This is a genomic window from Actinomadura macra NBRC 14102 (assembly GCF_001552215.1).
GTDB lineage: Bacteria > Actinomycetota > Actinomycetes > Streptosporangiales > Streptosporangiaceae > Spirillospora > Spirillospora macra.
The window spans coordinates 1-57,671 of sequence record NZ_BCQT01000018.1; the positions used below are offsets into that span (position 1 = coordinate 1).

Annotated in this window: 24 protein-coding genes and 2 pseudogenes (1 of these 26 running past the window's edge); 17 read left to right on the top strand and 9 right to left on the bottom strand. The window is 70.5% G+C overall.

The features are described from left to right. Positions 1-87 precede the first annotated feature (87 nt). The 3 genes and pseudogenes from AMA02S_RS45110 to AMA02S_RS27970 form a co-directional block, all read left to right on the top strand. Positions 88-246, top strand: a pseudogene (locus AMA02S_RS45110) (phosphopantetheine-binding protein); the annotation flags it as partial. Between the two features lie 84 nt (positions 247-330). Beyond that, complete coding sequence (locus tag AMA02S_RS27965; RefSeq protein ID WP_067463616.1) at positions 331-10,308, top strand: non-ribosomal peptide synthetase; 9,978 nt, start codon at positions 331-333, stop codon at positions 10,306-10,308. Beyond that, positions 10,308-33,509, top strand: coding sequence for a non-ribosomal peptide synthetase (locus tag AMA02S_RS27970; protein WP_067463619.1), 23,202 nt, complete (start codon positions 10,308-10,310; stop codon positions 33,507-33,509). The genes AMA02S_RS27965 and AMA02S_RS27970 overlap by 1 nt, the downstream gene beginning before the upstream one ends. A 99-nt stretch (positions 33,510-33,608) precedes the next feature. Here AMA02S_RS27970 and AMA02S_RS27975 read toward each other — a convergent pair whose 3' ends face one another. Continuing rightward, the gene (locus AMA02S_RS27975) at positions 33,609-35,060 is read right to left on the bottom strand and encodes an MFS transporter (protein WP_084265672.1); all 1,452 of its coding nucleotides are present in this window, start codon (positions 35,058-35,060) and stop codon (positions 33,609-33,611) included. 143 nt (positions 35,061-35,203) lie between these two features. Between AMA02S_RS27975 and AMA02S_RS27980 the strand changes: the two genes are divergently transcribed. Next, a complete protein-coding gene (locus AMA02S_RS27980) occupies positions 35,204-35,824 on the top strand; it encodes a TetR/AcrR family transcriptional regulator (RefSeq protein WP_067463622.1) in 621 nt (206 codons plus the stop codon). Positions 35,825-35,860: 36 nt separating this feature from the next. On the opposite strand, the gene AMA02S_RS27985 is transcribed toward AMA02S_RS27980, so the two are convergent. After that, on the bottom strand, positions 35,861-36,280 hold the full coding sequence (locus tag AMA02S_RS27985) for a hypothetical protein (RefSeq protein WP_067463625.1): 420 nt from the start codon (positions 36,278-36,280) through the stop codon (positions 35,861-35,863). A gap of 345 nt (positions 36,281-36,625) precedes the next feature. Between AMA02S_RS27985 and AMA02S_RS27990 the strand changes: the two genes are divergently transcribed. Both AMA02S_RS27990 and AMA02S_RS27995 read left to right on the top strand, forming a co-directional pair. Next, a complete protein-coding gene (locus AMA02S_RS27990; protein ID WP_067463629.1) occupies positions 36,626-36,841 on the top strand; it encodes a hypothetical protein in 216 nt (71 codons plus the stop codon). Between the two features lie 58 nt (positions 36,842-36,899). Next, complete coding sequence (locus AMA02S_RS27995; protein WP_067463632.1) at positions 36,900-37,127, top strand: hypothetical protein; 228 nt, start codon at positions 36,900-36,902, stop codon at positions 37,125-37,127. 767 nt (positions 37,128-37,894) lie between these two features. Here the strand turns inward: AMA02S_RS27995 and AMA02S_RS28000 are convergent. From AMA02S_RS28000 to AMA02S_RS28010, 3 genes are all read right to left on the bottom strand, one after another. Further along, positions 37,895-38,176, bottom strand: a complete 282-nt coding sequence (locus tag AMA02S_RS28000; protein ID WP_067463635.1) for a hypothetical protein — start codon at positions 38,174-38,176, stop codon at positions 37,895-37,897. Between the two features lie 228 nt (positions 38,177-38,404). Next, positions 38,405-39,604, bottom strand: a complete 1,200-nt coding sequence (locus tag AMA02S_RS28005) for a sensor histidine kinase (RefSeq protein WP_245667875.1) — start codon at positions 39,602-39,604, stop codon at positions 38,405-38,407. A 2-nt stretch (positions 39,605-39,606) separates the two neighbouring features. Further along, entirely contained in the window at positions 39,607-40,260 is a 654-nt protein-coding gene (locus AMA02S_RS28010) for a response regulator transcription factor (protein ID WP_067463641.1), read from the bottom strand. Between the two features lie 123 nt (positions 40,261-40,383). On the opposite strand from AMA02S_RS28010, the gene AMA02S_RS28015 reads away from it, so the two are divergent. The 5 genes from AMA02S_RS28015 (at position 40,384) to AMA02S_RS28035 (ending at position 45,575) form a co-directional block, all read left to right on the top strand. Continuing rightward, positions 40,384-41,511 (top strand): peptidoglycan-binding protein, encoded by a 1,128-nt coding sequence (locus AMA02S_RS28015; RefSeq protein WP_067463644.1) that lies wholly within the window; start codon positions 40,384-40,386, stop codon positions 41,509-41,511. After that, positions 41,508-42,212 carry an ABC transporter ATP-binding protein gene (locus AMA02S_RS28020; protein ID WP_067463647.1) on the top strand — a complete coding sequence of 235 codons (705 nt, stop codon included), beginning with the start codon at positions 41,508-41,510 and terminating at the stop codon, positions 42,210-42,212. Before AMA02S_RS28015 ends, AMA02S_RS28020 begins: the two co-directional genes overlap by 4 nt. Further along, positions 42,209-43,402, top strand: coding sequence for an ABC transporter permease (locus tag AMA02S_RS28025; protein ID WP_067463650.1), 1,194 nt, complete (start codon positions 42,209-42,211; stop codon positions 43,400-43,402). The genes AMA02S_RS28020 and AMA02S_RS28025 overlap by 4 nt, the downstream gene beginning before the upstream one ends. 149 nt (positions 43,403-43,551) lie before the next feature. Beyond that, positions 43,552-44,196: an SIMPL domain-containing protein gene (locus AMA02S_RS28030; protein ID WP_067463653.1), complete on the top strand. Its 645-nt coding sequence runs from the start codon at positions 43,552-43,554 to the stop codon at positions 44,194-44,196. A 215-nt stretch (positions 44,197-44,411) separates the two neighbouring features. Continuing rightward, positions 44,412-45,575, top strand: coding sequence for an alkaline phosphatase PhoX (locus AMA02S_RS28035; RefSeq protein ID WP_067463656.1), 1,164 nt, complete (start codon positions 44,412-44,414; stop codon positions 45,573-45,575). 56 nt (positions 45,576-45,631) lie between these two features. On the opposite strand, the gene AMA02S_RS28040 is transcribed toward AMA02S_RS28035, so the two are convergent. Continuing rightward, on the bottom strand, positions 45,632-46,363 hold the full coding sequence (locus AMA02S_RS28040; protein WP_067463659.1) for a hypothetical protein: 732 nt from the start codon (positions 46,361-46,363) through the stop codon (positions 45,632-45,634). 159 nt (positions 46,364-46,522) lie between these two features. Between AMA02S_RS28040 and AMA02S_RS28045 the strand changes: the two genes are divergently transcribed. Further along, on the top strand, positions 46,523-46,720 hold the full coding sequence (locus tag AMA02S_RS28045; protein ID WP_067463662.1) for a hypothetical protein: 198 nt from the start codon (positions 46,523-46,525) through the stop codon (positions 46,718-46,720). Positions 46,721-47,493: 773 nt separating this feature from the next. Next, a complete protein-coding gene (locus AMA02S_RS28050) occupies positions 47,494-48,369 on the top strand; it encodes a hypothetical protein (protein WP_067463665.1) in 876 nt (291 codons plus the stop codon). Positions 48,370-48,405: 36 nt separating this feature from the next. Here AMA02S_RS28050 and AMA02S_RS28055 read toward each other — a convergent pair whose 3' ends face one another. After that, positions 48,406-50,022 carry a PucR family transcriptional regulator gene (locus AMA02S_RS28055; RefSeq protein WP_067463668.1) on the bottom strand — a complete coding sequence of 539 codons (1,617 nt, stop codon included), beginning with the start codon at positions 50,020-50,022 and terminating at the stop codon, positions 48,406-48,408. A 186-nt stretch (positions 50,023-50,208) separates the two neighbouring features. On the opposite strand from AMA02S_RS28055, the gene AMA02S_RS28060 reads away from it, so the two are divergent. From AMA02S_RS28060 to AMA02S_RS40720, 3 genes and pseudogenes are all read left to right on the top strand, one after another. Then, positions 50,209-50,748, top strand: coding sequence for a hypothetical protein (locus AMA02S_RS28060; RefSeq protein ID WP_067463672.1), 540 nt, complete (start codon positions 50,209-50,211; stop codon positions 50,746-50,748). Positions 50,749-50,806: 58 nt separating this feature from the next. Then, positions 50,807-52,456 carry an amidohydrolase gene (locus tag AMA02S_RS28065; protein WP_067463675.1) on the top strand — a complete coding sequence of 550 codons (1,650 nt, stop codon included), beginning with the start codon at positions 50,807-50,809 and terminating at the stop codon, positions 52,454-52,456. A gap of 42 nt (positions 52,457-52,498) precedes the next feature. Next, positions 52,499-52,888, top strand: a pseudogene (locus AMA02S_RS40720) (amidase family protein); the annotation flags it as partial. Positions 52,889-53,002: 114 nt separating this feature from the next. Here AMA02S_RS40720 and AMA02S_RS28070 read toward each other — a convergent pair. Further along, positions 53,003-54,625, bottom strand: a complete 1,623-nt coding sequence (locus AMA02S_RS28070) for a carboxylesterase/lipase family protein (protein ID WP_067464489.1) — start codon at positions 54,623-54,625, stop codon at positions 53,003-53,005. A gap of 511 nt (positions 54,626-55,136) precedes the next feature. Between AMA02S_RS28070 and AMA02S_RS28075 the strand changes: the two genes are divergently transcribed. Continuing rightward, a complete protein-coding gene (locus tag AMA02S_RS28075) occupies positions 55,137-56,315 on the top strand; it encodes a 4-hydroxybenzoate 3-monooxygenase (RefSeq protein WP_067463679.1) in 1,179 nt (392 codons plus the stop codon). Between the two features lie 76 nt (positions 56,316-56,391). Here AMA02S_RS28075 and AMA02S_RS28080 read toward each other — a convergent pair whose 3' ends face one another. After that, a protein-coding gene (locus AMA02S_RS28080) for a substrate-binding domain-containing protein (protein ID WP_067463682.1) crosses the window boundary here: on the bottom strand, positions 56,392-57,671 show its 3' portion. Its footprint extends 574 nt past the window's final position; the window shows 1,280 of its 1,854 coding nt (coding positions 575-1,854); its start codon lies beyond the right edge, outside the window; its stop codon occupies positions 56,392-56,394.

Sequence of the window (57,671 nt, forward strand, 5' to 3'; positions counted from 1 at the left end):
TTGGATCGTCGTGCGTTGCCGGCTCCGGAATTTGGTGCGGGTGGGGGTCGGGGGCCGGTTACGGTTCAGGAGGAGGTTTTGTGTGAGGTGTTTGCTGATGTTTTGGGGTTGGAGTCGGTGGGTGTGGATGATGATTTCTTCCGGTTGGGTGGGCATTCGTTGTTGGCGGTGCGGTTGGTGGAGCGGTTGCGGGTTCGGGGTGTGTCGGTTCCGGTGCGGGTGTTGTTTGGGTCGCCGACGCCGGCGGGGTTGGCGCGGGTGGCGGGTGCGGAGTCGGTGGTGGTGCCGGAGAATCTGATTCCTGCTGGTGCTGGGCGTATCAGTCCGGACATGTTGCCGTTGGTGGATCTGTCGCAGGTCGAGATCGATCGGGTTGTGGCCGGAGTCGATGGCGGTGCGGAGAATGTGGCGGACGTCTATCCGCTCGCGCCGATCCAGGAGGGCATGCTCTTCCACCACCTCATGGCAAGTGGTGGCGAGGACGTCTATGTGACGGCGCGCGTGCTGGAATTCGACTCACGGAACCGGTTGGACGGGTTCGTCCAGGCGTTGCAGCAGGTGGTGGATCGCCATGACATCTACCGGACGGCTGTGGTCTGGGATGGGCTGCGCGAGCCGGTCCAGGTGGTGTGGCGGCGCGCCGTCCTGCCGATGACAGAACACCTCCTGCGGCTCGAACGGCCCGGCGAAGACGCACGCCCGTCGGACGCGATCGACGCGCTGATGGCTGCGGGTGGCGCGGCGATGGACCTGGGGCGGGCCCCGCTCGTCGATCTGCATGTGGCCGAACTGCCCGGGGGACGCTGGCTCGGGCTGGTGCGGATGCATCACATGTTGCAGGACCACCTGGGCATGGACGTCCTCCTTCGGGAAATGCGCGCGGTGCTCGCCGGACGAGTGGAGCACTTGGCGCCTGCACTGCCGTTCCGCAATTTCGTGGCTCAGTCCCGGGATGTGTCCCGATCTGAGCATGAGCGTTTCTTCGCTGATCTGCTGGGTGATGTGACCGAGGCGACCGCGCCGTTCGGGTTGATGGACGTCCGGGGCGACGGCGCCGATGTCGGCTCGGTAGTGGTCCCGGTGGACGACGAGGTCGTTTCCCGGTTGCGTGAGGTGGCGCGGCAGTTGGGCGTGAGTCCGGCGACGGTTCTGCATGTGGCGTGGGCGCGGGTGTTGGCGACGTTGTCGGGCCGTGAGGACGTGGTGTTCGGAACGGTGCTGTTCGGGCGGATGAATGCCGGTGCCGGCGCTGATCGGGTGCTGGGACCTTTCATCAACACCTTGCCGGTGCGGGTCCGGACGGGTGGGACGGGGGTGCGGGCGGCTGTTGAGGAGATGCGCGTCCAGTTGGCGGGGTTGCTGGAGCACGAGCACACACCGTTGGCGGTGGCTCAGCAGGCCAGCGGAATCGTAGGAAACACGCCCCTGTTCACCTCGCTGTTCAACTACGTCCACGCCGACCAGATCCGATCCGATCATTTGTCCGCCGAACAAGTCCCCGCAGATCAAGGTTCCGCAGATCAAGGTTCCGCAGATCAGGTTCCCGCCGACCAGATGCCCGCAGACCAGGCGGTGGACGAAGCCCGGGAGTTACCGATCGAGGGAATCCGGAGCCTCCTCGACCGGGACCGGACGAACTACCCGCTGACCGTGGGTGTCAATGACGACGGCGCCGCCAGGCTCAGCGTGACGGTCCAAGCCGTCGGGTCCATCGACGCGCCCGCGGTCGGCCGCCGGCTGGGCATCGCGATGCAGAACCTTGTCGACGCTCTGGCCGGCACGCTGCGCGGTGCTCCGGACACCCCGCTGCGATCGATCGACGTACTCGGCGAGCGTGAGCGCGACCGGTTGCTGAGCGGTTGGAACGACACCGCCGCAGCCCTCCCGGACTCCTCGGTCACCGAACTGTTCGAGCGGTGGGCGACGGCCACGCCGGACGCGGTGGCGGTGGTGGCGGACGGAACGGAACTGTCGTACGGGGAGCTGAACGGGCGGGCGAACCGGCTGGCCCGGTGGCTGATCGCGCGCGGCGCGGGACCGGAGCGGTTCGTCGCGGTGGGGTTGCCCCGCTCGGCGGACCTGCTGGTGGCGCTGCTGGCGGTGGCCAAGTCGGGAGCCGCGTACCTGCCGGTCGACGTGGACTATCCGGCCGAGCGGCTCGCGCTGATGATCGCCGACGCCGCGCCGATCGCGGCGGTGACGTGCGAGCGGCTGGCGGGGCTGCTGCCGGCCGCCGGGACGACCGTGGTCGTGGACGACCCGGACACCGCCGAGGCGGTCGCGGCATGCTCGGCGGCGGACGTGACCGACGCCGACCGGACCGCGCCGGTCGCGGACGGCCACCCCATGTACGTGATCTTCACGTCCGGGTCCACGGGCCGGCCCAAGGGAGTGGTGATCCCCCGGCTGGCTTTGGTGAACCTGCTGGTCGGGATGCAGGAGCAGGTGAACCTGCAAGCGGGCGAGCGGCTGCTGGCGGTGACCACGGTCGGATTCGACATCGCCGGCCTGGAGCTGTTCCTGCCGCTCGTGCGCGGCGGCACGGTGGTGCTGGCCGGCAAGGACGTCCTGTACGACCCAGAGGCGCTGGGACGGCTGGTCGCCGACACCGGGGTCGGTGTCGTCCAGGCCACGCCGAGCCTGTGGCGGTCGGTGCTGACGGGCGGTGGCGTCGATCTGGCAGGGCTGCGGGTGCTGGTCGGCGGTGAGGCGCTGGCGGCGGATCTGGCGGCCGCGCTGGCGGAGTCCGCCGATGCGGTGCTGAACGTGTACGGGCCGACGGAGACGACCATCTGGTCGACGTCGGCGCCGCTGGCCCGGGGGGTGACCGGGGAGCCGCCGATCGGCCGGCCCATCGCCAACACCCGGGTGTTCGTCCTGGACGCGGCGTTGCGGCCGGTACCGGCGGGTGTGGCGGGGGAGCTGTACATCGGTGGCAGCGGGTTGGCGCGCGGCTACCTGCGCCAGCCGGCACTGACCGGGCAGCGGTTCGTCGCCTGCCCCTTCGGCCCGGCCGGGGCGCGGATGTACCGCACCGGGGACCTGGTGATGTGGGGCGCGGACGGCCGGCTCGCGTTCATCGGCCGGGTGGACGAACAGGTCAAGATCCGCGGGTTCCGGATCGAGCTCGGCGAGATCGAGGCCGTCCTGCTGACGCACCCGGGCGTGTCGCGGGCCGTGGCGATCACCCGGGAGGACACGCCGGGCGACAGGCGCCTCGTCGCCTACGTCGTGCCGGACACCGACGGCGCCACGTCCGCGGATGTGACCGCGAACGGAGTGGCGGACGCTGCCGCGAACGGAGCCGCGGATGTGGCCGCGGACGATGTCGCGGATGGTGACTTGCGGGGGTTCGTCGCGCGGTGGCTGCCGGAGTACATGGTGCCGGCGGCCGTGGTCACGCTGCCGGAGCTGCCGTTGACGGCGAACGGGAAGCTGGATCGGCGGGCGTTGCCGGCACCCGAGTACACCGCGGGCGAGGGCCGTGGCCCGTCGACGGTCCAGGAGGAACTCCTGTGCGGGACGTTCGCGCAGGTGCTCGGCGTGGAGTCGGTGGGGGTGCACGACAGCTTCTTCGACCTCGGCGGGCATTCGCTGCTGGCGGTCCGGTTGGTGTCGCGTATCCGGGCTCTGCTCGGCCTGGAGGTCGAGGTCCGGACGCTGTTCGACGTGCCGACGGTGGCGGGGCTGGCCGCACGGCTGGTCGCGGACGGCGCGGGCCGGGCCCGGACGCCGCTGCGGGCCGGCGCGCGCCCCGAGCGGGTACCGCTGTCGTTCGCGCAGCGCCGGCTGTGGTTCCTGGCCCGGCTGGAGGGCCCGAGCCCCACCTACAACCTTCCGATGATCATCCGTCTGGCGGGTGGGCTGGACATCGCGGCGCTCACGGCGGCCCTGCGGGACGTGATCGGACGCCACGAGTCGCTGCGCACGGTCTTCCCGGTGGCGGACGGCGAGCCGTACCAGCGGATCCTGGACGCGGTGGACCTCGAATGGGCCCCGGAGGTGCGTCGGGTCGACCCCGGCGGGCTGGGCGAGGCGGTGGCGCAGGCGAGGGGGCACGCGTTCGACCTGGCGGTGGAGATGCCGATCCGGGCGTGGCTGTTCGAGACCGGGACGGACGAGCGGGTACTGACGGTGGTGGTGCACCACATCGCCGGTGACGGCTGGTCGATGGGCCCGCTGGCCCGGGACCTGTCGGCGGCGTACGCGGCGCGGCTTCAGGGGCAGGCTCCGGAGTGGGAGCCGCTGCCCGTCCAGTACGCCGACTACGCGTTGTGGCAACGGGAGCTGCTCGGTGAGGAGGATGACCCGGACAGTCTGCTGGCGGCGCAGGTCGGCTACTGGCGGCGGACCCTCTCCGGTGCGCCGGAGGAACTGGTGCTGCCGGTCGACCGGTCCCGTCCGGCGGCGGCGGGTCACCGCGGGCATCAGGTGGCGGCGCTGGTTCCGGAGCCGGTGCACGGACGGCTGGCGGCGCTCGCCCGCGCCGAGGGCGTCACGCTGTTCATGGTGTTGCAGGCCGCGCTGGCGGTGACCCTGTCGCGGCTCGGCGCCGGGACCGACATCCCGGTCGGGACGGCGGTCGCGGGGCGGACCGACGAGGCGCTGGACGACCTGGTCGGCTTCTTCGTCAACACCCTGGTGATCCGCACGGACCTGTCCGGTGACCCGGAGTTCCGGGAGGTCCTCGGCCGGGTGCGCGATGCGAGCCTGGACGCCCTGGCGCACCAGGACGTGCCGTTCGAGCGGCTGGTCGAGGAGCTGGCCCCGTCCCGGTCCTTGGCACGGCATCCGCTGTTCCAGGTGATGCTGACCGTCGAGAACACCGGCCGCGCGGCATTGGAACTGCCGGGGGTGCGGGCAGGCAGCGGGCATTCCGCGGCGGACGGTCCGGCGCTGGTGCCCGCGAGGTTCGACCTTGACGTGATGCTCGGCGAGGTGGTCGACGACGAGGGGCGTCCGGCCGGATTGCGCGGGTCGGTGACCGGGTCGGCGGACCTGTTCGACGCCGGCACGGTCGAGGCCGTCGCCCGGCGCTTCGTGCGGGTGCTGGAGCGGGTGGCCGAGGCTCCGGCCGTGCGGCTGCACGCGGTGGACGTCCTCGACGACGAGGAGCGGGAGCTGCTGCTGACCGGCTGGAACGACACCGCGGCGGCGCGTCCGGACGTGCTCGTGCCGCGGTCGTTCGAGCGGTGGGCGGCTGCCGCACCGGACGCGGTGGCGGTGGTGGCGGACGGCGCCGAGGTGCCGTACGGGGACCTGGACGCGGCGGCGAACCGGATGGCGCACTACCTGCGCGGCAGGGGTGTGGGCGCGGAGTCGGTGGTGGGACTGTGCCTTCCCCGCGACGCACGAATGATCACCGCGATCCTGGGCGTGTGGAAGGCCGGGGCGGCCTATGTTCCGGTCGACACGCGCTATCCGGCCGAGCGCGCCGGGTTCATGCTCGCCGACAGCGGCGCGGAACTGGTGGTGACCACCCGGGACGTGCTGGACGGGCTGCCACCCGGCCGGGCGCGGGCAGTGGCCCTCGACGATCCGGAGACCATGGCGGAGCTCGCCGGGTGCCCCGAGACCACGGTGGAGGACGCCGGCGCCGGGCCCGGCGCGCTCGCCTACGTGATCTACACGTCGGGGTCGACCGGAACGCCGAAGGGCGCGGCGGTCACCCACGGCTCGCTGGCGAACCTGGTGTCGGTGTTCGGCCCGGTGATGGGCGCGGCCCCCGGCGAAGGCGTGCTGCAGTTCGCGTCGTTCAGCTTCGACGCGTCGGTCCTGGACGTGGCGGTGGCGCTGGCGCACGGCGCGACGCTGTGGGTGGCCGGCGAGCGGCAGCGTTCGCAGCCCCGGCTGCTGCGCGAGCTGTCCGGGGTGACGGCGGCGAGCGTGGTGCCGTCGCTGCTGGGCGTGCTCGACCCGCGGGACCTGGCCCATGTCGGAACGGTGCTGGTGGGCGCGGAGGCGATCAGCGAGGCGGCGGCGCGGACGTGGTCCTCGGGGCGGCGCCTGGTGAACACCTACGGGCCGACCGAGGCGACGGTCATGGTGGCGTCGGGGGCGGTGGATCCCGACCGTCCCGGCCCGGTGCCGTTCGGACGTCCGATCGCCGGCGCCCGGCTGTACGTCCTGGACGAGCGGCTCCGGCCGGCCCCAGTCGGGGTGGCCGGCGAGCTGTACATCGCCGGGGTCGGGCTGGCGCGGGGATATGTGCGTCGCCCGGGACTGACCGGCGAACGCTTCGTGGCGTGCCCGTTCGGGGACGCCGGTGAGCGGATGTACCGGACCGGGGACCTGGCCACATGGGCTCCCGACGGCCAGCTGATGTTCGCGGGCCGCGCCGACGACCAGGTGAAGATCCGCGGCTTCCGGATCGAGCCCGGCGAGGTCGAGGCCGTCCTGCACTCGCATCCGGCCATCACCCGGGCGGCCGTGGTCGCCAGGGAGGACTCCCCCGGGGACAGGCGCCTCGTGGCCTACGTGGTGCCCACCGAGGTGCTCGACACCGATGCGCTGGACGCGGAGCTGCGGGAACTCGTGGCGCGGCGGCTGCCGGAGCACATGGTCCCGGCCGCGGTGGTACCCCTGCCCGAGCTCCCGCTGACCCCCAACGGCAAGCTCGACCGCCGGGCGTTGCCGGCCCCGGAGTACGCCGCGGGTGCGGGCCGCGCTCCGGCGACGGTGCGGGAGGAGATCCTGTGCGCGGCGTTCGCCGAGGTCCTGGGGCTGTCGTCGGTGAGCGTGGACGACGACTTCTTCCGCCTGGGCGGGCATTCGCTGCTGGCGGTGACGTTGGTGGAGCTGATGCGGACGCGCGGGGTGCCGGTGTCGGTGCGGGCGCTGTTCGAGTCGCCGACACCGGCGGGCATGGCGCGGGCCGCCGGAGTCGAGGCGGTGGAGGTCCCGGCGAACCTGATCCCCGCGGACGCCGCGCGGATCACGCCGGAGATGCTGCCGCTGGTGGACCTCTCCCAGGACGAGGTGGACCGGATCGTCGCCGGCGTGCCCGGCGGCGCGGCGAACGTGGCGGACGTGTACCCGCTGGCGCCGCTCCAGGAAGGGATGCTGTTCCACCATCTGCTGGCGGGCGGCGGCGCGGACGCCTACGTGACGGTGTGGGGGCTGGAGTTCGACACCCGGGCGCGCCTGGACGGGTTCACGCGGGCGTTGCAGCAGGTGGTCGACCGGCACGACATCTACCGCACGGGCGTGATGTGGGAGGGGCTGCGCGAACCCGTCCAGGTGGTGTGCCGGCAGGTGACGCTGCCGGTGCGGGAACACGTGCTGGACTCCGCTGGACCCGAGCCGGTGGAGGCCCTGTCGGCCCTCGCGGGATGGGGCATGGACCTGGGCCGGGCGCCCCTGCTCGACCTGCACGTCGCCGAGGTGCACGACGGCCGGTGGCTCGGCGTGGTGCGGATGCACCACATGGTGCAGGACCACCAGGGCATGGACGTGCTGATGCAGGAACTGCGGCGCGTGCTCACCGGCAGGACGGAACGGCTGGCGCCCGCGCTGCCGTTCCGCAACTTCGTCGCCCAGACCCGCGAAGGCGTCTCCCGCGCCGACCATGAGCGGTTCTTCGCCGGCCTGCTCGGCGACGTGACCGAGACGACGGCACCGTTCGGCCTGATGGACGTCCACGGAGACGGCAGTGGCCTGGCCACCGAGCTGGTCCGGATTCCCGGTGCGGTCGTCACCGCGCTGCGGGCGACGGCGCGGCGGCTCGGAGTGAGCACGGCGACGGTGCTGCACGTGGCGTGGGCGCGGGTGCTGGCCACGCTCTCGGGACGTGACGATGTGGTGTTCGGCACCGTCCTGTTCGGGCGTATGAACGCCGGAGAGGGCGCCGACCGGGTCCAGGGCCCGTTCTTCAACACGCTGCCGGTGCGGGTCCGGACCGGCCGGATCGGGGTCCGCGCGGCGGTCGAGGAGATGCGGACCCAGCTGGCCGGGTTGCTGGAGCACGAGCACGCGCCGCTGGCGGTGGCGCAGCAGGCCAGCGGGATCGTGGGCAACACGCCGCTGTTCACCTCGCTGTTCAACTACCGGCACGCGGGCCAGGAGGCGGACCGCGCCCAGCAGGAGACCGTCGAGGGGATCCGGCAGGTCTTCACCCGGCTGCAGAACAGCTACCCGCTGACGGTGTCGGTGAACGACTGGGGCCGCGAGGAGCTCAGCTTCAGCGTGCTGGCGGTGGCGTCCATCGACGCGCGCGCGGTCGGCCACCTGATCCGCACTGCCGTGGAGAACATGGTCACCACGCTCAATCGGGCGCTGGACGATGGCCCGGATGCGGCCCTGCGGACCCTCGACGTCCTCGACGACGCGGAACGCCACCGGCTGCTGAGGGAATGGAACGACACGGCGGCGACAGCGACCCCGACCCCCAGCCTCGTGGAGTTGTTCGAACGCACGGCGAGCGCCGACCCGGAGGCCGTGGCGTTGCTCGCCGGCGGCACGGCGGTCTCCTACCGGGACCTGAACGCGCGCGCGGACCGGCTCGCGCACCATCTGCGGAACGCGGGCGTGGGCGCGGAATCGGTCGTGGCGCTGTGCCTGCCGTCCGGGGCGGAGACGATCACGGCGATCCTGGGCGTCTGGAAGGCCGGCGCGGCGTACCTGCCGATCGACGGGCGGCTGCCGGCGGACCGGATCGCGTTCATGCTCGCCGACAGCGGGACGCGGTTGCTGCTGGCGGACCGGACGGAGGCCGCGGCGCTGACCGGCGAGCCCGGGACGGACACGACGGCCCCGCCCGACGGCCAGAACGTCGCCGGTGTCCCCGTCATCTGGCTGGACGATCCGCACGCGCTGGACGCCCCGCGTGCGCTGGACGATCCGCGTGTGCTTGACGGGGGCGCCGCGCGCCCGCCGGCTCCGTCAGGGCCGGTGGCGGCGGACCCGTCCGCCCTCGCCTACGTGATCTACACCTCGGGTTCGACGGGGACACCGAAGGGCGTGGCGGTCACCCAGGGCTCGCTGGCCAACTACGTGACCTCGGTGTCGGCGCGCCTCGGCTGGTCCGGTGCGGGGGCGCGGTACGGGTTGCTGCAACCGCAGGTGACCGACCTGGGCAACACGGTGGTGTTCGTCAGCCTGGTCACGGGCGGGCAGCTGCACGTGCTGGACCAGGCGTCCGTCATGGACGCCGACACGGTGGCCGGATACCTCGCCGAGCACCGCATCGACTTCGTCAAGACGGTGCCCTCGCACATGGCCGCCCTGGCCGCCGCGGCGGGCATGGAGCGGGTCGTCCCGCGCCGGTCGTTGGTGCTCGGTGGGGAGGCGGCCCCCCTCGCCTGGGTGGACGATCTGGTCCGGACGGCCGGAGACCGGCGGGTGTTCAACCACTACGGTCCGACCGAGACCACGATCGGGATCGCTACCGCCGAACTGTCGCCCGCTTCGCTCGCCTCAGGCGTCGTGCCGATCGGCACGCCGATCGCCGGCACCCGCCTGTACGTCCTGGACGACGCGCTGATGCCCGTCCCGGTCGGGGTGGTCGGCGAACTGTACGCCGCCGGTTCGCCCGTCGCCCGCGGGTACGTCGCACGTCCCGGCCTCACCGGGCAACGGTTCGTGGCATGCCCCTTCGGGGCCGGGGAGCGGATGTACCGCACCGGAGACCTCGCCCGGTGGACCCCGGACGGGCAACTCGTGTTCGCCGGCCGGGCGGACGAGCAGGTGAAGATCCGCGGTTTCCGGATCGAACCCGCGGAGATCGAGGCGGCCCTGCGCGCCTACCCCGGCGTCGCGCAGGCGGCCGTGGTCGCCCGCGAGGACACCCCGGCGGGCAGGCGCATCGTCGCCTACATCGTCCACGGCGACGGCGACCGCGACACCGGCCCTGGCGGTGACGGGCTCGCCGACAGCGGCCACGAGGCGTTGCGGGAGCACCTGACCCGTCGGCTGCCCGACTACATGGTCCCCGCCGCCATCGTTCCGCTCCCCGAACTCCCGCTGACCCCCAGCGGAAAACTGGACCGGGGGGCCCTGCCCGCGCCCGGCCGCACGGCGGCCAAGACCACCGCCCGCGAGCCCGCCAACGAGAACGAGGCGATCCTGTGCGAGGTCTTCGCCGAAGTACTCGAACGGGAGTCGGTCCAGGTGGACGACGACTTCTTCGACCTGGGCGGCCATTCCCTGCTCGCGATCCGGCTGCTGTCGCGGATCCGGTCCAGGCTCAGCGTGGAAGTCAAGATCCGGGCCCTGTTCGAGGCGCCGACCCCGGAACGGCTCGCGGCGAAGCTTGGAAGCCCGAAGAAGGCTCGACCGGCATTACGTCCGATGCGTAAGGAGAATCAGTGATGATTCCGTTGTCGTTCGCGCAGCGCCGACTGTGGTTCCTGAGCCAGCTGGAAGGCCCCAGCCCCACCTACAACCTTCCGCTGATGATCTCGCTCACCGGGAACCTCGACCCGGCGGCGCTGGACGCGGCGCTGCGGGACGTGATCGTTCGACATGAGGCGTTGCGCACCACCTTCCAGGTCGCCGACGGCGAGCCGTACCAGCACATCCTGAGCCCGCACGAGCTGGACTGGGAGTTGCAGGTACACCACGTCGCCTCCAACGAACTGCACGCGGCGGCCGAGCGCGCCGCGTGGCACACCTTCGACCTCTCCCAGGAGGTGCCGATCCGGGCGTGGCTCTTCCTCACGGGCGATGGCGAAGGTGAGAGCCTGGTCGTGATCCTGGTGCACCACATCGCCGGTGACGGCTGGTCGATGGGGCCGCTCGCCCGGGACGTGTCGACGGCGTACGCGGCACGGCTGGAGGGCCGGGAACCGGGCTGGGAACCACTGCCGGTGCAGTACGCCGACTATGCGTTATGGCAGCGGGAACTGCTGGGTGAGGAATCCGACCCGGAAAGCCTTGTCGTCGAACAGGTCGAGTACTGGCGGCGGACGCTCGCCGGAGCGCCGGAGGAGCTGACGCTGCCGGCGGACCGTCCGCGTCCGGCGGTCGCGACCCACCGCGGATACAGGGTGCCGTTACAGGCCCCACCCGACGTGCACGAACGGCTGGCGGAGCTGTCGCGCGCCGAGGGCGCCACCACGTTCATGGTGTTGCAGGCGGTGCTGGCCGTCCTGCTGCGCCGGCTCGGCGCCGGCACCGACATCCCGATCGGCGCGGTCGTCGCGGGACGCACCGACGAGGCACTGGACGACCTGGTCGGCTTCTTCGTCAACACCTTGGTGATCCGGGCGGACCTGTCGGGAGACCCGGCCTTCCGTGACGTGCTCGCCCGCGTGCGGGAGGTGAGCCTGGACGCGCTGGAGCACCAGGACGTGCCGTTCGAACGCGTCGTGGAGGAACTCGCCCCGGTGCGGTCGCTGAGCCGGAGCCCGCTGTTCCAGGTGGCGCTGACCGTCCAGAACACCAGGCGCTCGACGCTCCCGCTGCCCGACGTGCGCACCGACGGCGGCGCGGGCTCGGTCACGGACAAGCCCGCCATGGTGCCGGTCAAGTTCGACATCGATGTGGCGGTCTGGGAGGTGTACGACGAGCAGGGCGGTCCGGCGGGACTGCGCGGGTCGATGACGGTGGCGGCCGACCTGTTCGACGTGGAATCGGTCGTGACGTTCGCGCGACGGTGGGAGCGGGTCCTCGACCTCGTGACCGCGGCCCCTGACGTCCCGCTGCGCACGCTCGACATCCTCGACGCCCAGGAACGTAGCCGGATCCTCGACGAATGGAACGACACCGCGGTGGCGGGCCCGGCGTCCACCGTCGTGGAGCGGTTCGAACGGCAGGTCTCCGCCGCCCCGGACGCGGTGGCGGTGCTGGCCGGCGGCGTCGGCCTGTCGTATGCGGAACTGGACGCGTCGGCGAACCGGCTGGCCGGTCACCTGCGCGGCCTGGGGGTGGGCGCGGAGTCGGTCGTGGGCCTGTGCCTGCCACGTGGCGTGGAACTGGTGACGGCGATCGTCGCGGTCCTGAAGACGGGCGCGGCGTACCTGCCGATCGACGTGCGATACCCGGCGGAGCGGATCGGGTTCATGCTGGCCGACAGCCGCACACTGGTCGTGCTGGGCACCGGGGAAGTCCTCGATGAGCTGCCGCTGCGGGGATTCCTGCCGGTCGCGCTGGACGACCCGACCGTGCGGGCACAGCTCGCGGCGAGCCCGGACACGTCGCCGGACGTGACGATCCATCCGTCCGCTGCGGCGTATGTGATCTATACGTCGGGTTCGACGGGGACGCCGAAGGGTGTGGCGGCCACTCATGGTGGTGTGGCGAACCTGGTGGCGGCGCAGGCTAAGTGGTTCGGGGTCGAGCCGGGTTCGCGGGTGTTGCAGTTCGCGTCGGTGGGGTTCGACGCGGCGGTGTCCGAGGTGCTGGTGACGTTGTGCTCGGGAGCGGCACTGGTGATGGCGTCGGGCGAGGAGGAACTCGTCCCGGGTGCGGGGCTGGTGGAGCTGATCGCTGGTCACGGAGTCACGCATGCGACGGTGCCGCCTGCGGTGCTCGGGGCGTTGGACGTGGGTGATCTGTCGGCGGTGGAGACGTTGGTGTCGGCGGGTGAGGCCCTGGACGCGGGATTGGTCGACCAGTGGGCTTCGGGTCGTCGTTTGATCAATGCGTATGGTCCGACGGAGACGACGGTGTGTGCGTCGATGTCGGCGCCGTTGGCTGCGGGGGATGAGCCGACGATCGGCACGCCGATGGCCAACACGCGCGTGTTCGTCCTGGACGACACCCTCAACCTGGTCCCGGCGGGTGCCCTGGGGGAGCTGTATGTGGCGGGCGCCGGGCTGGCGCGGGGCTATGTGGGGCAGCCGACGCTGACGGGGCAGCGGTATGTGGCCTGTCCGTTCGGGCCGTCCGGTGAACGGATGTACCGAACGGGGGACCTGGCGAAGTGGACCTCTGATGGTCGGTTGGTGTTCGCCGGCCGGGCGGACGAGCAGGTGAAGATCCGCGGGTTCCGGATCGAACCCGGCGAGATCGAGGCCGCGCTGGCGGCGCATCCGGACGTGAACCAGGCCGCGGTGATCGCCCGCGAGGACACTCCGGGCGACAAGAGGCTCGTCGCCTACATCGTGGCCGCCGATCTCGACCCCGACTCCGACGTCGCCGCCGGTGATCTGCGGGAGTTCGTGGCGGCACGGCTGCCGGAGTACATGGTCCCGGCCACGGTGGTCACGCTCGCCGAACTACCCCTGACCGCCAACGGCAAGCTGGATCGCAAGGCCCTGCCCTCGCCCGACTACGCCGCCGGTGCCGGGGCGGGCCGGGGCCCGTCGACGGCGCAGGAGGAGATCCTCTGCGGGGCGTTCGCCGACGTCCTGGGCCTGGATTCGGTGGGCGTGGATGACAGCTTCTTCGAGTTGGGCGGGCATTCGCTGCTGGCCGTCCGGTTGGTGTCGCGGATCAGGACCGTCCTCGGCGCGGAGGTCGAGGTCCGGACGTTGTTCGAGGTGCCGACGGTCGCCGGGCTCGCCGCCCGCCTGGCCGGAGACGCCGTGGACCAGGCTCGCCTGCCGTTGCGGGCGGTGGAGCGTCCCGAACGCCCACCGCTGTCGTTCGCGCAACGCCGGCTGTGGTTCCTGGCCCAGTTGGAAGGCCCGAGCCAGACCTACAACGTTCCCACGCCCATCCGCCTGCCGGAGGTCGACGTCCCGGCGCTGCGTGCGGCGCTGCGGGACGTGATCGGACGCCACGAGTCGCTGCGGACGGTCTTCCCGTCCGTGGACGGTGAGCCTTACCAGCACATCCTGGATGTGCGGGATCTGGAGTGGGACCTCCAGGTGGTGCCGGTCGAGGCCGGGAGACTTTCGGAGTCCGTGAGGACCGCGTCGCGTTACGTGTTCGATCTGTCGGTGGAGGTGCCGATCCGGGCGTGGTTGTTCCAGGCCGGTTCGGATGAGCAGGTGTTGATGGTGGTGATGCATCACATTGCCAGTGATGGGTGGTCGCGTGGTCCGTTGGGGCGGGATGTGTCGGTGGCGTATGCGGCGCGGGTTCGGGGTGAGGCTCCGGTGTGGGAGCCGTTGCCGGTGCAGTATGCCGATTATGCGTTGTGGCAGCGTGAGCTGCTGGGTGAGGAGTCCGCCCCGGACAGCTTGTTGTCGGCGCAGGTGGAGTACTGGCGGCGGACTCTGTCGGGTGCGCCCGAGGAGTTGACGCTGCCGGTGGATCGTCCGCGTCCTTCGGTGGCGAGTCATCGTGGGCATGCGGTGCCGTTGCGGGTTCCGGCCGATGTTCATGAGCGGCTGGTGGAGTTGTCGCGTGCCGAGGGCGTGACGACGTTCATGGTCGTGCAGGCGGCTCTGGCGGTGACCCTGTCACGGCTGGGCGCCGGCACCGACATCCCGATCGGATCGGGCATCGCGGGCCGCACCGACGAAGCCCTCGACGATCTCGTCGGGTTCTTCGTCAACACGTTGGTGATCCGGACGGACCTGTCCGGCGATCCTGAGTTCCGGCACGTCCTGGCGCGGGTGCGTGAGGCGAGCCTGAGCGCTTTGGCGCACCAGGACGTCCCGTTCGAGCGGCTGGTCGAAGAGCTGGCACCAACGCGGTCGATGGCGCGGCATCCGTTGTTCCAGGTCGTGCTCACGCTGCAGAACGTCGAACGCGCGGCGCTGGACATCCCCGGCGCACGGGCGGGGGCCGGAGCGGTTCCCGGCCTGGACACCGCCGCGGCAACCGTGGTGAAGACCGACATGGACATCATGGTCGGGGAGGCGTTCGACGAGCACGGCCGCCCGATGGGGCTGCGCGGCTCGGTGACCGTGGCTGCGGACCTGTTCGACGCACCGGCGGCGGGCAGGTTCGCCGACTGGTTCACCCGCGTCCTCGACGTGGTGACCGCGGTCCCCGACGTCGCCTTGCACGCGGTGGACGTGCTCGACCCGCGGGAGCGCGACCAACTGCTCGCGGGCTGGAACGACACCGCGACCGGGACCCCGAGCGGAACGGGGCTCGACTCGTTCGAGCGGCAGACGGCGACAGCCCCGGACGCGGTGGCGCTGATCGGCGAGGGCGCGGAGCTGACCTACGCCGACCTGAACGCGTCGGCCAATCGGCTGGCCGGCTACCTGCGGGGCCTGGGGGTGGGCCCCGAGTCGGTGGTGGGCCTGTGCATGCCGCGCGGCGCGCAGCTCGTGACGGCGATCCTGGGCGTCCTGAAGACGGGAGCCGCGTATCTGCCGATCGATGCGCGGCTGCCCGCCGGCCGTCTGGCGTTCATGCTGGCCGACAGCAGGACGCAACTGGTGCTGGGCACGCAGGACGTGATCGACGATCTTCCTGCCGGACGGGTCCGTCTGATCGCGCTGGACGATCCGGCGATCGCCGTACACCTGGCCGGGTATCCCGACACGTCGCCGGACGTGACGATCCATCCGTCCGCTGCGGCGTATGTGATCTATACGTCGGGTTCGACGGGGACGCCGAAGGGTGTGGCGGCCACTCATGGTGGTGTGGCGAACCTGGTGGCGGCGCAGGCTGAGTGGTTCGGGGTCGAGCCGGGTTCGCGGGTGTTGCAGTTCGCGTCGGTGGGGTTCGACGCGGCGGTGTCCGAGGTGCTGGTGACGTTGTGCTCGGGTGCGGCACTGGTGATGGCGACGGCGGACGAACTGGTGCCGGGTGCGGGGCTGGCGGAGGTGGTGGCCGGTCATGGGGTGACGCACGCGACCGTGCCTCCGGCCGTGCTGGCCGCGCTGGATGCGGACGCTTTGGACTCGGTGGAGACGTTGGTGTCGGCGGGTGAGGCCCTGGACGCGGGTTCGGTGGAGCGGTGGGCTTCGGGTCGTCGTTTGATCAATGCGTATGGTCCGACGGAGACGACGGTGTGTGCGTCGATGTCGGTGCCGTTGGCTGTGGGGGATGAGCCGACGATCGGCGCGCCGATGGCCAACACGCGCGTGTTCGTCCTGGACGACACCTTGAACCCGGCGCCCGTCGGCGCGGTAGGCGAACTGTACGTCGCGGGTGCAGGTGTGGCCCGCGGATACGTGGGACGGCCGACCCTCACCGCCGAGCGGTTCGTCGCCTGCCCGTTCGGGCCGTCCGGTGAGCGCATGTACCGGACCGGGGACCTCGCCAAATGGACCTCCGCCGGGCGGCTGATGTTCGCCGGCCGCGCCGACGACCAGGTGAAGATCCGCGGATTCCGCATCGAGCCCGGCGAGATCGAGTCCGTGCTGCGCACTCACCCGGACATCGTCCAGGCCGCGGTGGTCGCCCGCGCGGACACCCCGGGGGACCGGCGTCTTGTCGCCTACATAGTGCCCGCGGATGCCGATGCCGACGCGGGCACCGGAGCCGCTGCCGACATCGACACCGGCGGGCTGCGGAAGTTCGTGGCGGGACGGCTCCCGGAGTACATGGTCCCGGCCGCCGTGGTCACCCTGGCCGGGCTGCCCCTGACCGTCAGCGGCAAGCTCGACCGCAAGGCACTGCCCGCCCCCGACTACGCCGCCGCGGCCGGAGCGGGCCGAGGCCCGGCGACCGTGCAGGAGGAGATCCTGTGCGGAGCGTTCGCCGAGGTGCTCGGCCTGGGCTCGGTGGGCGTGGAAGACGGCTTCTTCGACCTCGGCGGGCACTCGCTGCTGGCCGTCCGCCTCGTCTCCCGGATCAGGGCCGTGCTCGGAGTGGAGATCGAGGTCCGGACGCTGTTCGAGCTGCCGACCGTGGCCGGGCTGGCCGCCCGCCTGGCCGAGGGCGAGGCGGGCCAGGCCCGTACCCCGTTGCGGGCGGTGGAGCGGCCCGAGCGGATACCGCTGTCGTTCGCGCAGCGCCGGCTGTGGTTCCTGGCCCAGCTCGAAGGCCCGAGCGCGACCTACAACATTCCCGCCGTGCTCCGGTTGGCGGGCGACGTGGACATCGCCGCGTTGGCCGCGGCGCTACGGGACGTCATCGGGCGCCACGAGTCGCTGCGGACGGTGTTCCCGTCCGTGGACGGTGAGCCCTACCAGCACATCCTGGATGTGCGGGATCTCCAATGGGATCTGGCGGTGTCCCGGACAGATGCCGGGGACCTGGCCGAGTCCGTTGCGCAGGCCGGGCAGTACGCGTTCGATCTGTCGGTGGAGGTGCCGATCCGGGCGTGGTTGTTCCAGGCCGGTTCGGATGAGCAGGTGCTGGTGGTGGTGATGCATCACATTGCCAGTGATGGGTGGTCGCGTGGTCCGTTGGGGCGGGATGTGTCGGTGGCGTATGCGGCGCGGGTTCGGGGTGAGGTTCCGGTGTGGGAGCCGTTGCCGGTGCAGTATGCCGATTATGCGTTGTGGCAGCGTGAGTTGCTGGGTGAGGAGTCCGACCCGGACAGCTTGTTGTCGGCGCAGGTGGAGTACTGGCGGCGGACTCTGTCGGGTGCGCCGGAGGAGCTAGTGCTGCCGGTGGACCGTCCGCGTCCTTCGGTGGCCAGTCATCGTGGGCATGCGGTGCCGTTGCGGGTTCCGGCCGATGTTCATGAGCGGCTGGCAGAACTGGCCCGGGCAGAAGGCGCCACGACGTTCATGGTCGTGCAGGCCGCTCTGGCGGTCACCCTGTCACGGCTCGGCGCCGGCACCGACATCCCGATCGGATCGGGCATCGCGGGCCGCACCGACGAAGCCCTCGACGATCTCGTCGGGTTCTTCGTCAACACGTTGGTGATCCGGACGGACCTGTCCGGTGACCCCGAGTTCCGGCACGTCCTGGCGCGGGTGCGCGAGACGAGCCTGAGCGCCTTCGCACATCAGGACGTCCCGTTCGAGCGGCTCGTGGAGGAGTTGGCCCCCGAGCGGGCGATGGCGCGGCACCCGTTGTTCCAGGTGATGCTCACCTTGCAGAACGTCGAACGCGCGGTGCTGGACCTGCCCGGCGCCCGCATGGGAGCCGCCCCGGCGACCGACGCCGCGATGATCGCATCAGTGAAGACCGACCTCGATGTGATGGTCGGCGAGGTGTTCGACGACGAGGGCCGTCCGGCGGGATTGCGCGGGTCGGTGACGGCGGCGGCCGACCTGTTCGACGCGCCCACGGCGGAACGGATCGTGGACTGGTTCGTCCGCGTACTGGACGAGGTGACCGCCGACCCGGAAATCGCCCTGCACGCGGTCGACGTCCTCGACGCCGAGGAGCGCGAGCGGCTCCTCGTCTCGTGGAACGACACCGCGGCCGAAACGGAAACGGCGGGAACGACCGTCCTCGACCTGTTCGCGCGGCAGGTGGCGGCCGCCCCGGACGCGGTGGCGGTGCTCGCCGGCGCGACAGAGACGACCTACGCCGAACTGGACGCGCGGGCGAACCGGCTGGCCGGTCATCTGCGTGATCTGGGTGTGGGCGCGGAGTCGGTGGTCGCGCTGTGCCTGCCGCGTGGCGTGCCGCTGATCGCGACGATCATGGCGGTGTTGAAGGCCGGCGCGGCGTACCTGCCGATCGACGCACGGCTGCCGGCCGAACGTGTCGCGTTCATGCTCGCCGACAGCCGTACGCGGCTCCTGCTGGGCACCCGCGGGGCGCTGGACCACCTGCCGCCCGGGGACGCTCAAGTGATCGCCCTCGACGATCCGTCGACCGCCGCCACCCTCGACCGCCGCTCCGACACGGTCCCGGACGCTCTCGTGGATCCGTCTGGTCTGGCGTATGTGATCTATACGTCGGGTTCGACGGGGACGCCGAAGGGTGTGGGGGTGACGCATGGCGGTGTGGTGAATCTGGTGGCGGCGCAGGCGCGGCATTTCGGGGTTGAGCCGGGTTCGCGGGTGTTGCAGTTCGCGTCGGCGGGGTTTGATGCGGCGGTTTCGGAGGTGCTCGTCACGTTGTGTTCGGGTGCGGTGTTGGTGATGGCCTCGGCCGAGGAGGAGCTCGTCCCGGGTGCGGGGCTGGTGGAGCTGATCGCCGATCGCGGGGTGACGCATGCGACGTTGCCGCCTGCGGTGTTGGCGGCGTTGGATGCGGTTGCTTTGGGTTCGGTGGGGACGTTGGTGTCGGCGGGTGAGGCTTTGGATGGGGGGTTGGTGGGGCGGTGGGCTTCGGGTCGTCGTTTGATCAATGCGTATGGTCCGACGGAGACGACGGTGTGTGCGTCGATGTCGGTGCCGTTGAGGGTCGGGGATGACCCGACGATCGGCGTCCCCATGGCCAACACACGCGCGTTCGTCCTGGACGAAGCTCTCAGCCCCGTACCGGCGGGGGCCATCGGCGAACTGTACGTCGCGGGCGCAGGAGTGGCCCGCGGCTACGTGAACCGTCCGACTCTGACAGGGCAGCGGTTCGTGGCGTGTCCGTTCGGCGCTGATGGCGAGCGGATGTACCGGACCGGGGACCTGGTCAAGTGGACGTCGGCCGGCCGGCTGATGTTCGCCGGTCGCGCGGACGAGCAGGTGAAGGTCCGGGGGTTCCGGATCGAGCCCGGGGAGATCGAGGCCGTCCTGCGCACCCATCCGGACGTGGTCCAGACCGCCGTGATCGCCCGCGAGGACAGCCCGGGTGACAAACGACTTGTCGCCTACGTCGTCCCCGCCGACCCCGATGCCGCCCTTGACTCCGCTGAACTCCGGGCCCACATGACCGAGCGGTTACCGGAATACATGGTGCCCGCCGCCGTCGTTCCGCTGGCCGGACTGCCGCTCACCGTCAGCGGCAAGCTCGACCGCAGGGCGCTACCCGCCCCCGATTACGCCGCCGGTGCCGGGACGAGGCGCGACCCGTCCACCCCCCAGGAGGTGGCCCTGTGCGCGGCGTTCGCCCAGGTGTTGGGCGTCGAATCCGTGGGACTGGACGACAGCTTCTTCCATCTGGGCGGACACTCGCTGCTGGCGGTCCGGCTGGCGTCGCGGATCAGGTCCGCGCTCGACGTGGAGATCGAGGTCCGGACGCTTTTCGAGACGCCGACCGTGGCGGGATTGGCCGCGCGGCTGGCGATGCCGGGCGTCGGACGGGCACGAGCGGCGTTGCAGGCGCGCGAACGTCCGGAACAAGTGCCGTTGTCGTTCGCCCAGCGCCGCCTGTGGTTCCTGGCCCAGTTGGAAGGGCCGAACCCCACCTACAACATCCCGATGCCGATCCGGTTGCCGGGTGTGGACGCCTCAGCGCTGGGCGTGGCGCTGCGGGACGTGATCGGCCGTCACGAGTCGCTGCGGACGGTGTTCCCGTCCGTGGACGGTGAGCCCTACCAGCGGATCCTGGACATGGAAGAGCTTGACTGGGACCTGGACGTGGTGCCGGTCGAGGCCGGGGACCTGGCGGAGGCCGTGGGCCAGGCGTCGCGGTACCCGTTCGACCTGGCGACCGAGATGCCGATCCGGGCGTGGCTGTTCCAGGCCGATCCGGACGAGCGGCTCCTGCTGGTGGTGATGCACCACATCGCCAGCGACGGATGGTCAATGGCCCCGCTGAGCCGGGATCTGTCGGTGGCGTATGCGGCGCGGCTTCGGGGTGAGGCGCCGGAGTGGGAGCCGCTGCCGGTTCAGTATGCGGACTATGCGTTGTGGCAGCGTGAGCTGCTGGGTGAGGAGTCCGACCCGGAGAGTCTGCTGTCGGCGCAGGTGGAGTACTGGCGAACGACGCTCGCCGGGGCCCCAGAAGAGCTGATGCTGCCGGTGGACCGGCCCCGTCCGGCGGTGGCCGGCCATCTCGGGCACGCCGCGGCGGTCGAGATCTCCGCCGAGGTGCACGCGCGTCTGGCGGACCTGGCGCGGACCGAGAGCGTGACCACGTTCATGATCGTGCAGGCCGCGCTGGCGGTGACGCTGTCACGGCTCGGCGGCGGTGTCGATATCCCGATCGGGTCGGGTGTGGCGGGCCGTACCGATGAGGCGCTGGACGATCTGGTCGGCTTCTTCCTGAACACGTTGGTGATCCGGACGGATCTGTCGGGTGACCCTGAGTTCCGGCAGGTCCTGGCGCGGGTGCGTGAGGCCAGCCTTGGTGCGTTGGCGCATCAGGACGTCCCGTTCGAGCGGCTGGTGGAGGACCTGGCGCCAAAGCGGGCAATGGCGCGGCATCCGTTGTTCCAGGTCGTGCTCACGCTGCAGAACATCGAGCGGGCGGCGCTGGAGTTGCCCGGTGTGCGCGCGGGAGTCGCCTCGGGAGTCGGCGTCGCCATGACTCCGGTGAAGACCGATATGGACGTGATGATCGGAGAGGTGTTCGACCGCGACGGCCGTCCGGCCGGATTACGCGGGTCATTGACGGTCGCTGCGGACCTCTTCGACGCCCCGGCGGCGGCCAAGCTCGCGGATCGGTTCGCGTGCGTGCTGGACACGGTGACCGCGACCCCGGACATCGCTCTTCATGCGGTGGACGTCCTGGACCCGCAGGAGCGGGCTCAGCTTCTCGTCGGCTGGAACGACACGGAGACCGAGACTCCCGATGCGTCGGTCGTAGAGCTGTTCGAGCAGCGGGCGGCGGCGATCCCGGATGCGGTGGCGGTGGTCGGGGGTGGTGTTGAGCTGTCTTTCGCTGAGTTGGATGTGCGGGCGAATCGGTTGGCGGGCTATCTGCGCGGGCTGGGCGTGGGCGCGGAGTCGGTGGTGGGGTTGTGTATGCCGCGTGGTGTGGAGTTGGTTGCGGCGATTGTGGGTGTGTTGAAGGTGGGGGCGGCGTATCTGCCGATCGATGCGCGGCTTCCTGCTGAGCGCGTGGAATTCATGCTGAGCGACAGCCGCACGCAGCTGGTGCTGGGCACACACGAAGTGCTGGACGAGCTGCCGCTACGAGGCGTCGTGCCGGTGGCGGTGGACGAACCGCAGGTCCAGGTGCAGATCGCGGCATATCCGGATGCGTCGCCGGGTGTGGTGGTGGATCCGTCTGGTCTGGCGTATGTGATCTATACGTCGGGTTCGACGGGGACGCCGAAGGGTGTGGCGGCCACTCATGGTGGTGTGGTGAATCTGGTGGCGGCGCAGGCGCGGCATTTCGGGGTTGGGTTGGGTTCGCGGGTGTTGCAGTTCGCGTCGGCGGGGTTTGATGCGGCGGTGTCGGAGGTGCTCGTCACCTTGTGTTCGGGTGGGGTGTTGGTGATGGCGTCGGCGGAGGAGGAGCTCGTCCCGGGTGCGGGTCTGGTGGAGTTGGTCGCCGATCAGGGGGTGACGCATGCGACGTTGCCGCCTGCGGTGTTGGGGGCGTTGGATGCCGATGCGTTGTCGTTGGTGGGGACGTTGGTGTCGGCGGGTGAGGCTTTGGATGTGGGGTTGGTGGGGCGGTGGGCTTCGGGTCGTCGTTTGATCAATGCGTATGGTCCGACGGAGACGACGGTGTGCGCGTCGATGTCGGTGCCGTTGGCTGTGGGGGATGAGCCGACGATCGGCACGCCGATGGCCAACACGCGGCTTTTCGTGCTGGATGGGGCGCTTGGTCCGGTGCCGGTGGGTGTGGTGGGTGAGTTGTATGTCGCGGGGGCCGGTGTGGCGCGCGGTTACGTGAATCGTCCGGCTTTGACGGGTGAGCGGTTTGTGGCGTGTCCGTTCGGCGCTGATGGTGAGCGGATGTATCGGACGGGTGATCTGGTGAGGTGGACGTCGGATGGCCGGTTGATGTTCGTGGGTCGTGCGGATGAGCAGGTGAAGGTGCGGGGGTTCCGGATCGAGCCTGGGGAGATCGAGGCGGTTGTGCGGGCTCATCCGCAGGTGGCGCAGGTCGCGGTGGTCGCCCGGGAGGACACTCCGGGTGACAGGCGGCTTGTCGCCTACACCGTCCCGGCTGACACCGAGGTTGATGCCGTTGGGTTGCGGGAGTTTGTGGGGGCGAGGCTGCCGGATTACATGGTGCCCGCCGCCGTTGTCACTCTGCCTGAGTTGCCGCTGACGGTCAGCGGCAAACTCGACCGCCGTGCTTTGCCGGCTCCGGAGTACGCCGCTGGTGCAGGGGGAGGTCGTGGGCCGGCGACGGTCCAGGAGGAGATCTTGTGCGCGGCGTTCGCCGACGTGCTGGGCCTGGACTCGGTCGGCGTGGACGACGGCTTCTTCGACCTCGGCGGGCACTCGCTGCTGGCAGTGCGGTTGGTATCGCGGATCAGAGCCGTCCTTGATGTGGAGATCGAGGTCCGGACGTTGTTCGAGGCGCCCACGGTCGCCGGACTGGCCGCCTTACTGGCGAAGATGGGACCAAGACGGACGCGCGTCGCCCTGCGGGCGGCTGCGCGTCCGGACCGGGTGCCGTTGTCGTTCGCGCAGCGCCGCCTCTGGTTCCTCGGTCAGTTGCAGGGGCCGAATCCGGCTTACAACCTTCCGATGCCGCTTCGGCTGTCCGGGGTGGACGTGGCGGCGCTGGGTGCGGCGTTGCGCGATGTGATCGGGCGCCACGAGTCGCTGCGGACGGTGTTCCCGTCCGTGGATGGTGAGCCCTATCAGCGGGTCCTTGAGCCCGATGAACTGGACTGGGATCTCCAGGTGTCCGACGTCGAGGCCGAGGGACTGCCGGAGGCCGTGACCGAGGCGGCACGGTACCCGTTCGACCTGGCGACCGAGGTGCCGATCCGGGCGTGGCTACTCCAGGCCAGTCCGGACGAGCAGGTTCTCGTGGTCGTCATGCACCACATCGCCAGTGACGGCTGGTCCATGGTGCCGTTGGGCCGGGACGTGTCCACGGCATACGCGGCGCGGCTTCGGGGCGAGGCGCCGGATTGGGAGCCGCTGCCCGTTCAGTACGCCGACTATGCGTTGTGGCAACGAGAACTGCTGGGCGGGGAGTCCGATCCCGAGAGTCTCCTGTCGAGGCAGATGGAGTACTGGCGGAACGCCCTGGACGGAGCGCCGGAGGAGTTGGCGCTGCCGACGGATCGGCCTCGTCCGGCGACGGCCGGGCACGTCGGTTACGCGGCGCCGTTGCGTGTGCCCGCCGAGGTGCATGGTCGGCTGGTGGCGCTGGCCCGGTCCGAGGGCGCCACGACGTTCATGGTCTTGCAGGCCGCGCTGGCGGTGACGCTGTCACGGCTCGGCGCCGGTACCGATATCCCGATCGGGTCTCCGATCGCGGGCCGTACCGACGAGGCACTCGACGATCTGGTCGGCTTCTTCCTGAACACGTTGGTGATCCGGACGGATCTGTCGGGTGACCCTGAGTTCCGGCAGGTCCTGGCGCGGGTGCGTGAGGCGAGCTTGGGGGCGTTGGCGCATCAGGACGTCCCGTTCGAGCGGCTGGTGGAAGAGTTGGCGCCGTCCCGGTCGATGGCGCGGCACCCCCTGGTCCAGGTGGTGCTCACCATGCAGAACGCCGGCGACGCCGCAGTGGAACTCCAGGGCGTGCAGGTCGGCGGCGGAGGCGGGACGGGTGCGGCCAACGGCTCGGCGCCGGCTCCGGCCAAGTTCGATTTGTACGTGGCGGCCGAGGAGGTCTTTGACGATCAGGGTCGTGCGGCGGGCCTGCGCGGCTCGGTGACGGTGGCGGCGGATCTCTTCGACGCGCCGGCGGCTGATCGGTTCGCGGGGTGGTTCGCGCGGGTGTTGGAGTCGGTGTCTGCGGCTCCGGATCTCACCTTGCGTGCGGTGAAGGTATTGGATCCGCTGGAGCGCGAGCGGGTGGTGGTGGGGTGGAACGACACCGGGACCGCGACGGTGGCGTCGGCTGTCCTCGACCGGTTCGAGGAACGTGTCGCGGTCTCCCCGGACGCAGTGGCGCTGGTCGCCGACGGGACCGAGGTGACCTACGCGCAACTGGACACGCAGGCCAACCAGGTGGCCGGCTACCTGCGCAGCATGGGGATGGGCGCGGAATCGGTGGTTGGCCTCTGTCTGCCGCGTGGCGCGCAGATGGTGACCGCGGTTCTCGGTGCGTGGAAGGCGGGCGCGGCCTATCTGCCGATCGACGGCCGTCTCCCGGCCGAGCGGATCGCCTTCATGCTCACCGACAGCCGCACCCAGCTGGTGCTGGGGACCCAAGACGTCCTGGACGATCTGCCCGCGGGACGGGTTCGGCTGGTCGCGATCGATGATCCGATGACCGTGGCGTTGTTGGAGGGCTTGCCTGCGTCGGCTCCGGAGAGGGTGGTGGATCTGGCGGGGTTGGCGTATGTGATGTACACCTCAGGGTCCTCGGGGACTCCGAAGGGTGTGGCGGTCACGCACGCGGCCCTGGCCAACTATGTGGCCTCGGCATCGGCCCGGCTCGGCTGGACCGGTGAGCAAGCCCGATATGCGTTGTTGCAATCTCAAGTCACCGACCTGGGCAACACGGTCGTGTTCACCAGCCTGGTCACCGGTGGACGGCTCCACGTCCTTGACCCGGACTCGGTGACCGATCCCGAGGCGGTCGCGGCCTATTTGGACGAACACCGGATCGAGGCGTTCAAGGCCGTCCCGTCCCACCTGGTCGCGTTGTCGGCTGTGGCAGGGGTCGAGCGGATGCTGCCTGCCGGGTCGGTGGTGCTGGGTGGTGAAGCGGCGCCGGTGGAATGGCTGGACGAGTTGGTGCGGGCTGCCGGGTCGGATCGGCCGGTGTTCAACCACTACGGGCCGACCGAGACCACCATCGGGGTGGCGACCACACAGATCACGACCGACGATGTCGCGGCCGGTGTGGTCCCGATCGGTGCACCCATCGCCAACACCCGGCTTTACGTCCTGGACGAGGCGCTGGCCCCGGTTCCGGTCGGGGTGGTCGGAGAGCTCTACGTTGCGGGTGCCGGGTTGGCGCGCGGCTATATCGCTCGTCGCGGGCTGACCGGTGAACGGTTCGTGGCGTGCCCGTTCAGTTCTTCGGGTGAGCGGATGTACCGGACCGGGGACCTGGGCAAATGGAACCATGACGGGCGGCTGGTGTTCGCCGGCCGCGCGGACGAGCAGGTGAAGGTGCGGGGGTTCCGGATCGAGCCCGGCGAGATCGAAGCCGCACTGCTCACCCATCCCGCCGTCGCCCAGGCCGCGGTCATCGCCCGCGAAGACATCCCGGGCGACAAACGCCTGGTCGCCTACCTCGTCCCCACCACCGACACCACCACAACCGACACCGACACCGACACCGACACCACCGACCCACTCAACACCGGCGAACTCCGCGAATTCCTCTCCGGAAACCTGCCCGAACACATGGTGCCCGCCGCGCTGGTCCAACTCACCGAACTCCCCCTCACCAGCAACGGAAAACTCGACCGCAAGGCCCTCCCCACCCCCGACTACACGGCGGGCGCCGGTGTCGGGACGGGGCGAGGCCCGGCGACAGTGCAGGAGGAGATCCTCTGCGGGGCGTTCGCCCACGTGCTCGGGCTCGACTCGGTGGGCGTGGAGGACAACTTCTTCGACCTGGGCGGGCACTCGCTGCTCGGGGTCAAGTTGGTGTCGCGCATCCGGGTCACGCTCGGCGTGGAGGTCGATATCCGGACGCTCTTCGACGTGCCGACCGTGGCGGGACTGGCGGCGCGCATCACGGGCCTGGAGGCGGTCGAGGCCCGGATACCGCTCCGCGCAGGCGAGCGTCCAGAGCGGGTGCCGTTGTCGTTCGCGCAGCGCCGGCTATGGTTCCTCACCCAGTTGGAGGGCCCGAGCGCGACCTACAACATCCCCGTCGTGCTCCGGCTGACCGGAGTGGACGCCGATGCGCTGGGCGCGGCGCTGCGGGACGTGATCGGCCGTCACGAGTCGCTGCGGACGGTGTTCCCGACCGTGGACGGCGAGCCTTACCAGCACATTGTCGACATCCAGGACCTGGACTGGGATCTGCGCGTCTCCCAGATGGAGGCCGGGGACGTGCCGGAGTCCGTGAGGCAGGCGGCACGCCACGCCTTCGACCTATCAAGGGAGGCCCCGATCCGGGCGTCGTTGTTCCAGGCGGGTCCGGATGAGCAGGTGCTGGTCCTGGTGATGCACCACATCGCCAGTGATGGGTGGTCGCGAGGTCCGCTGGGCCGGGATCTGTCGGTGGCGTATGCGGCGCGGCTTCGGGGTGAGGCGCCGGAGTGGGAGCCGCTGCCGGTTCAGTATGCGGACTATGCGTTGTGGCAGCGTGAGCTGCTGGGTGAGGAGTCCGACCCGGAGAGTCTGCTGTCGGCGCAGGTGGAGTACTGGCGAACGACGCTCGCCGGGGCTCCGGAGGAGCTGCCGCTACCGGTGGACCGGCCCCGTCCGGCGGTGGCCAGTCACCAGGGTCACGTCGTACCGCTCCGGGTCCCGGCCGAGGTCCATGAACGGCTGGCGGAGCTGGCGCGCGCCGAGGGCGCGACGACGTTCATGATCGTGCAGGCCGCGCTGGCGGTGACGCTGTCGCGGCTCGGCGGCGGTGTCGATATCCCGATCGGGTCGGGTGTGGCGGGCCGTACCGATGAGGCGCTGGACGACTTGGTGGGGTTCTTCCTGAACTCGCTGGTGATCCGGACGGATCTGTCGGGTGACCCTGAGTTCCGGCAGGTCCTGGCGCGGGTGCGTGAGGCGAGCTTGGGGGCGTTGGCGCATCAGGACGTCCCGTTTGAGCGGCTTGTGGAGGAGTTGGCCCCAGAGCGGTCGATGGCGCGCCACCCGTTGTTCCAGGTCGTGCTCACGCTGCACAACATCGAGCGGGCCGCGCTGGAGTCGCCCGGCACGAGGGCCGGCGAGGTATCCGGCCTGGATGCCGTGGCGGTGGCCGCGGTGAAGACCGATGTGGATGTCATGGTGGGGGAGACGTTCGACGGCGAGGGGCGCCCTGCGGGGTTGCGCGGGTCGGTGACGCTGGCGGCGGATCTGTTCGATGCGCCGACGGCGGGACGGTTCGCGGGCTGGTTCGTCCGCGTGCTGGACGTGGTGACCACGGCCCCCGACACCCCTCTGCACACGGTGAACGTGCTCGATCCACAGGAACGCGACGAGCTACTGACCCGGTGGAACGACACCGCGACGGTGGTGGGGGACGCAACGGTGCTCGACTTGTTCGAGCAGCGGGCGGCGGCGACTCCGGATGCGGTGGCGGTGGTCGGGGGTGGTGTCGAGTTGTCCTTCGCCGAGCTGAATGCGCAGGCGAATCGGTTGGCGGGCTATCTGCGCGGGCTGGGCGTGGGCGCGGAGTCGGTGGTGGGGTTGTGTATGCCGCGTGGTGTGGAGTTGGTTGCGGCGATTGTGGGTGTGTTGAAGGTGGGGGCGGCGTATCTGCCGATCGATGCGCGGCTTCCTGCTGAGCGCGTGGAATTCATGCTGGCCGACAGCCGCACGCTGGTGGTGCTGGGCACCCAGGACGTCCTGGATGAGCTGCCGTTACGTGGCGTGCTGCCGATAGCGGTGGACGGCCCCCAGATCCAGGTGCAGATCGCGGCATACCCGGATGCGTCGCCGGACGTGACGATCCATCCGTCCGCTGCGGCGTATGTGATCTATACGTCGGGTTCGACGGGGACGCCGAAGGGTGTGGCGGCCACTCATGGTGGTGTGGTGAATCTGGTGGTGGCGCAGGCGCGGCATTTCGGGGTTGGGTTGGGTTCGCGGGTGTTGCAGTTCGCGTCGGCGGGGTTTGATGCGGCGGTGTCGGAGGTGCTCGTCACGTTGTGTTCGGGTGGGGTGTTGGTGATGGCGTCGGCGGAGGAGGAGCTCGTCCCGGGTGCGGGTCTGGTGGAGTTGGTCGCCGATCAGGGGGTGACGCATGCGACGTTGCCGCCTGCGGTGTTGGGGGCGTTGGATGCCGATGCGTTGTCGTTGGTGGGGACGTTGGTGTCGGCGGGTGAGGCTTTGGATGGGGGGTTGGTGGGGCGGTGGGCTTCGGGTCGTCGTTTGATCAATGCGTATGGTCCGACGGAGACGACGGTGTGTGCGTCGATGTCGGTGCCGTTGGCTGTGGGGGATGAGCCGACGATCGGCACGCCGATGGCCAACACGCGGCTTTTCGTGCTGGATGGGGCGCTTGGTCCGGTGCCGGTGGGTGTGGTGGGTGAGTTGTATGTCGCGGGTGCCGGTGTGGCGCGCGGCTATGTGAATCGTCCGGCTTTGACGGGTGAGCGGTTTGTGGCGTGTCCGTTCGGCGCTGATGGTGAGCGGATGTATCGGACGGGTGATCTGGTGAGGTGGACGTCGGATGGCCGGTTGATGTTCGTGGGTCGTGCGGATGAGCAGGTGAAGGTGCGGGGGTTCCGGATCGAGCCTGGGGAGATCGAGGCGGTTGTGCGGGCTCATCCGCAGGTGGCGCAGGTCGCGGTGGTCGCCCGGGAGGACACTCCGGGTGACAGGCGGCTTGTCGCCTACACCGTCCCAGCCGATGCCGGGGTTGATGCCGTTGGGTTGCGGGAGTTTGTGGGGGCGAGGCTGCCGGATTACATGGTGCCCGCCGCCGTTGTCACTCTGCCTGAGTTGCCGCTGACGGTCAGCGGCAAACTCGACCGTCGCGCTTTGCCGGCTCCGGAGTATGCCGCTGGTGCAGGGGGAGGTCGTGGGCCGGCGACGGTCCAGGAGGAGATCTTGTGCGCGGCGTTCGCCGACGTGCTGGGCCTGGACTCGGTCGGCGTGGACGACGGCTTCTTCGACCTCGGCGGGCACTCCCTCTTGGCTGCCCGGCTGGTGGCGCGTATCAGGACCGTCCTCGGTGTGGAGGTCGAAGTCCGGACGCTGTTCGAGAAGCCCACGGTGGCAGGCCTGGCCGCCCATCTGGCTGAGACCGGAGGAGACCGCGCCCGTACACCCTTGCGGGCCCGGCCTCGTCCAGAGCGGGTGCCGTTGTCGTTCGCGCAGTGGCGGCTGTGGTTCCTCGGTCAGTTGCAGGGACCGAACCCGGCCTACAACATCCCGATGCCGCTCCGGCTGTCAGGAGTGGACGTCGCGGCGCTCACCGCCGCTCTGCGGGATGTGATCGGGCGCCACGAGTCGCTGCGGACCGTCTTCCCATCCGCGGACGGAAAGCCCTACCAGCGGATTCTGGATCCTGAGGATCTGGAATGGGACTTGCAAGTGTCCGAGGTGGAGCCCGGGGGGCTCTCGGAAGCGGTGGCGGAGGCGTCACGCCGTCCCTTCGACCTGGCGACCGAGGTGCCGATCCGGGCGTGGCTACTCCAGACCGGTCCGGACGAGCAGGTACTGCTGGTGGTGATGCACCACATCGCCAGTGACGGCTGGTCCATGGCCCCGCTGGGCCGGGACGTGTCCACGGCATACGCGGCGCGGCTTCGGGGGGAGGCCCCGAACTGGGAGCCGCTGCCCGTCCAGTACGCCGACTACGCGATGTGGCAGCGCGAACTTCTCGGGGAGGAATCCGACCCAGACAGCCTCATGTCGGCCCAGGTCGACTACTGGCGGCGGACGCTGGCGGACGCCCCGGAGGAGTTGGCGCTGCCGACGGATCGGCCTCGTCCGGCGACGGCCGGGCACGTCGGTTACGCGGCGCCGTTGCGTGTGCCCGCCGAGGTGCATGGTCGGCTGGTGGCGCTGGCCCGGTCCGAGGGCGCCACGACGTTCATGGTCTTGCAGGCCGCATTGGCGGTGACGCTGTCGCGGCTCGGCGCGGGCACTGACATTCCGATCGGCTCGGGCGTGGCCGGGCGCTCCGACGAGGCGCTGGACGACCTCGTTGGGTTCTTCATCAACACGCTGGTGATCCGAACAGACCTGTCCGGCGACCCCGACTTCCGCCAAGTACTGGCCCGGGTGCGTGAGGCGAGTTTGGGGGCGTTGGCGCATCAGGACGTCCCGTTCGAGCGGCTGGTGGAGGAGTTGGCGCCGTCCCGGTCGATGGCGCGGCACCCGCTCTTCCAGGTGCTTCTGGCCGTCCAGAATGTGGAGCGCGCGACACTGGATCTCCCCGATGCGAGCGCCTCGGCGGCAAGGTTGGAGCGCGGAACGGCGGCGGCGAGGTTCGACCTGGACTTCACCTTGGCGGAGACCTTCGACAGCGACGGACGCGCAGCGGGCCTGCACGGGTCGGTGACGGTGGCGGCGGATCTCTTCGACGCGCCGGCGGCTGATCGGTTCGCGGGGTGGTTCGCGCGGGTCCTGGAATCGGTGACGGCGGCTCCGGACCTCACCTTGCGTGCGGTGAACGTGCTGGATCCGCTGGAGCGCGAGCGGGTGGTGGTGGGGTGGAACGACACCGGGACCGCGACGGTGGCGTCGGCTGTCCTCGACCGGTTCGAGGAACGTGTCGCGGTCGCCCCGGACGCAGTGGCGCTGGTCGCCGACGGGACCGAGGTGACCTACTACGAACTCGACGCACAGGCGAACCGCCTGGCACATCACCTGCTCGACCGGGGGATGGGCGCGGAGTCGGTGGTCGGACTGTGTCTGCCGCGTGGCGCGCAGATGGTGACCGCGGTTCTTGGTGTGTGGAAGGCGGGCGCGGCCTATCTGCCGATCGACGGCCGTCTCCCGGCGGAGCGGATCGCGTTCATGCTCACCGACAGCGGCGCCGAAACGGTGCTCTGCACCCAGGAGGTGCTGGACGAGTTCGAGCCCGGACGGGTTCGGCTGGTCGCGATCGATGATCCGATGACCGTGGCGTTGTTGGAGGGCTTGCCTGCGTCGGCTCCGGAGAGGGCGGTGGATCTGGCGGGGTTGGCGTACGTGATGTACACCTCAGGGTCCTCGGGGACTCCCAAGGGTGTGGCGGTCACGCACGCGGCCCTGGCCAACTATGTCGCCTCGGCATCCTCGCGGCTCGGCTGGACCGGCGAGCAAGCCCGATATGCGTTGTTGCAATCTCAAGTCACCGACCTGGGGAACACGGTGGTGTTCGCCAGCCTGGTCACCGGTGGGCGGTTGCACGTCCTTGACCCGGACTCGGTCACTGACCCGGAGGCGGTCGCGGCCTATTTGGACGAACACCGGATCGAGGCGTTCAAGGCCGTCCCGTCCCACCTGGTCGCCCTGTCGTCTGCCGCAGGGGTGGAAAGGATGCTGCCCGCCGGGTCGATTGTCCTGGGTGGTGAGGCCGCGCCGGTCGATTGGGTGGGTGAGTTGGTGCGGGCTGCCGGGTCGGATCGGCCGGTGTTCAACCACTACGGGCCGACCGAGACCACCATCGGGGTGGCGACCACACAGATCACGACCGACGATGTCGCGGCCGGTGTGATCCCGATCGGTGCACCCATCGCCAACACCCGGCTATACGTCCTGGACGAGGCGCTGGCCCCGGTGCCCGTCGGAGTGGCCGGAGAGCTCTACGTTGCGGGCGCCGGGCTGGCGCGCGGCTATATCGCTCGTCGCGGGCTGACCGGTGAACGGTTCGTGGCGTGCCCGTTCAGTTCTTCGGGTGAGCGGATGTACCGGACCGGGGACCTGGCCAAATGGAACCATGACGGGCGGCTGATGTTCGCCGGCCGGGCCGATGAGCAGGTGAAGGTGCGGGGGTTCCGGATCGAACCCGGCGAGATCGAAGCCGCACTGCTCACCCACCCCGCCGTCGCCCAGGCCGCGGTCATCGCCCGCGAAGACATCCCGGGCGACAAACGCCTGGTCGCCTACCTCGTCCCCACCACCGACACCACCGACCCACTCAACACCGGCGAACTCCGCGAATTCCTCTCCGGAAACCTGCCCGAACACATGGTGCCCGCCGCGCTGGTCCAACTCACCGAACTCCCCCTCACCAGCAACGGAAAACTCGACCGCAAGGCCCTCCCCACCCCCGACTACACGGCGGCCGGAACGGACGTCGAACGGAACCCCGCCACGGTCTTGGAGGAGATGGTCTGCGAGACGTTCGCCGAAGTCCTCGGAGTGCCGGAGGTGCACGTCGATGACGACTTCTTCCAGCTTGGGGGGCACTCCCTTCTGGCGGTCACGCTCCTCAAGAAGTTGAAGGACAGAGGGGTCACGGTCTCCGTACGCGAAGTGTTCGCCGCGCCGACCCCTGCCGGCATCGTCAGCCGCTTGGGCCTGTCCTCGTTGGGCGACTCCCTCGGCAGGGTGTTACCCATCCGTACCGAGGGGAGCCGGCCGCCGTTCTTCTGCATCCATCCCGCAGGCGGGTTGAGCTGGTGCTACAGGCCGTTGGCCAGGGTCGTTCCGGACGATGTTCCGCTGCTGGGCCTACAGGCCGCAGGATTCGACGGCGCCAGCGAGTTGGCCGGCAGCATCCAGGAGATGGCGGCGGAGTACATCGAGCAGATTCGGGCGGTACAACCGTCCGGGCCCTATCACCTGCTGGGCTTCTCGTTCGGTGGGATCCCCGTGCACGAGATCGCCGTGCAGTTGCAGGCCGCCGGGGAGACCGTCGCCGCGGTGGTCATCCTGGACACCTACCCGTCCACCAAACGGGACGAAGACCCGTCCAGGCCGAGTGAGCCCGCCGAGACCGGTGCGCCGCCGGAGCGAAACGATGAGGTTCACGATCTTGGAGCGATGACGACGGAGGACCATCAGCGGCGCATCGCGGAGATGTTCCGCGAGGAACTGGGCGAGGTCCTGGGTGGCATCTCCGACGAGGAACTGCTCCTCGGAGCGAAGATCTTCCACAACAACCTGCTGATCAAGCGAAGCCACCAGCCGAGCGTCTTCGAGGGGGACATCCTGCTCTTCGTCGCCGATGTGCGCGGCGGTGGGGGTAACTCTCCGGACGGCAGCCTTTGGGAGCCCTACGTGCGAGGTGAGGTCAAGGAGGTCAGGCTCCCTTGCCGGCACAGGGACATAGTGCAGCCGGAGATACTCCGGCAGACCTGGCCCGCAATCGCTGAATGGATGGAGTCCAAGCACTGACAGTGCCTCCAATTGGGGCCTACTCCACAGCGACGGCCTGAGTGTGCACCGGCGGTGGCGGCGGACGAGACCGAGCGGTCCGCCGCCACCGGCGAGTGCCTACCCGGCGGTCTCGTGCTCGGCGGTTTCGTTCTTCAGGGTGAACAGCACGATCAGGAACGCCAGTACGACGATCCCCAGGCTCACGGTGAACGCGCTGCCCATGCCGTCCGCCATCGCCTCGGCCGAGGGCCGGTCCAGCGGGCCGTAATCCTTGATGACCGAGGCGTAGACGGTGGACGCGACCGCGATGCCCAGCGAGGCGCCGGTGAGCATTGCCGTCTGTAGTACTCCGGCCGCCGCGCCCGACTCTGATGGGTCGGCGGTGGACATGATGGCGATGTTGAACGGCACGACCACCAGGCCCAAGCCCGCTCCCAGCAGCAGCATGGGACCGGCGATCCCGGTGAGGTAGCCGGTGCCGGCGGCCAGCGGGACGAGCCAGCCGATGCCTGCCCCCAGCAGCACCATGCCGAGGAGCGCGGTGGACCTTGCGCCGATCTTGGCTATCGCCTTCGTCGCGTTCTGTGCGGTCAGCAGCATCCCGATGGCCATCGGCAGGAAGGCCAGCCCGGACTGCCACGCGCTCTTGCCGAGGACCTCCTGAAGGAACTGGATGATGAGGAACTGCATGCTCAACGTCACCATGGGGATGAGGAGGAGCACGGCGAACGCCCCGGCCCGGGTGCGGTCGGCGAACAGCCTCAGCGGCATCACCGGTTGCTTGGCCTTGGTCTCGATGAGGACGAACGCGACCACCAGCACCGTTCCGGCGGCCAGCGCGGCGAGCGAGGCGGGGTCGTCCCAGCCGTGCTCCGCCGTGCGGACCAGCCCGAAGGTGACGGCGACGAGCCCCAGCACCGAGGTCAGCGCGCCGCCCAGGTCCAGCCGTCCTGGCCGGCTCGGCGACTCCTCGACGAACCTGGGCGCGAACAGCAGGACGAACAGCCCGAGGGGGATGTTGACGAACAACACCCAGCGCCAGGACAGCGTGCTGGTGATAATGCCGCCGAGGACCAGCCCCAGCGTCATCGCGGACGCGGTGACCGAGGAGTAGATGCTCAGCGCCTTGGCCTGGAGCGCCCCCTGGAAGTTGGTGATCAACAGGGCCATCGTGCTGGGGGCGGCCAGCGCCGCGCCCAGGCCCTGCACCGCGCGGGCGGTGATGAGCCAGGTGGGCCCGGTGGCCAGCCCGCCCGCCAGCGAGGCGGCTGTGAAGATCACGATGCCGGTGAGGAACACCCGGCGCCGGCCGACGATGTCCCCCGCGCGTCCGCCGAGCAGCATCAGCCCGCCGTAGGCGAGCAGGAAGGCGGTGGAGACCCAGGACAGCCCGGACGGTGTGAAGCCGAGACCGCCGCGGATCTCCGGGAGGGCGACGTTCATGATCGTCCCGTCGAGCATCACCATCAGCTCGCAGGACACGATGATGGTCAGTGCCAGTGCGGCGGCGCCGGTCAGCTTGGCCGGCCGTGCCGGCGCCACGGTGGCGCTCTCGATCGAACTCGACAAGAACCCTCCTAAGGACGAAGGACGAAGAGGAAATAGTGAACCACCTGGTTCACTATAAGCATGGGTAGGGTGGGTCGCAATGTCCCCGCGGCGTGGCCCGCCGACCTGCCGCCAGGGATGCCGGGGTCCGAACGGAGGTTCCGATGGCCGCGTCGGACGGTGCGGAGACGGTGTCCGGGGAGTCCGGGGCCCCGGCGCAGCGACGGCGGGGCGAGGCGCTCCGCCGGGCCATTCTGGACGCGGTGATCGAGCAGCTGGGGACGGAGGGGTACGCCCGGCTGAGCACCAACAAGGTCGCCGCGGCGGCGGGCACCGGCAAGGCCGCGCTCTACCGGCGCTGGCGCAACAAGGACGAGCTGGTCCGTGACGCCCTGCGCGACCTGCTGCCCGCGCCCCCAGAGATCCTTCCCGAGACACCGCTGCGCGAGGGGCTGGTGGCGCTGCTCGGTTACCTCAACCAGGCCATGTACGACTCACGCGGAGCGCCCTTCCAGGCGGTCGCGGCGGCGGGGGCCGACCAGACCTCGGGTCTCCGGGAGCTGTTCCACGAGGCGGTCGCGGGCCCCTGCGAGCGACGTATCGCCGAGCTGATCCGCCGCCACGGCGGCGTGACCGCGACGGACGTGTCGGTGGTCGCCGCCGCGGGGCCCGCGATGATCGTCTACCACTGTGTGAGCGGGCAGGCCAAGAGCACCGAGCAGCAGATCGAGGCCATCGTGGATGATCTTCTACTGCCGCTGGTGCGGCACGCGGAGCGGCCCTAGGACGGGTTCTCGTCGTCCTGGACCGTTGTCCGATGGTCAGGTTCCAGCGGTCAGCGCCCGCAATTCCCGCGCGGCCGGAAGCGCTGCCGCTTGGTGGGGGATGACATCAAGAGGCATGCGGGCCTCCCCCCAGAACCGGATCGTCCGGCGCTCTGGCGGTACAGCGGCCACTAGGCGGAGGGCCTCTTCCAGTCCTGACTTGGGGTCGGTGCGCGCCCTCAGCGCCGCCCGGTGCAGCCCGATCGGCACGGCGACAAATTCCTCGGCGCCCGGTCGTAGCAGCGTGTCGTGCGCTTCGGTCGCCTGTCGCACGTCGTTGGCAAGGGTGTAGATCAAGCTCTTGTCAAACCAGAGCCCTTCTTCACGCCGTACCCAATCGGGATCAACGATTGTGGGAGCGGACATCTCGCTGAACGCCACTTCTGCGGACTTGAGCTTCGAGACGGCCTCGCCCACGCCGCGTGGGGAGGTGCCGAGATGTCCACGCTAACGCTCGGAATGACTCGCTTGTTCTTTCCGACGATGGGCTTCTGAAGATCGCGCTCCGTGTCCAACCGGGTGCCTGCTGAGTCTTCATGACGACCCGGCTGAAGACCGAGTAACTGGCCGGGAATATGGAGCCCGTCGCGAAAGGATTCGACCTCCTCGACCGAAAAGCGCTTCCGGCTGCCGCGATAGATCCGGGAAACGTTGGCCTGTGAAGTGTCGATCAAGAACCCAACGGCCTCCTGGGTCAACCCGGTCACGTCGAGGTAGATCCGCAGCACAGAGTGAAGATCTCGGCAGTTCAGGGCGTCCCGCATGGGGGATTCGGTCCAGAAGGCCGCACTGACCGAGGAGTTCAGCGACTGGAGCATCATTCACACCACCGACACGGGCCGCTGGTGGGCGACGCGGGCCACCCTCGTCAGCGAGGACCTGTCGCGCGTCGAGGGCGCCACCTTCGACGCCGACACCGCCGAGGAACTGCGCGCCAAGCTGCGGGAGGCCGCGGGCGCCAAGGCGAGCAGGCGATGAGCGGGCGCGAGGTGGCCCTGCATGCGCTGGCCGAGGAGTACCCCGGCTGGCTGTCGAGGTGAGCGACGCACCCGGCGTCGTTTGGCAGGCTGGCGGGCCGCTCGCGCCGGGGCGTGGCGGGATCGTCGGGATGCACGCCGATGGCCCGGAGGCGATGCGGGAGCTGCTGATCACCTGCAAGCGCGGCACCTTCCGTTGGGCGATGGGCCAGGACATCGGCTCCATCGCGGACCTGGACGCAGCGGTGGGGCACGTCGTGGACGCCGTTGAGGGGTGCCCGCCATGACCGGCACGCCGATCCCGCCGCAGGACCCGCGAACGCCGTTGCCTATGGCCCCCGCCTCCCCGGTGCACTTCCCGCATGGGGTGTGGCACTGGCACGGCCGGTGGACCAACCGCCACTGGGCGATGGTGCCCTGGCCATGGGGTGAGTACGGCTACCGGCTCCTGGAGGCTGCGACCGAGGACGCCTTGGCCGACGAGGTCCGCCAGCTCATGAAGGGCACTCCCGGGCTGGACGGCGGGGGACCACGAGCGGGGGGCGGTGCCGCAGCGGCCGCGCCGTCCCCGTCCAACGCGGGCGCGGGCAGTTTCTACGCGGCGGCTCCCGCGCCGGCACCCTCGCGCGGCGTCCGGCGCGGCCTACGTCGAAGAGGAGAACCCCCGCTAGTGGCGCGGCATCCTGCACGGCCGCGTCCGCCGCCTGTACGTCCGGGCGTACTTGCCCGATCCACACCTGGACGTCGCCCGACGACTCCAGCGCTAGACCCCATGGCCCCGGGACGCGGCTGGGTGAGCATCCGGCCCGGGGCCATGGCCTGACATCAGGAGACCTTCGTGTCCGAGTCGGCCGTGACGCGAACAGACCCGGGAGCGGCGCGGCCGCGATACCGACCGCTGCGGTCGGCTACGCCGCCTCTCGTGGGCCCCCACTCCCGCAGCGTCCTCAACCACGCGGTCAGCCTACGAGAACTGCTCAGGCCCCCGATACCGCCCCGCATGCTGCTTGTTCTCTTGAGCCATCGACCCGTGCATCACCCGAGCGGCGAGGGACTATCTGAACGCCTCGCGGCAGGCGGCGATGGCGTGGTACTGGCCCACTCCTATGTGGATCAGCATGTCCCGGCATTGCGCCCCACGGCTCGGACCGTTGTTCGGGTTGGCCGCCCAGGTGCAGGCATGGATGGACTTCGGGCCAACGGTGTAGCCCTGAGACCTCAGATACGCCTGGCAGTGGCCACTGTTGGCGTGTGCCGGCCCTACCGCGATCAGCGGCACCAGGGCGACGGCCAGCAGGGCGCTGGTCGTCCAGCGGATGGCTCTACGAATTGGCATGTGTGATTCCTGTTTCGTCTGTCCGGCGTGGGACGCCGGGGCATCAGTGGCTCTCATCGGATGGTCGATCGCCACTTTCTGTGCTGAGTTGATTGCAGCACGTGATGGAGCGGTGAAGTATCCGGGGAAACTCGTACATCCGAGCGCGGACGGCCCGGTGAGGGGAGTGCCGAGGGACCGCCGGGTGGGGACGGCAGTGAGGCGGGCACCTGGATGAGCGAACGCCGGCTACGGCTCGGCGTGGTGTTGGGGGCGGTGGGTGGGGGCTGGGGTCAGGGCGGGGAGGACGACGGTTATGGAGAGGCCGCCGTCCGGGTTCGCTGTGGCTTGGACGGTGCCGTTGTGCGCCTTGGTGATGGCGGCGACGATCGAGAGGCCGAGCCCCGCGCCGTCGGACGAGCCGGTCCGGTCCCGGTGCAGCCGGCGGAACGGCTCGAACAGCTCGTCCACCCGGTCGGCCGGGACGTCGGGGCCGGTGTTGCAGACCACCAGGCCGGTGTCCGGGGACAGCTCGATCAGGACGTGCCCGCCGGGATGGTTGTGCCGGATCGCGTTCTGCACCAGGTTGGCGACAAGCCGGGTGAGCAGCACCTCGTCGCCGGCGACGGTGACGGGGTGGGCCGCGACGGCGATTCTGACCTGCCGCGACTCCGCGAGCGGCATGTGCTCCCCGATGACCTGGTCGACGACGACGGCGAGGTCCACCGGTGTGCGCGCGTCCAGGCCCCGTTCGCCCTGGGCGAGGACGAGCAGGCCTTCGATCAGCCGTTCGGACCGTTGGGTGGCCCGCAGCAACTCGGTGCGGATCCGCGCCACCTTCGCGGGGGACGGGTCGGACAGCCCGATCTCGATGGCCGTCCGCTGGATGGCGAGGGGGGTGCGCAGCTCGTGGGAGGCGTTGGCGACGAAGCGGCGTTGGCTCGCGACCGCGTGTTCCAGCCGGTCCAGCATGGCGTCGAAGGTGTCGGCGAGTTCCTTGAGCTCGTCCTTCGGGCCGGTCATGGCGATGCGTTCGTGCAGGGTGGACAGTGACAGCCGCTGGGCGGTGGCGGTGATGCGGTGCAGCGGCCGCAGCAGCCTGCCGGTGAGCCACCAGCACACCGCGAACGCCAGCACCGCGATCACCGCGATCGCGATGAGGGTGGTGAGGCGTTGCGTGCTGACGAGGCTCTGCCGCAGTTCGGCCCTCCGGTCGGTCGGGAGCTGCCCGGAGGTGTTGGCGGGGCAGGGCGGCGCCGGGGGTCTCCGGTCGCAGACGACCCCGTCCGTGCCGACCTTGGCGAAATTGGCCAGCTTCTTGCCGACGAGGCTCTGCTGGAACTGCTGTGTGGCGATGAGCACGCCCAGGGTGATGACGGTGAAGACACCGCCGTAGAGCAGCGTCATCCGTGTCCGTACCGAGCCGCCGAGCCGGAGGGGACGTACCACTGTCATAACCTGTACCCGCTTCCTGGGACGGTCGCGATGACGGGTGGGTCACCGAGCTTCGCCCGCAGCTTGCTCATCGTCACCTTGACCACGGTCGTGAACGGGTCGGTGTGCTCGTCCCAGGCCCGTTCGAGGAGTTCCTCGGTGCTGACGACCGAGCCCCGCGCCTGCATCAGCACCTCCAGCACCGCGTACTCCTTGCGGGACAGCGGCAGGTATCGGCCGTCGCGATGGGCCTGCCGTCGCGCGGTGTCCAGGGTGATGCCGGCGCACTCCAGCACCGGCGGCAGCGGCGGACCGGCACGGCGGGCGAGGGCGCGGACCCGCGCCACGAGTTCGTCGAAGGCGAAGGGCTTGGCCAGATAGTCGTCGGCTCCGAGGTTGAGCCCGGAGACCCGCTCGTGCACCGCTCCCGATGCGGTCAGCATCAGGATGCGCACCTGGTCCCCCCGCTGTGACAGCTCCCGGCAGATGTCGTCGCCGTGCACCAGCGGCAGGTCCCGGTCCAGCACGAGGACGTGGTACTCGTTGATCGCGAGACGTTCCAGCGCCGCGGCCCCGTCGTAGGCGACGTCCACGGCCATCGCCTGCTCACGCAGCCCCTCGGCCACCAGGTCGGCGAGGAAACGCTCATCTTCGGCCACCAGAATCCGCATGGTCCCATTGCCGCAGATCCGCGATAAGGCCCCGGTTAACACATGCGGTCACCGCCGGGAAACCGGCCTCGGTCCAGGCTGCTCGTCATGAAGTCATTCTCAGGGAATGACCGGAGGCTGACCATGCTGGATTCTGACATCGAACAGCCCGTCCGGGACGAGGCGCCGCCGCCCTTCCTGCGCCGCCGGCGGGTCCGGGCGCTGCTGGGCGGGACCGCGGTCCTGGCGGTCGGCGCGGTCGGCGCGGCGTTGGTGCTCCGGGACGGCAACGGCACCGCGGCGCAGAACACGTCGGCGTTGCCGACCGTGTCGGTGGTACGCACCAACGTGACCAACACCACCGACGTGGACGGCACCCTCGGCTATGCCGACAGCTACACCGTGCTTGCCGGCGGGCAAGGACGGGTCACCTGGGTGCCCAAGGCCGGTGATGTGATCAAGCGCGGCGAGCGGGCGTACGGGGTGGACGGCCACCGCGTCCCGCTGCTGTACGGGCGGATGCCGTTCTGGCGGGACCTGGAGCAGGGGGTCAAGGGGTACGACGTGCTGGAGCTGGAGCGCAACCTGGACGCGCTCGGCTACGGCGACGACATGACCGTGGACCGCTCGTTCACCTACGCGACCGAGCAGGCATTGATCGACTGGCAGGACGATCTGGGGCGCACCGAGACCGGTGTGCTGAAGGCCGACGACGTCGTGGTCCAGCCGGGCGCGATCCGGGTGACCAAGCTTCAGGTGCTCCTCGGCGGCAGTGCCCGCGGCGCCCTCTACACCGCCAGCGGCACCGAGCGCCAGGTCACGGTGAACCTTCCGGTGAGCCAGCAGGTGATCGCCAAGAAGGGCGCCAAGGCGCGGGTCGCGCTGCCGGGCGGCAAGACCACCACCGGGCGCATCTCGTCGGTCGGTTCGGTCGCCACCGCAGGTTCCACCAACGCGCAGTCGCAGACCGGCCAGGGGACCGAGACCGCCACCATCCCCGTCTACGTCACCCTGGACAAGCCGGGCAGCGCCGGCGGCCTCGACGGCGCCCCCGCGACGGTCGGGTTCGCCAGCGACGAGCACAAGAACGTGCTGGCCGTCCCGATCAACGCGCTGCTGGCCCCGGCCGAGAACACCTACGCGGTGGCGGTGGTGGACTCCGCCGGGAACGTCCGTCAGGTCCCGGTCAAGCTCGGCATCTTCGACGGCGACATCGTCGAGGTGACCGGCAACCTCACGGCGGGCATGAAGGTGCAGGTGCCCAAGTCATGATCGACGTGACAGCCGAGGAGGAGCCGGCGGTCGTCGAGGTGGAGAAGGCCACCAAGGACTACCCCGGTGGCGTGCGGGCGCTCCGGGAGGCGTCGCTCACCGTCCATGCCGGGGAGTTGATGGCGGTCGTCGGGCCGTCCGGGTCGGGCAAGTCGACACTGCTGCAACTGATGGGGACGCTGGACACGCCGACCTCCGGCCGCGTCCTCATCCGCGGTCACGACGTCGCCGAACTGCCGGACCGGCGGTTGGCGGCGGTACGGGCGCGCTGGATCGGGTTCGTGTTCCAGCAGTTCTTCCTCACCGGTCACCTGACCGCTCTGGACAACGTCGCCACCGGCCTGCTCTACCACGGTCTGCCGCCGCGCCAGCGCCGCCGGCAGGCCCGCGACGCGCTGGAGCGCGTCGGCCTCGGCCCCCGCATGCACCACCTGCCGCACCAGCTGTCGGGCGGGGAGAAGCAGCGGGCCGCCATCGCGCGCGCGATCGTCGGTGACCCGCCGCTCCTGCTCGCCGACGAACCCACCGGCAACCTCGACTCGGCGTCCGGCGCGGGGGTGCTGGAAGTCCTCACCGAGCTGAACCGCGACGGCACCGCCGTCGTGATCATCACCCATGACCGGGAGGTCGCGGCGGCGCTGCCGCGGCGGCTGGAGATCCGGGACGGGCAGATCCGCGCCGACACGGGGGTACCAGCATGATCACGCTACCGGAGCCGGTCCGCCTGCGCGGGGGCGATCTGGCCACGGTCGGCCTGGAAGGGTTGCGCGGCCGCCCGCTGCGCGCCGTGTTGTCCGCGCTGGGCATCGCCATCGGCGTCGCCGCCATGGTCGGGCTGGTGGGCATCAGCACCGTCAGCAAGGCCGGGCTGATAGCCGAGATCGAGGACCTCGGCACCAGCATGCTCACCGTCACGCCCGGCACGTCCCTGGTCGGGAAGAACTCGCACCTGCCCGCCGGCGCGGAGAGCCGGGTCAGCCGGATCCCCGGGGTGACGGGCGTGTCGGCGGTCGGCCTGGTGCCGGACGCCAGTGTCCGCCGCACCGACAGGATCTCCACGGCCACGACCAGCGGCCTCGCCGTCCAGGCCGCCCGGACGAACCTGCTCGTCCCGCTCGGCGGGACGGTGCGGACCGGCGCGTTCCTCAACGAGGCCACCAGCCGGTACCCATCGGTCGTGCTCGGCTCCGTCGCCGCGGAACGCCTCGGTATCGACCGTCCCGGCGAGCACGTCTACATCGCGGGCCGCTGGTTCATGGTGATCGGGATCCTCGACGCGCTCAAGCTGTCGCCCGACCTCGACCGCTCGGCCCTGATCGGCTGGTCGTACGCCACCCGGCTCGGGTTCGACGGGTACATCACCGCCCTGTACGAGCGGTCCACCGACGAGAGCGTGCACTCGGTGAACGCGGTGCTGGCCAACACCGTCAACCCGGAGCATCCGGACGAGATGGAGGTCAGCCGTCCGTCGGACGTGCTCACCGCCGAGGCCGCTGCCAACCGCGCGTTCAACGCGCTGTTCTTCGGGCTCGGGGCCGTGGCGCTGCTGGCCGGCGGGGTCGGTATCGCCAACATCATGGTGATCTCGGTGCTGGAGCGCCGGCAGGAAATCGGGCTGCGCCGGTCGCTGGGGGCGACCCGTGGGCAGATCCGGCTCCAATTCCTCACCGAGTCGGTGTCGCTGTCGGCGCTCGGCGGCGCCGCCGGAGTGATCTTCGGTCTGGTCATCTGCCTCGGCTACGCCGGATACCGGGGCTGGCCGCTCGTGCTGCCCGGCCAGGCCATCGCCGGCGGTGCGCTCGCCGCCATCGCCATCGGTGCCGTCGCGGGCCTGTACCCCGCCCGTCGCGCCGCCCGCCTCACTCCCACCGAGGCCCTCGCCACGACGTGATCCGGGAGTGCGCCCGCGCCCGTCCGAGGAGGGGCCGGGGCACTCCCGTTCACGGGCGGGACGTCCGCACGCGACCTCATCGGGCCATCGGCGGCCCGCCTCCGCGGCTATATGATCTTCATTCCCCGGATCTGCCGACGGAGGCCGCAATGCTGAACGATCCGAAGATCTCGCAGCCGTGGGGAGTGGCGACGTTCGGGGCCGCGACCGTGGTGGCCGAGCCCGACTTCGCCCGCGTGACGGTCGAGCTCTCCAGCATTGAGGAGAGCCCCGCCGAGGCGTTCCAGGCGGCGCAGCGGCTGATCGCCGATTTCCGGGCGGTGCTCCGCGCGCACCACATCCCGGTGGCGGGCGTCTCGCCGTCCCGTCTCAAGCTCGCCACGCACTACGAGTACAGCCCCGCGCACGAGACGCGCCGCAAGGCCGGCTTCAAGTGCGAGGCGGAATACGAGATCGAGACGAGGGCGATCGAGTCCCTCCAGCAACTGCTGATCGACGTCGTCGACGCCGGTGTCGACCAGATCAACGGGATCGAGTTCGACGTGCGGGCCAAACGGACCCTGCGCGCCCAGGCCCGCCGCGACGCGGTCGGCGCGGCACGGGCCAAGGCCGCGCTGTACGCCGACGCGGCCGGAATCAAGCTGGGCCGGGTGCTGCACATCGAGGACGTCGATCCCGAGCGCCTGAAGATCTACAGTCATGGCGGGGTTCACGGCGGCGTGGAGGAGGATTTCGCCCCCGGCCAGATCGTGATCACCGCGGCGGTGTCCATGGGCTTCGCCATCGACCACTGATCGCCGGACAAAATTCGGATCACCGGGCGTCCTTCATCGCCGCGTCGCCCCTCCTCGACGTGACCGGGCCTGTCATTGTTGACGGTAAGTAATGAGCCTCTCATTCCCCGTTAAGATCCCTTACCGCTGAATGACTGGCTATCTACCTAACTTTTGCATTGTTGTGACGGCCATCACTCCTCCGAGTCCCAGCCCAGCTCAGGGAGGTTACGTCCGTGGAACGCCGCAATTTCCTGCGCGCCTCGGTCATCGGCGCAGGCACCCTCGCCTTCTCCGGAAGCCTGTGGCGCGAGGCCGCCCTCGCCGCCCCGGCCCAGCTCGACCCCGCCCCGCCGTACGGGGCGCTCCAGCCCGCCAACGCCGACGGCATCCAGCTGCCCGCCGGATTCACCAGCCGGGTCGTCGCCCGGTCCGGCCAGACGGTGACCGGCACGTCCTTCACCTGGCACGACGCCCCGGACGGCGGCGCCTGCTTCGTCGACGGAACGGGCTGGATCTACGTGTCCAACGCCGAGGTCGGGTCCGGGGGCGGCGGCGCCTCGGCGTTGCGCTTCAGCTCCAGCGCCATCATCACCTCGGCGTACTCGATCCTGTCGGGCACCAACCGCAACTGTGCCGGCGGCGCGACGCCGTGGAACACCTGGCTGTCGTGCGAGGAGGTCGACACCGGCTACGTGTGGGAGACCAGCCCCTGGGGAGGCACGCCCACCCGCCGCGACGCCATGGGGCGGTTCAACCATGAGGCCGCCGCGGCCGACCCGGTCCGCAGGGTCATCTACCTCACCGAGGACAAGACCGACGGCGGCTTCTATCGCTTCGTCCCGACCACCTGGGGCAACCTGTCCGCGGGGACGCTCCAGGTCCTCAAGGCGGGCAGCGGCACGTCCGGCTCGTTCACCTGGGGCACCGTGCCCGATCCGGACGGATCGCCCAAGACCACCCGCAAGCAGGTGTCCGGCATGAAGGTCTTCAACGGAGGGGAAGGCTGCCACTACGCCGACGACACCGTCTGGTTCACCACCAAGGGCGACAACCGGGTCTGGCAGGTCAACCTGGCCACCAGCACCTATGAGCTGGCCTACGACGACAACCTGGTCGTTCCCGGCCCGGCGCCGCTGACCGGCGTGGACAACATCACCGGCTCCACCTCCGGTGACCTGTACGTGGCCGAGGACGGCGGCAACATGGAGATCTGCATGATCACCCCGGACGACAAGATCTCGGTGTTCCTCCGCGTCACCGGCCAGAATTCGTCGGAGCTGTGCGGCCCGGCGTTCAGCCCCGCCGGGAACCGGCTGTACTTCTCCTCCCAGCGCGGCACCACCGGATCGTCCTCCGGCGGCATCACCTACGAGGTCACCGGACCGTTCCGCACCTGACCCCGCACGGGGTGCCGACCTGGGCGCTGGTCGGCACCCCACCTGCGGGTGCGAGGTCAGTGCTTGATGGTGCGGCCCTGGCGGTTCAGCGGGCGGGGGGCGGGGCGGGGCCGGGGGATGGTGATGGGCCGGTGACCGGCGCCGGTCGTCGCGGTGCCGGGCTCGGGCCTGCCGGTGGACGGGGTCGGCGCCAGCCAGATCCAGGTGGTGGCGTGGGTCTCCTTCGCGGCGATGGTGGACCGGGTCCACGCGGTGTGGTCGATGAGGCTCGGGGTGCCGCAGACGATCTCTTCATAGAGGTGAGCGGACGTGATCACTCCCAGGTCCGCTCCGGCCGTGGCGAGGACGGTCTTGAACTCCGGCGCGTCCAGCATCCGGAACAGGCGCAGCAGCTCGCGTCCGCCGCCCGCGCCGTGGGAGTCGGGACGCAGGTACCCGGCGTTGACCGCGAGCCGGAGCCGGAGCTGGACGGCGGGCGCCGACACCTGGTTGTAGCGGCGCAGCTCGGCGTGCAGGTGGTGGGGCAGGCAGCCCAGCAGGGGGGTCACGCTGACGTCGGTGGGAAGGATCACCAGGATGCCGTCGCCCCGGTCCTCGTGCGCGCAGTGCTCAAGGGGCACGGCGGTGGCGGCGAGGGACGCGACGAGGATCCGGTAGAGGGCGTCGCGCAGGTGCTGGTGGTCGGCCGGGTGGCAGCGGCCGAAGCCGGCGATGTCGACGGCGAGCATCGGGTGGTGCAGCACACCGGCGGGCGGGCGGGCTGGCGTGGGGTCGGTGGAGAAGGACATGGAGGGCAACCCGTCTGTGCTGGTGGGTGGAGCGCTGGTGGGTGGAGCGCAGGTGAGTGGATATGGTCGTCGGCCCAGAACTCGATGAGCGCGTCGGCCGGAAGATCGTGCAGGAGCGGCGGGTGGCCGATCGGGCTCGGATAGGCGAGCCGCCGTCCGGTGAGCAGCATCCACTGGACGGTCATCGCCGTCGCCATGGCGATCTCCTCGGCCGTGCGCGGGCCGTGGGGCGGGGACTCGCGCGAGGTCGTTCCGGACGCGGGCATCGGCCGGACGGCGGAGGGGGCCCGGGGAACCCTCGCGGCTTCGCCGGAGCGGGCTCCGACCGGACCGGACGACGCGTACATCAGTCGATGACTCCCTGCGTGCGTGGAAACAGGATCAGGCGCGAGTACCTGTAGTCATCATCCGATTACGGGCCGGGGTGTCTTGGTGAGCGGAACGAAGCTGGCCAGAAAAGTCGCATCGTGACCACGCGTGAACACATCGGACCATCCGCGCGGTGGGCGTCCCGGAGTCGGCGGGCCAGCCGACACCTGCCGCCAAACAGGAGTTCCGTCGACTGGCCCGCCGTTTTGGTCAGGTTCGCCCGGTCGATGGACTAACCCATAGGAGAAATATGCCGCGAATGTGTCGTATGACGCAGCGGTTCTCTCCAGTTCGCCCGCCGATTATCGCGTGAAAATCTCACCGGGCGTGGACAGAACGAAAGTGAACGGTTCTCCGGGTGAGGGAACACTGCCGTCCCGGCGATGCCCGGCCTGGTCGGTAGTGGTCAAATCCCGGACGGTGTTCTGTTTTGCACATACGGCGACGAGCCGGGCCGAACGTCCGTACAGTCCGGATCACATAGGTCATGATGCGTATAAGTCGCCGCTCGTTCACCGCCAATCGACGGTGCCGACACGTAAGCCCGAATATTCGCCCGGTCGAAACCTGGACCCACTCTCCGGAAGAGAAGCGAGATGGAAAGCGCTCTCACCTGCGTAGCCATGCCCACCTTCCCGCTTGCCGAGCCGCTGCGGGCCGTCCCGAGACGGCCGGCCGCCGGCCGGAGCGCCGATGCCGGCGGTCGCCGCGTACCCGAGCGGCCGGCGACCTGGCCGCGGCCCCTCTGAGCCCGGTCGATCATGGGACTGACACCCTGGTGTCGCCGCATCTGGCCGGGCCTGCTGAGGAGGCGCCGTGCCCGCACGCGCGAGAAGCTGCTGCGGTTCCTCGACGAGGTCTTTCCCGGCGAGGGCAGCGCCATCGCCAAGGAGAAGCTCAAACTGATCATCCTGGGGGTGCTCCTGCAACACGCCGATCACGAGCGGATCATCGTCTGCGCACGCCGCCGCGGCATCGGCGACGACCGGGCCCGGCAGTTCCTGCGCGGGGAGGTGACCTCCGGGTTCCGCCGCGAGATGCTCGCCGGCCTGCTCGACGGCTGCGGCGCCGACCCGGTCGGCATCGAGGTCGCGCTGGAGTTGTTCGACGAACTCATCCGGGAGGAGCCCATGCCAGACCCGCCGCCCTCCGCGCCGGCGGCGTCTCCGGCCGCGTCTCCAGCCGCGTCTGAGGCCGGCGACGCCGTCGTCACCGGATCCGCATCACAAGATCACGATCATGACGGCTCGTCGGAACCGGCGGCGAGTCCGGGGCCGGCGCTCCACGCCGGGCCCGGCAGCCCCGGACCTGCGGGCCTGAAGCCCGATCCGAGCACGGCCACCACCTTCGCCGAGCTGATGGCGCTGCTCCCGGCGTACCGCGTGTGGACGGGGGAGCGGAGCTACCGCAAGATGGCCGCCGCCATCGACTACCGGTTCGCCCACAACACCCTGTCCAGCCTTCACAACCGCACGACCCGGGCCAAACTCGACCTCTTGCTGGCCTTCGTCGAAGGCTGCGGCGGTGACGCCGCCGACGTCGAGCAATGGAAGCAGGCATGGCAGCGCATCGCGCTCAGCGACGCGACGCGGCGCCACGAAGCGCAGGAGGACGACCTTCCCGTCCTGCCCGAGTGAACGGCGGCGCGCGGCCGGACCGAAGTGGAGCCGGGATCAACGGCGTGGGGGGTCGGAGGAGTCGAGGCTCATGATGGCGGCGTGCAGGGAGGTGCGGACGTCCGGCGATTCGAGACTGACCCCGAGGACCCGCTCGATCGCGGCGAGGCGCTGGTAGAGGCTCTGCCGGGACAGATGGGCGGCGGCGGCCGCCTCGGACTTGTTACCGCCATGGGCGACGTAGGCGCGGAGGGTGGCCAGGAGAGCGGTGCCATGCCGGCTGTCGTGGTCGAGCAGGGGACCCAGGGTGCGTTCGACGAACGCCTGGAGCCGCGGGTCGTCCCCGAGGATGAACAGCAGACCGCGCAACTGGATATCGGGAAGTTCGTAGTACGGCCGGTGATGGGCGTTCTGCGGCGGCGGGGCCGCGTCCGCGATCTGGTGGGCCTCGGCGAACGAGCGCCGGACCTCGTCCAGTTCGCGGGCCGTGGTCCCGGCCGCGACGGTCGCCGGCCGGTCGAGCCGTTCGTGGACGCCGTGGGCGAAGCGGTCCAGGACGCGCGGCCGGTCGGCCGGGTCCGGCAGGGCCAGCAGGGCCCCGATGCGGCGGCCGTCGAGCGCCCCCACCAGGGCGCCCGCGCCGGCGGCGCGGGCCGCGGCGGCGACGGGCTCGGCGGTCTCTCCGGGGCCCGGGTCGGGCTCGACGATCACGGCGACCAGCGCGGACTGGGCGATCGGGACGCCGAGCGCGGCGGTGCGCGCCTCGATGTCCTGCGCGGAGGTGTACCGGCCGTTGATGATCTCCGACAGCGTGGACCGGTGCGCCTGGCGCTCCAGGGTCTCGCGGTTGCGCTCCAGCAGCCGGTTGAGGGTCAGGGCCGTGGCGCCGCGCTCCAGGACCAGCAGCTGGGTCGGCGAGGGCTCGCCGGAGGGCAGCAGGACGAGCCGCCCCCAGGTCTCGCCGCGGGCCTCGACCGTCGTCACCGCCCAGTGCTCGGCTCCGCAGACCGCCGTCCGCGCGTCCGCGCGGGCCATCCGGGAGCGCGCCTCCCAGTTGCGCAGCAGGTCGTCGACCGGCATGTTCCCGGCCGCGTAGCCGACCACGCGGTGCATGAGGTCCTCGAACACCACCGGGCAGCCGGTCATGTCGGCGACCGCGTCCACGATCTCCGCGGGTGAGGCGCCGCGGACGCACAGCGCCGTGAACGTCTCGTGCGCCTGCTCGGACGTGCGCAGGGCGTTGAACTGCTGTTCGACGATGCACGTGTGGATCGCCTCGGTGATCTTGACGTACCGCACCTCGCGGTGCAGGGCCACCAGCGGCAGGTTCCCGCGTTCCATCGCCTGGACGAGCGGCGGCGGCAGGCGGCGGAACCGGCGGCCGAGCTCCACCACCAGGCCCGCCGCGCCCGCGTCGATCAGTTCGGCGGCGTAGCGGCGCAGATCGTCGCCGTCGGGCAGGGCGATGCCGGTGGACAGGATCAGCTCGCCGCCGAGCAGCAGCCCGGCGATGTCGGGGATCTCGCTGACGTGCACCCACCGCACCGGCCGGTCCAGGTGCTCGCGAGCGGCGAGCACCTCGGGCCGTCCCACCCGCAGCGCGGGCAGGTCGAGCACCTCGGCGACGGTCGGCAGGGCCACCCGGACGAGGGGGCCCTCGGCCTCGTCACCCATATGCGTGCTCCTTCCACCGGATGTCTCCGAACAGCCTGCTCAGGACCATTGTCGACGAACAAAGTGTCAGCAGAGAACACGAAGGGTGGGCAGTCTGTTCGTTGTGGCGACGGTCACTCCTGCGCAGACTCCTAAGTCACCCCTCTGATGGACAACCACAGGTCACGGGGTCGTGAAGGGAGGTCCATGGCGGTCACGACGCAGGTCGCCACATCACGAAGGTCGAGCCCGATCCCGCAGGTGCTGCTGCTGTGCGCGGGTGCCGTGCTGCTCAACCTGGCGATGACCGCGGCCGAGGACCACCTGTCCGCGCTCGGGCCGGCGGCGGCCACGCCGAGCGGGCGGGGGGTCGCCCCCTGGCTCGACTGGATACTCAGTGACACCACCGAGGCGCAGTTCTTCACGGCGTGGCCCGCGGGGGCCGGGCTGCTCGCGGCCGCGGCGGTCGCGCACCTGGCGGCGCGCCGCCGGTGGCGGGCCCGGGGATTCGACATCGCCTACGGCACCGGGCTGTGGCCCTGGCTGCTGCTCGCGGCCGGCGGCGGGGCGCGGATCGCGCTGACGGCGGGCGCGCTCGGGACGCTGCTGGCCTTCCTCATCGCCCGCCACCTTCCCTGGATGCCCACCCCACCGCCGGAGCCGCCGTCGGACCGCTGCTGGCGCGGGCCATCGCCGTCCGGCTGCCCGCCGACTTCCACCCGTTCAGAGGGAGCGTCATGTCGATGACCGTCATCAGCGCGCTGGGGATTCCCGCGCTCAAGCTGCTCGACTCGGCGGGTCTCGTATGACCCGGGAGGAGGGGGCGCACCGGCCGCGGGTCGTGCGGGCGCGTCGCGTCGTCACCATGGACGGCCACGCGTCCGAGGCGAGCGAGACCGCCGACGCCTTCGCGACGCTGGGCGAGCGTGTGATCGCGGTGGGCGACGCACCCGACCTGCTCGACCGCTTCTCCGGGGCGGACGTGATCGACCTCGGGCAGGACGTGGTCGTGCCGGGCTTCAACGACGCGCACGCCCACCCGTCGCTGCTGGCCGACGGCGGACTCTACGTCGACCTGGCGCCCACCGTGACCCGCACTGCCGAGGAGGTGCGGCGGGCGCTGGCCGAGCGCGCCGCCCGCACGCCGGACGGCGCCTGGGTCGTCGGGCACAACTTCGACGTGTCCCGCACCGAGGACGGCGGCGCGGTCGACCGTGCCCTGCTCGACCGGGTCTCCGCCCGCCACCCGGTGCTGATCATCCACTACTCCTACCACGGTGCGGTGGCCAACTCCGCCGCCCTCGCCGCCGCCGGCTACGACGAGAACACGCCCGACCCCGTCGGCGGCGAACTGGTGCGCGACGGCGGACGGCTGACCGGCGTGGTCTGGGAGCGCGCCTGGATGGAGGGCTTCCTCGGGCACGGCGCGCGCCCCGCGCTCGTCCCGGCGCCGACGATCGAGGCGCGCGTGGAGTCGCTGCGCCGGGTCGTGGGGCGGCTGAACGCCGCGGGCGTCACCTCGATCTGCGACGCCATGGTCCACCCCGCCGACTGGGAGCTGTACCAGTGCGCCCGCGACCTCGATGCGCTCACCGCCCGCATCGGGATGCTCCTGTGGTACGAGTTCTTCGACGCCGCGCCGCGGCTCGGCCTGCGCACCGGCTTCGGCGACGAGTGGCTGCGTTTCACCGGGGTCAAGATGATGACCGATGGCGCGGTCTCCGGCGGCACCTGCCTGTGCTCGCGCCCCTACCGTGGCGCCCAGGGCGAGCCGACCGGCGGCATCCAGGTCATGCCGGACGAGGAGATCGCCGACGTCGTCCACCGGGTGCACGCCGCCGGCGGCAGGCTGGCCGTGCACGCGAACGGCGACCTGGCCATCGGCAAGGTCCTGGACGCGATGGAGGAGGCCGCCGCCGCGGTGCCCGCGCGTCCCGGGCAGGCGCACCGCATCGAGCACTGCTCGGTGGTGGACGCGCGCCTGGTGGAACGCATCCGCGCACTCGGCGTGGTGCCGGTGCCGTTCGGTGCTTTCGTCCGCTACCACGGGCACAACCTGCTCGACCACTACGGTTCCGAGCGCGCTGCCCGGATCAGCCCGCACCGCACGTTCCGGGACGCGGGGATCACCGTGGCGGGCTCGTCCGACCACCCCTGCGGGCCGCCGGAACCGCTGTTCGCGCTCCAGTCGATGACCACCCGCCGGAGCCTGGACGGTGCCGTGCTGGGCGAGGCGGAGCGGCTGACCCCCTACGAGGCGCTGGAGGTGTACACGGTCGGGTCCGCCGTCGCATCCGGCGAGGAACGGTTCAAGGGGCGCATCGCTCCCGGGTTCCTGGCCGACTTCACGGTGCTGGCCGAGGACCCGCTGCGTGCCGACCCCGAGGGCCTGGCCGAGATCCCCGTCACGAGCACCTGGGTCGGCGGACGCCCCGTCTGGGGCGATCCCGCCTGACGTGATCCCGCCTGACGTGATGGAGCATGACCGACCTCGCGGGCCTCGCGGGTCCTGGAAGGCGCCGTCGCCACCGCCGACGCCTCCGTCGTGGCCGCGTTGCGGCGGGCCGGCGCGGTCATCGTCGCCTCGACGACCCAGGACGAGTTCGCCCTCACCACGCTGGGCCCGGCGCGGAACCCCTTCGACGAGACGCGCACCGCGGGCGGCTCCAGCGGCGGTTCGGCGGCCGCGGTGCGGGCCGGGATGTGCTTCGCGGCGATCGGCACCGACACCGGCGGCAGCGTCCGGATCCCCGCCGCCTGCTGCGCGGTCGTCGGCCTCAAACCGACCTACGGCCTCCTGCCGACGGACGGGATCATCCCGCTCGCCTGGTCGCTGGACCATGCCGGGACGATCGGGCGCACCGTCGCCGATGTCGCCGTGGTGGTGGACGCGCTGCTCAGCGGGGCCGGCCGCCGTCGAGGCCCTGGGACGCCCGCAGGGGGTGTGAGGCCGCGGATCCGGCCCTCACACCCCCTGCCCGGGCCTACCGGGTGTCCGGGCCTATCGGGTGAAGGGTGCGAGCCGGTTCCAGAAGTCGCAGTTGTGCTGCCGGGAAACGTCGAAGTTCATCCGGCTGTCGCCGGCGGACTGCAACGACATCAGATTCTCGTCGTCGGACGAGAACCGGGTCCATCGCGGGGTGCCGTTCACGGTGGGGTCACCGGTGCGGGCGAAACCCGACCATTGCGCGGTGAGCTGCTCCAGGAACGGCTTCTGGTTGGGATTCAGCGTGGTGTGGCCCGGGAAGGTGCCGTGGAACAGGTAGCTGAACTCGCCGACATGGAAGGCGCCGGCCGGCTTCGTCGAGTCGATGAAGGGCAGCGGCGGCGGGTTCGTGTCGTCGAACTGGTAGGCGAAGACCGGAACGTGCTTGGCCAGCCGGCGGTCGTTGAGCAGCGCCGGGCAGACGGAGTTGGCGTCGGCGAGGATGGTCCGTGAGGCGATATAGGCCGCGGGCTCGGGGAAGCGGACCAGCGGGTAGCGCTTGAAGACCTCGGGCGCGTGCGTCCCGTACTGGCGGCGGACCAGTTCCTCGTACGCCGCCGGCGTCTCGGCCGGGAGCGTCTGCGTCTCGTCCCTCGCCACACCGTGGATGACCGAGACCTTGTTGAACTTGCCGGTGGCGAACGCCTCGCCCGGCGACATGGTCAGGGTCTTACCGTCGACGATGGGCGCGATCGTGCCGTTGTCCGGCCCGAGCCCGTTGCCCGCCTTGTCCAGCAGGGTCTGCACCGGCACGTTGCGCAGGCAGGCGGCGACGTCCGCCGACCCGGCGCACCCGACCGCCGCGGCGAAGCGGGCTCCCGCGCGTTGCGCCTCGGACTGCGAGGGCAGTGTGGTCGCGCAGTCCTGCGCCTGCCATGTCGTGTTGACGCCGCGCAGCGAGCTGTACTCGCCGCTCTCGATGATCCCCTTCTGGAACAGCCCGCGTGCGGTGGGGGACGCCATATTGGCGCACACGCTGGACCCCCCGGCGGACGGGCCGAAGATGGTGACGTTACGTGGGTCGCCGCCGAACCGGGCGATGTTGCGCTGGACCCAGCCGAGCGCGGCCTGCTGGTCCTGGAGCCCGTAGTTTCCGGCGTTCACGCCGAGGGACTCGTGGGACAGGAAGCCCACGATGCCCAGCCGGTATCCGACCTCCACGTGGATGACCTGTCCGGCCTTGGCGAGACGGGTGCCGTCGGAGGCCGTCCCGAGCCGGAACCCGCCGCCGTGCAGCTGCACCATGACCGGCAGCGTCTTGCCCCCGGCGCCGGCGGGTACGCGGACGTTCACCTTCAGACAGTCCTCGTTGGTGGAGCCGGGCCTGAAGTCGCCCGGCTGCGGGCAGGCGCTGCCCGGCTCGGTCGCCTGGAGCGGCGAGGTCCAGCCGGGATGCCGTGCCGGCGGCTTCCACCGCAGGCCCGCGACCGGCGGGGCGGCGTACGGGATCCCCAGCCAGTTCGTGATGTTGTCGCCGGTGGTCCCGCAGACCGGCCCGCTGTCGGTCTGCACGAGGGTGCCGTCCGAGCATGCCGGCGCGGCGGCCGTGGGCGCCGCCGTCGCCGCGCGCGCCGCCGTCATTCCGGTGGCGGCGACGGCGATGGACAAAATCAACTTCAGGGCGGTACTGGACCTCATCGTGGTCCTCCGGGTCGACACCATGTGGATATGTCTGGCTGCCCCGATCATTGCATTACCGCCAGGACGGTTGAAATATTGAATGAATAATTTGCGCGCGTATGTTTCCGTGTCAACCTCTGGGCGGCCGGAATGGCCCCGTGCACAGCGCCGATACAGGTATACAGTAAGGCGCGTCCCGACTACTCACTGGCATGGCGACGGTGCGAACCGGTAGGCATCAGAGGGTTCGCCTGTGCGTTTAGGGAGCGCCGGTCATTACGCGCCCGTCCGCTTCCTCTACCCATTAACTTCGCAGTCTAATTGTGCGAGCGCGCACGCCGCCGGTCCCCGCCCCCGGATTCGGGCCGTCCCGGTGGCGGGCTGTTGACGATCTTTGTCGGTTGCTACCTGGTGGAGGACCGCGGCGTGTCGCATCATCAGGTGGGTGTCCGGGACGGCTCTGGCCGGGGGAGTCGCGTACGCGGCACGCGGGACCGATGTCGGGTCGTCGAAGCGGAGGAGACCGTCCATGCCGAGCGTGCGCGAGAGCAGCGAGGTCGTCGTCATCGGAGCGGGCCCGGCCGGGCTGACCTTGGCCAACCTGCTGCGGCGCGCCGGAGTGCAGTGCGTGGTCCTGGAGCGGCAGAGCCGATCGTACGTGCAACGGCGGCAGCGCGCCGGTGTGCTCGACCACGCCGGGACGCGCATCTTCGAGGAGGCGGGGCTCGCCGAAGTCCTGGCCGGCATGCCCGGTGACAGCACCCTGGAGATCCGCGTGGACGGACGGCCGCGCTTTCTCGACGTTCCCGCGCTGTCGGACGGCCGGACGGGCCGGATCGTCCCGCAGCAGGTGCTGGTCGGACGTCTCATCGCCACGTTCCTGGAGGGCGGGGGAGACCTGCGCTTCGACGCCGCGGAGGTGACCCCGCACGACCTCGACGGCGATGAGCCGAGGGTCACCTACCGGGACGCGGACGGGGCCGTCCACGAGATCGCCTGCGCGTACGTCGCGGGATGCGACGGCCACCACGGAGTCAGCCGCGCCTCGGTGTCCGCCGACGCCCTGACCACCTACTCCTACGACCACGGGATCGGCTGGTTGACCGTCCTCGCGGACGTCCCGCCGCCCCGCAACCCGCTCTTCGCGATCACCTCGCACGGGTTCGCGGCGCAGTTCCCGCGCGGTCCGAAGGCCAGCCGCTTCTACCTCGAATGCGCGCCGGACGACACGTTGGACGACTGGAGCGACGAGCGGATCTGGGCCCAGTTGCGGCTCCGCCTCGGCGACGAGGACCTGCCCGCCGGCCCGATCACCGAGAAGGCCATCGTGGAGATGCGCAGCTTCGTCGTCGACCCGATGCGGTACGGCAGGCTCCTGCTGGCCGGCGACGCCGCGCACATCGTCACCCCGATGGGGGGCAAGGGGATGAACCTCGCGATCGGGGACGCGGACGTGCTCGCCCGGGCGCTGCGCGCGACCCTACGCGACGGCGACGGCGAGCCGCTCGACGCCTACTCCGCGACCTGCCTCGAACGGGTGTGGAACTACCAGGAGTACTCCTGCTGGATGACGGAGATGGTCCACGAGGCGGGGGACGCCACGCTGGCCGGTACGTTCCGCCGCGGGCTCGCGCGGGCCCGTCTGGACCGGCTGTTCACCTCCGAACCCGCGGCCCGTGCGTTCGCCGACCTGATGGCGGGCGGCTGAACCCGCGGGAGGTCCGGCAACCGTCGACGATCCCGGCCCGCACGGCCCGCACGGCCCGCATCCCCCGCACGGCAGGTCAGGCCGACCTGGCCTGGCAGGGCGGGGAGAGCAGCGAGGCCGCGGACAGGCAGGGGATGAACCCCGCCTGTTCCAGCAGCCTCCTCGCCGAATCGCCGACCACATAGGTGAGGAACGCCGCGGCCGGGCTGTGGTTCGGGGGCAGCCCGTAGGTGTAGAAGATCTCGGGAGCGACGAACGGGTAGCGGTTCTCCACCGAGGAGATTCCCGCCCTCCTCCCGTCGAGCGTGAGGATGCGCAGGTTCGGATAGCGTCGGAGGTTCGTCGCGGCGTGCAGTTCGGCGTAGCCGATCGCACCGGGGGTCTGGTCGACCGTGCCGAGCACCTGCGCCTGGCTGCTGCGCTCGCAGCGGACGATGCGGGCGGCGGCGCGGATCGCGTCCTTGCGCTGGCAGTCCCGCGACGACAGCTCCGGCTCGGGCTCGTTGAGCACCTGCTCCTCGAAGATCGTCCGGGTGCCCGAGCCCTCGGTCCGGCTGACCATCCGGATCGGCACGTCGGCGCCGCCCCGGAACTGGTTCCAGTTCGTGGGCGCTCCCTTCTGGGAGTAGATGGTGCGCAGTTGCTGGACGGTCAGCCCGGTGAGCTTCGTGTCCTTGTGGACGACGACGGCGAACGCCGTCAGCGCGATCGGGAAACCCCGGAAACCCCGGAGCCTGATCTCGTCCGAGTCGGCCGCGAGGTGGCCGTCGTGCATCGCGATCGTCGAGGCCGCGTTACCGAGGGTGAGAGCCCGGACCCCCTCGTTGGAGCCGATGGGCAGCACCTCGATGGTCGCGCCCTTGCAGCGGGACTCATAGCCCCGCCGGATGGCGTTGGCCGTCCGCTCGAACGCGGTGGAGCCGATGAGGCGGAGCCTGCCGTGGAAGCACGAGGGGTCGCCCGCCGAGGCGCCGTCACCGCCGGCGACCCTGCCCACTCCGACGCCGCCGGCGAACAGCAGCACGGCGATCGCCGCCGCCGTCCCCCGCCGGCCGCGCGGTTTCCACTGTTTCCCCGTTGGCGGAGCGGCCGCGGGCATCGGCGGTTCCGCGGGCTCCCGGCTCTCGGCCGCCGCCAGGCGCTCGCGCAGATCCTCCACCTCGGCCGCGGAGTCGGCGAGCCGCAGCCGCAGCTTGGCCGCCTCGGCGCGGGCCTGGGCCAGGTCGTCGGGCGGGGCGACGTGCCGGAGCCGCTCGTACGCCTCGACCCAACGCGTGACCTCAGCCTCGGGCAGCCCGCAGGCCACCGCGAAGTAGCCGACTCTGACGCGCTCCCGGTCACTGGTCGTCCGCCAGC

Coding starts and splice junctions, on each gene's coding strand:
- AMA02S_RS28010 (WP_067463641.1), bottom strand. CDS start 40,260: ATGCGGATTCTGGTGGCCGAAGATGAGCGTTTCCTCGCCGACCTGGTG.
- AMA02S_RS28050 (WP_067463665.1), top strand. CDS start 47,494: ATGGGACTGACACCCTGGTGTCGCCGCATCTGGCCGGGCCTGCTGAGG.
- AMA02S_RS27965 (WP_067463616.1), top strand. CDS start 331: ATGTTGCCGTTGGTGGATCTGTCGCAGGTCGAGATCGATCGGGTTGTG.
- AMA02S_RS27980 (WP_067463622.1), top strand. CDS start 35,204: ATGGCCGCGTCGGACGGTGCGGAGACGGTGTCCGGGGAGTCCGGGGCC.
- AMA02S_RS28000 (WP_067463635.1), bottom strand. CDS start 38,176: ATGCCAATTCGTAGAGCCATCCGCTGGACGACCAGCGCCCTGCTGGCC.
- AMA02S_RS28025 (WP_067463650.1), top strand. CDS start 42,209: ATGATCACGCTACCGGAGCCGGTCCGCCTGCGCGGGGGCGATCTGGCC.
- AMA02S_RS28060 (WP_067463672.1), top strand. CDS start 50,209: ATGGCGGTCACGACGCAGGTCGCCACATCACGAAGGTCGAGCCCGATC.
- AMA02S_RS28075 (WP_067463679.1), top strand. CDS start 55,137: ATGCCGAGCGTGCGCGAGAGCAGCGAGGTCGTCGTCATCGGAGCGGGC.
- AMA02S_RS28065 (WP_067463675.1), top strand. CDS start 50,807: ATGACCCGGGAGGAGGGGGCGCACCGGCCGCGGGTCGTGCGGGCGCGT.
- AMA02S_RS28040 (WP_067463659.1), bottom strand. CDS start 46,363: ATGTCCTTCTCCACCGACCCCACGCCAGCCCGCCCGCCCGCCGGTGTG.
- AMA02S_RS27970 (WP_067463619.1), top strand. CDS start 10,308: ATGATTCCGTTGTCGTTCGCGCAGCGCCGACTGTGGTTCCTGAGCCAG.
- AMA02S_RS28015 (WP_067463644.1), top strand. CDS start 40,384: ATGCTGGATTCTGACATCGAACAGCCCGTCCGGGACGAGGCGCCGCCG.
- AMA02S_RS27990 (WP_067463629.1), top strand. CDS start 36,626: ATGGGGGATTCGGTCCAGAAGGCCGCACTGACCGAGGAGTTCAGCGAC.
- AMA02S_RS28070 (WP_067464489.1), bottom strand. CDS start 54,625: ATGAGGTCCAGTACCGCCCTGAAGTTGATTTTGTCCATCGCCGTCGCC.
- AMA02S_RS28020 (WP_067463647.1), top strand. CDS start 41,508: ATGATCGACGTGACAGCCGAGGAGGAGCCGGCGGTCGTCGAGGTGGAG.
- AMA02S_RS28055 (WP_067463668.1), bottom strand. CDS start 50,022: ATGGGTGACGAGGCCGAGGGCCCCCTCGTCCGGGTGGCCCTGCCGACC.
- AMA02S_RS28030 (WP_067463653.1), top strand. CDS start 43,552: ATGCTGAACGATCCGAAGATCTCGCAGCCGTGGGGAGTGGCGACGTTC.